Raw genomic sequence first — 57671 nt, 5'->3', positions numbered from 1 at the left:
TAATTTAAAATGATTAATAAATAAGATATCAGTCTGGGCGCTAGTGATAGCGATGATTTTTTGCTATAATATCGCCCTATTTGGTAGCGAATTTTTTAGCCTGCTATCAAGCATTTGATATACCAGTAAATATTGCTTCATTGCTACTGCATGACAGCTATACAGGTAACAACTATTATTGAGTAAGTATTATGACCGTCTCCGTATCTGATAACGATCTACTCAATAAAAATGATAGTGAAGAGCATTTAGCACGCTATCCGGTTATCTGTATCGATGGGCCTAGCGGAGCAGGTAAAGGTACGGTCACATGGCGTTTAGCTCAAGTATTGGGCTATCAGTTATTAGACTCTGGGGCGCTATATAGAATCGTAGGACTCAAAGCGTTCGAAGCTGGATTGATCACAGCAGATGCTAGCCAACCAATCGATGAGTCGGCAGTGTTAGCATTGACGAAAAGTTTGGAAATAGCCTTTGTACCAAATAATGACTCAGGGCGCGTAGACATCATCGTGAATGGACAAGCGGTAGGTGATCAAGTACGCAACGAGACAGTAGGCGGCTATGCTTCGCAAATCGCAGTATTTCCAAAAGTTCGTGAGGCTTTGCTTACGTTACAACAGGATATGGCGACACGTTCAGGACTCGTCGCTGATGGTCGCGATATGGGAACGGTTGTGTTTCCTGATGCGGATGTTAAAGTGTATTTGACCGCTAGTGCTGAAGCGCGTGCTGAGCGCCGCGTAACCCAGCTAGTTAACGCTGGGCAAACGGCGGATTTTGACGCGATTTTGGCGACGATTAAAGAACGTGATGATCGTGATGAGAACCGTAGCACCGCACCATCAAAACCTGCAGTAGATGCTTTGTTACTTGATAGCTCATCGCTCGATGCTGATGCGGTTTACGAACAAGTAAAAAGACATTGCCAAGATCAAGGGCTGTTTTTTAATAGTTAATAAAAACAACATATTAAGTACTAAAAAATTTCCTATAGTCCCTGTTTTTAATGTAGAATTATACAGTTGGAAGTTAGTGTTTTTTAACGATCAATTATTTATTACGCTCAGTTGATAAAATTTTGTTTTATAGAATAAAGTAAGACATTTGTTGTTAGTAAGTTTAAATATGCGCTTATTACCAACAAACGTTTTTATATATGATTGCATAAGATATAAAACCAGTATTCTCGTTTTATGCAATCATAAATTTGATCCGTACTGTGCTGGACAGGATACGGCTATACAAAGGTAGACATAATGGAATCATTTGCTGAACTATTTGAAGCGAGCATCGAAGAAACAGGCCTAGATATCGAGCGTGGCTCGGTTATCAACGGTACTGTTGTAGCCATCGATAGCGATTGGATCACAGTAGATACTGGTCTGAAATCTGAGGGTATCGTCGCTCGTGAAGAGTTTTTAAGCGAAGAAGGCGAACTTGAAGTTGAAGTTGGCGATAGTGTTGATGTCGTAGTTGAAGCGGTTGATAACGGCATGGGTCAAACCTTGCTGTCACGCGAAAAAGCTAAGCGTGTTGAAACTTGGAACTTCCTTGAGAAAATCGCTGACAATGATGAGATCGTAAAAGGTATCATTTCAAGCAAAGTTAAAGGCGGTTTCACTGTAGATATCGGTTCAGTACGCGCGTTCTTACCAGGTTCATTGGTAGATGTACGTCCTATCCGTGATACGACTCATCTTGAAGGCAAAGAGCTAGAATTCAAAGTCATCAAACTTGATCAAAAGCGTAATAACGTTGTTGTTAGCCGCCGTGCAGTTATGGAAGCTGAAAACTCAGCTGAGCGCGAAGAGCTATTAAACAAGCTTGAAGAAGGCATCGAGATCGAAGGTATCGTTAAGAACCTTACTGATTACGGCGCGTTCGTTGATCTAGGTGGTATCGATGGTCTATTGCACATCACTGACATGGCATGGCGCCGTATCAAGCATCCATCTGAAGTTGTTGAAGTTGGTCAAGACCTAAAAGTTAAAGTATTGAAGTTTGACCGTGAGCGCAATCGCGTAAGCCTAGGTCTAAAACAACTTGGTACTGATCCTTGGGACAACGTTGGCGGTACTTACCCAGTGGGTAGTGTTGTAAAAGCTCGCGTAACTAACTTGACTGATTATGGTTGTTTCGCTGAGATTTCTGAAGGTATCGAAGGTCTAGTACACGTATCAGAAATGGATCACACCAACAAAAACATCCACCCATCTAAAGTAGTTCAAGTGGGCGATGAAGTTGAAGTAATGATTCTTGATATCGACGAAGAACGTCGTCGTATCAGCCTAGGTATCAAACAAACTCTAGCTAACCCATGGGATGAGTTTGATAAGAAACATGAGCGCGGTGATAAAATCACTGGTACGATCAAATCAATCACTGACTTCGGTATCTTTATCGGTCTAGACGGTGGTATTGATGGTCTGGTTCATCTTTCTGATATCTCTTGGAACGAAACTGGCGAAGATGCTATCCGTAACTACAACAAAGGCGACACTGTAGAAGCTATGGTATTGTCTGTAGATGCAGAAGCTAACCGTATCAGCCTAGGCGTTAAGCAGTTGAGCTCTGATCCATTCAACGAATACCTAGTCGGTAACGACCGCGGTGCTATCGTTAATGGTAAAGTGAAAGAAGTAGACGCTAAAGGCGCTACTATTGAGCTTGCTGACGAAGTTGAAGCCTATCTACGCGCTTCTGAGATTCAACGTGACCGCGTTGAAGATGCAACTAAGCATCTATCTGTTGGTGATGACGTTGAAGCAAAAATCATCAGCGTTGATCGCAAAACACGCAACATCAACTTGTCTATCAAAGCGAAAGACGAAGCTGAAGAGCGTCAAGCGATCAAAGATCTTGGCAGCACGAACACAACTGCCGCTGCAGGTTCTGATGCACAGCCAAAAACGATCGGTGATTTGATCAAAGAGCAAATGCAGTAAGCTGCAAGTTATTGATATAAAAGTAATATAAAGAAAGCGACTTCGGTCGCTTTTTTTTATGATTAAGTTTTGATATTTGTATTAATGGGTAAGGTTTTTGGCTAAATAAGGAAACTCTTATTCCTATTTTCCTCAATATCCGCTATCATTTGCAACATTGAGTAACGAGATGTGAGCGACCGTGTATTTAGAGTTGCGATATAACTCTTGTAAATAGACTATTCTGATATGATCTATTATTTATTTAGCCTATTAGAGTTTCTATTTATAACACTGTTTTGACTTACTATCAGTTTATCCATCAATCAACAAGGCAAGCGTAATAATGCAGCAAGCGATTAACAAATCCGAATTTATCAGTAATTTGAGTGCGAATTGTGACAACATGGCAGATACCATCGTTGATGATGCCGTTCGTGAAATATTAAATTTGATGACCCATACTTTAGCCAATGATGGCCGAGTCGAGGTTCGTGGGTTTGGCAGTTTTTGTCTACATCATCGCCGCGCTCGTGTCGGACGTAATCCTAAAACAGGTGAGAGCGTACCAGTTCCTGCCAAAGCGATTCCACACTTTAAGCCAGGTAAAGCATTGCGTGAAGCAGTCAATGATAAAGTAGCACACAGCTAATACTCATTAATGATTGACTGACCAAAAACTATCATTCCAACCTGAGGTAACTGTCTCATGCGCTTTTTATTATTCGTATTGCTGTTTTTGAGCTTTGCTTACTCGCTTGGTCTGGTATTGGCAAATAATACCGAGGTCGGGGTCAATTTACTGTTTTCGCAAGCACCTACAATGAATTTGGGGCTACTGCTCATTCTATGTCTAATACTCGGCATCATTATTGGTATTCTATTGTCATTGCTTATATTCCGTGTACTACAGAATAAGTGGGAAATCTCACGTTTGCAAAAGGCAAATACCAATTTGCAAGAGCAGCTGACTCAAGCTAATGTTGTCATTGACCGTCAAGCAACCGCGCCGACGGTAGAAGAAGCCGTTTATGGTGCGACTGCTACTAATGTGCAAGACACCACAGAATCTCACTTAAGTAAAGGTGGTACGCTGTCTAAGCGTAAGCGAGATTAATCTGCTAGGCGATGGCTATTGGCTACATTGTCGACCTCAAAAATAATGCTCTGATAATTATGATAGATGGCAAAACCATGAATAATGTGATTAATTCTCCCGTCGTTGTTGCTTTAGACAACATGACTCTGCAAGCATCGTTGGCATTAGCTGATCAATTAGATCCGACGTCATGTCGACTAAAAGTAGGTAAAGAGCTGTTTACGCGCTGTGGCCCTGACATCGTTAAGGCGCTACATCAGCGTAACTTTGAAGTATTCTTAGACTTAAAGTTTCATGACATTCCTAACACTACCGCTCAAGCGGTAGTAGCTGCTGCCGAGCTTGGTGTATGGATGGTGAATGTTCATGCTAGTGCAGGTCTAGAGGCTATGTCTTTGGCAAAACAGCGTTTAATAGATAAAGACCTTAATACATTACTCATCGCGGTGACTGTATTGACCTCTATGGACAGTGACGCATTGATGCAAACGGGTATCACTGATAGTTTAGACGCACAGGTGAGCCGATTGGCGCAATTGACCAAGCAAGCTGGGCTAGATGGGGTAGTATGCTCTGCTCAAGAAGCGAAAACGCTTAAAGCGTTATGCGGTCAAGATTTTAAATTGGTCACGCCAGGCATTCGACTAGCAGAAGACAATGCTGATGATCAAAAGCGTATCTGTACGCCGAGTAAGGCATTGGCAGACGGTTCTGATTATTTGGTCATTGGACGCTCAATTACTCAGGCTACAGACCCTGCGGCTAAATTGCAGACAATACTGCAAAGTATTTAAGTTCTGATATCAATGAAGTAAAAAGACAGCCTAAATCGCTGTCTTTTTACTTTTTGCTGGTAAAGAAAAAGCTGATACACTACTTTAGCGCTTGCTGACGCTTACGGCTCAAATTATTGATAATGATACTACTGGATGATATTGGATAATATGAAATTACAAATATTAAGTGACTTACATATTGATAGTTATGCACGCCAGTCACACCCCATTGGGCATATTCCTAAAACTGATGCAGATATTGTGTTAGTAGCAGGAGATACCGCCAACAGTGATAGAGGGATGCCGTGGTTACAAGAGCAGGCAGCACGGTTACAAGTTCCTCTGATCACAATCTCAGGTAATCACGAATATTTTGACGAAGATGTGCTAAGTTTTGACCAAAAGTTAGCGACTTGGGACAATTATGATGCTGCCTCTAACAAAGGGGTTTGTGTCTTGCAGTGCCAGCATATTGATATTGGTGATACACGAATCCTAGGTTGCACACTGTGGACGGACTATCAGTATCATGCCAATGAAGATACTATGGCTGCTGCCAGGCATTTTATGCGTGATTATAAGCAGATATATGCAGGCAAGGAGATGTTCTCACCTGAAGTTTCTATGCAAATCCACTCAGAGCATCGTCAGTGGTTGCAGCAAGCACTAATCACTGCCAAAGCATTGGGCAAAAAAACGGTCGTCATGAGTCATCATAGTGTCAGTGCATTATCCGTGTCTGAAAAATATGCCAACCTACCAAGCAATGCTGCCTTTGTCAGTGACTTGTCTGGTTGGATGCATGAGGACTGGGCACCAACGCTATGGGTGCATGGACACACACATGAAGCATTCGATTACCGGATAGGCAATACGCGGGTAATCGTTAATCCAAGGGCTTACCCTAACGAGATTAGCAGTACTGCATTGGAGTTTGCGTGGGATAAAGTCGTTGATATTGGTTAGCCGAGATTTTGCGCATGTAAGTAACAGTGATGGCTATCTGTTACAGCTTACCATGCTCAAAAGTTAGACATCCCATTTCACATATAACAGGATATTTACAAGATATATTGCAACTGGATTTGTATGTTGTTCATTCCTGTCAAAAAATCTGCTACGCTTGCTACCATGAGTAAATATCTTAATAGCACCTTATCAAAAGTCTCTGCTGACAAGCTTGCCAGTCACACACCAAGTGCGCCTGCGCCTTCACATCTGCCAGATAGTATGATTTCTTCGGTCAGACTATTACCTGAGAATGAGCGGCTGATCTTATTTACCAGACATTCTTTGCGTGAGCGTTCTGACGGCAATGGTTTTGCCAGCTATCAGTTGCCGTTGACGCCTAAAGGCCGCGTATTAGCAAAGTCTTGGGGTCGTTGGTTAGCAGGTCATCTGCCATACTCACTCGATGTTGATAGCATCTCGAGCCCGATTAAACGCTGTATTGATACGGCTCAGCTCATGCAGGAAGGAGCAGGTCTCAAGCGTGATATTACGCATCAGTCACTACTGGTTGAGCCTGGTAGTCTCGTTACTGAACCTGAAATAGCCAACCCGATATTCAAAGAGATTGGTGTACTGAATTTTATCAATCGCTTTTTGCAAGGCAATCTTGAAGGCACCAAAAATGCTTATCAAGGTGGCCTTGATATTCTCTCGCTCTTTTATCAAAACCAACCGCAGCATGGACATCTAATGCTAGCTGTGAGTCATGATACACTACTGTCTGCATTCTTAGCCGTGATGTTCGATGTGGAAGAGATCGATTGGAATGATTGGCCAAAAATGATGGAAGGGGTGTTTTTGTGGTTTGATGATAAACCTTTTGATCAGGCAAATGCGCATTTTATCTGGCGTGGTCAAGTATATACACGTCCGATTAGTTCATTGTTGAATGGGTATCGTGCAGCAGGGTATCACCCAAGTAAACTGCTATTACCACCAGAGGTGCAATGGACGTAAGATTTCATCAAAAAACGGCAATGGCGATCCACTAGATATATATCGAGCAGGCATAAAAAAACCTTGCTCCAGTATAAGAACCAGTAGCAAGGTTTTAGTCATGACGCTATAGAAGCGTAATGCGGTCTAGACAATACAAATCTTAAGCTTGTAGGCCTTTGATTGTTTTGTTTAGGCGGCTCTTACGACGAGCAGCTTTATTCTTATGAATAATACCTTTGTCAGCCATACGATCAATAACTGGTACCGCTTTTTTGTAAGCTTCGGTAGCCGCGTCATAATCTTTAGCTTCGATAGCCGCATCAACACGTTTTAAGTAAGTACGAACCATAGAGCGTTGTGACGCAGAGTTCTGACGACGTTTGGTGTTTTGACGGGCGCGTTTACGAGCTTGTGCAGTATTAGCCACGCGTATCTCCTTGATAAAGACAGATAAAAATATGAATGTTGATTGCAATAATGGGTTTAACAATCATCGGTGACGAGCAGCCTCTCGCCAAACATGATGTCGATGTCTAATATTAAAGTATCTAATATGAATAGATCATCGCAAGCGCCAGAACTGTTTGGAATAATTAAACAGCGTTGACGTGTAAAGCCGGTTATCTTAGCAAATTATTGCGCTAAGGACAATATATTTGATGATTAATGCGCAAAGAAGTGCTGTAAACTCATGAATTTTGGCCTATTTAGGTATCTAAATCAATAGCAGACATCAATAGGCGCAACTGATTGATAAAATCTCTTACAATATATCCTACATAATAGCGTCAGTTATTCATGAATTTAGGTATGATATCCTAATGATAGACCTTGATATAGGTCACTTTTCATCAATATAGAACCTCTAACGTTATATAAGTGGATAGGGTATGCAGCGAAAAGCAATTGTGATTGGCGCAACAGGATTGGTAGGGCAGCATTTGGTAAAACAGCTGAGTGAGCTCTATGATACATTGATTGTGATCGCTCGGCGCCCGCCACGCTATATTAATGCCAGCATGCGTTTTTATCAGGTTAATGATTTTGATAATCTCTCAGAAGTGTTTGCGAGCGTTGGTGCGGATCGAACGACAGATGCCTTTAGTTGTCTTGGTACTACCAAAAAACAAGCTGGCAGTGATGAGGCTTTTCGAAAGATAGACCATGATTACAATTTTAACTTTGCTAAGCTATGCCGTGATAAAGGGGTAGAAAACTTTTTTCTACTTTCATCCATGAATGCCGATATTGACAGCCGCTTTTTGTACAATCGAGTCAAGGCAGAGACTGAGCAATCTATTACGGCACTAGGCTTTGGTCAACTGGTGATATTTCGACCGTCGTTATTACTAGGCAAGCATAAAGGGCGTCCGCTCGAGAGCATTGGTCAAAAAGCTTTTAAGCTTATCTCGCCTTTGGTCTCAGAGTCACTCTCATTACATCCTATCTCGGCTAAGCGCGTCGCTAGTGCAATGGCGATGAGTGCTCATGATATTTATCATCGTCGTAAATACCGTACGGAACCTCAGATTGAACATACAGAGATCATTGAAAATAAGAAGATGCTTGCGATGACTCGTGTGAAAAGATAAAGCATTATTTTTGAGTCAAGACTACAGCTAAGTATGAACAAGTATTACACGATCAAGCAGCTTAATCATTTATAATAAGGAGTAAAAACGATGGAGATGAATAAAGATAACTTTGTCACATGTGATTTGCTGGATGCCCATCCTGAGTCGCAAGTATGTCTACCAAATATTGAAGGTAAGTCATTTCGTCGTTTTGGTGCAAAAGGTAAATTCTGCGGTGAAATCGTGACGGTGAAGTGTTTTGAAGACAATAGCCGCGTCAAATCACTATTGAATAGTGATGGTAAAGACAAAGCCGGTAATGGTAAAGTGTTGGTCGTCGATGGCGGTGGCTCTATGCGCTGTGCATTGCTAGGCGATATGATTGCACAATCAGCTATCGATAATGGCTGGGCTGGGGTCATCGTATATGGCTGTGTACGCGATGTCGACGACATGGCAGCGATGGATATTGGTGTCATGGCACTTGGTTGTATTCCGCGCAAGTCTACTCGCCGCGATGAAGGTCAAACGGATATTGAAATCAGCTTTGGTGATTTAACGTTGAACTCGGGAATGTTTGTCTATGCTGACAACAATGGCATTATCGCTAGTGATAAGCCGTTAATTTAAACTTGGTTTAACCAGTGTGAATGAGGACCTCAGCTGATAAGTTGGGGTTTTTTTATGTAATGATAGTTAAAGCTTAATAATCGTTATCAATCCTCGATCATGAATGAGTAAACTTTTACGTGACAAACCGTTACGGCATAAGTTTTGGTAATTGCTCAAATATTCGTATAATAGCTTTCTGACTCCTTAACTTTGATCCTATTCTTTATGCCTATCACTGCTTTGACTGACGCGTTTGATCCCATTAACCAGCAGTTGTTCCCTATCCAAAATGCCGAGCGGCGTTGGCTAGCGCCTGTCCATGGTGCGGTCAGTAGCTTGTGGCTGGCAAGCTTGGTTCAAACGCCTATGTGGAATGTTGCCAAGCGCCTAAAGGTCGTGGTGGCACGTGACCAAAACCAACTCAATCAGATAGAGACCGAGCTGGCATTTTGCGGCGTCGATGCTTACGTATTCCCTGACTGGGAGACACTAACGTATGATGAGCTATCTCCGCACCAAGACATCGTTAGTGAACGTATCAATCTGCTGACAGATATGCCAAAAACGGGTGTGCTGCTCATCTCAGTACAGGCGCTGATGCACCGCGTTGCGCCGCCAAGTTGGCTGATTGGGCAGCATTTTGATCTAAGCGTCGGTGATCGTTTTGATATCAATACGCAACGTGGTCTACTGGCAAAGGCGGGTTATAGAGCGGTTGATAATGTCTTTGAGCCCGGTGAGTTCGCTGTACGTGGCAGCATCATTGATATCTTTGCTATGGGTCAGCCTTTTCCGCTGCGTTTAGATTTATTTGATGACGAAATTGAAACGATTCGTTTTTTTCATCCGCAAACCCAGCGCACATTGACCGCTGATGATCTCAAGGCGATGTTGACAGGCAAAGATACCAGTATGGGCAAAGAGTCACTGTCGCTGCTGCACAAATTGCCAGATATCTCTAAACCTATCGAGCAGTTCCAAATATTACCAGCAAAAGAGTTTCCGCTGGATGAAGGGCGAGAGACATTTCGCACGAATTTTGCGGCGATGTTCCCTAATGCCAGTAGCCGCAAGTCTGAGTTGCATAAAGATGTGATGGCAGGTATCGCGAGTAGTGGACTAGAGTATTATCAGCCGCTATTTTTCGACTTAAAAGATTGGCAAGAAGAAAGTACATTGTTTTCTTATTTGCCAAGCGATGCGTTGTTTATCACAGATGAGCTCATTAACGAAAAACAGGCGGACTATTGGTCGCAAATCCAGCGCCGCTATGAAGAACGTCGACATGATATTGACAAGCCTATCGTTGACCCTACGCTATTATATCTATTGTCTAATGCGCTTAATGAACAGCTAAATCACTATCCACGAGTGATATTAAGTGCACGTGATGAGCTGGCTACAATGAATGATGTAGCAGCGCCAGAAGGTAGCGATTCCTCTCAGCCGCAACTGTCACTAACGTCTACTAAGCAGCAAGGCTTGGTGACATTAAGCGCTCAAGAACCGCCACAACTGGCAGTAAACCATCAGAAATCTGAGCCATTAACTGAATTGCTCGACTTCTTGGATATGCAATCACAGACTTCAACACCCGTACTAATCGTCGCAGAAACCGCTGGCCGTCGTGAGATTCTCATCGAGCTGTTCAAGGGTAAGATTGATATCAAAGCATATGATAGCTTTGAAGCATTTTTAGCCGCAGACAAAACGAGCGCTATGAATAATGCTCGACTACCACATGTCGGTCTGACTGTGGCACCGATTGAGCGCGGTGTTTATGTGCCTGAGCGCTTAGTATTAATTAGTGAAACGCAGCTGTTTGGTCGTCAAGTCTTACAGACGCGTCGTCGTCGCCAAAGCGGTGTATCAGAAGAATTCTTGGTTAAAAGCGTCACTGAGATAACAGATGGTAGTCCAGTCGTTCATATCGAGCATGGTATCGGTCGTTATAATGGTCTGATTACTCTAGATGTGGGTGATGGTGAGCAAGAGTTTATTCATTTAAAGTATGACGATGATGCCAGTATCTATGTGCCAGTGGCTAATCTGCAAATGATTAGCCGTTATAGCGGCGGCGATCCAGCGCTGGCCCCGTTACACAAGATTGGTAGTGGCAAATGGGATAGGGCCAAGCAAAAGGCGTTAGAGCAGATTCATGACGTCGCTGCTGAATTGCTCAATATGCAGGCAAGACGTGAGGCGAAAGTTGGTATTCACTTTAAAATAGATCCGTCGCAATATGAGCTGTTTGCCAGTCAATTTGCGTTTGAAGAAACCGCTGACCAAGCCAATGCTATCCATGCGGTTATGGAAGATATGAGACAAAACCAACCGATGGATCGTCTCATTTGCGGCGATGTTGGCTTTGGTAAAACAGAAGTGGCGATGCGAGCCGCCTTTATTGCCGTTAGTGCTGGCTATCAAGTTGCTGTGTTGGTGCCTACCACACTTCTCGCAGGACAACACGAAGACAATTTCCGCGATCGTTTTGCCGATTGGCCAGTTCGTATCGAGAGCTTGTCGCGCTTTGGCGGCAAAAAACATCAAGAAATGGTCTTAGCTGACTTGGCTGACGGTAAAGTAGATATCGTGATTGGCACCCATAAACTGTTGCAGCCTGACGTGAAGTTTGCAAACCTTGGGCTAATGATTGTCGATGAGGAGCACCGCTTTGGTGTGCGTCATAAAGAGCGTATCAAGGCTATTCAGACGGATGTAGACAGTATGTCTATGACCGCGACGCCCATCCCTAGAACGCTTAATATGGCGCTCTCAGGCATGCGTGATATGTCTATTATCGCCACACCGCCTGCACGTCGTCTTGCCATCAAGACCTTTGTGATGCAAAAGACGGAAGCCTTGATGAAAGAGGCCATCTTGCGCGAGCTGTTGCGCGGCGGGCAAGTTTATCTCTTGCATAATGATGTCGCTAGTATTGAGCGTATGGCCGAGACTATTCGTGATCTTGTACCTGAGGCACGGGTAGGGGTCGCCCATGGACAAATGCAAGAGCGTCAGCTTGAGCAGATCATGCAGCAGTTTTATCATAAAAAATTTAACGTACTGGTTTGTTCTACCATTATCGAGACAGGGATCGATGTGCCGAATGCCAATACGATTATCATTGAGCGCGCTGATAAGTTTGGTTTGGCGCAACTGCACCAGCTACGGGGCCGCGTAGGACGTAGTCACCATCAGGCGTATTGCTATCTATTAGTACCTTCTATCAAAGGTCTCAAAGGCGATGCCAAGCGCCGCCTGCATGCCATTGAGCGCGCCAATACATTGGGCGCAGGCTTTATGCTGGCGAGTGAAGATTTAGAGATTCGCGGGGCAGGTGAGATACTGGGTAAGCAGCAAAGTGGTAATATGCAGGCAATTGGCTTTAGTTTATATATGGATATGCTTGAGCGTGCGACTAAGGCGATCAAGGCCGGCAAAGAGCCTGACTTGAACACGCCATTATCGCTAACCAGTGAGATTAACTTGCATAGCTCTGCCCTTATTCCAGAGGAATATCTACATGACGTACATCAGCGTTTGCTCTTTTATAAGCGCATTAGTAACACCGATGATAAAGAAGCGTTGACGGATATTCGCACCGAAATGATAGACCGTTTCGGTGCATTGCCAGACCAGACCAAGCAGCTATTTGCTATTCATGGACTGCGCTTGCAAGCAGAACCGCTGAAGATCAACAAAATCGATGCCAGTAGTAGTAGTATGACGCTGGAGTTTGCACCAGATACCCCTGTCGATGCCTTGGCGATTATTAAGCTGATTCAGTCAGATGGGCAGCATTATCGTATGAATGGGGCATCTGGTATTCGTTATCAACATAGCGAGAAGCTCGCAACGCCTCAACAGCGAGTCTCTGTTATCCAAGATCTTTTACGTTATTTTAGTGAGCATATGGTGACAGAAGCTGCCTAGATTCAATCGGTGAAAGCTATCATCGGGGTTTCTAAGACAATCAACACAAATGCAATAGTGTATGATGCTATTTTATCGCAGGGATAACTGATAAAATAACCGGATTGCTTTTTCTTCGATATTTTTCACGTACTTTTATTTGCATTAAACAACAAGAGAACCGTCATTATGTTCCAACTTCATCATAAACTTGCTGCTGATAGTTTCTTAGTGGGTGATTTTCCATTATCTACTTGTCGTTTGATCAATGACTGCCAGTTTCCATGGTTGATATTAGTGCCGCGCGTATCGGGTATCAAAGAGCTGTACGAGTTGTCTGAAGCGGACCAAACGCAGTTCTTGCGTGAGTCGAGCTGGTTATCAAGTCAACTCGCCAAAACTTTTCAAGCAGATAAAATGAACGTAGCCGCGCTTGGCAATCAAGTCCCGCAGCTTCATTTTCATCATATTGTTCGTTATCAAAACGATATGCAATGGCCAAATCCAGTATGGGGAGTTCCTGCAGTGCCTTATACCAAAGAAGTCTTGGCACAAATGCAGCAGACGTTAATGATGGCGCTACGTGGTCATCATCAAATGCCTTTTGATTGGCAGATGTAATACGTTTTTAACTTTGAATTGTTCTACCTCATCTATAAAGCATTATTTATGAAGCATCTCTCATAAACTATTGCGACACTAAAAAAGCCAGATACTCGTCATATCTGGCTTTTTCCTGTAATAATCAAACATTGTCAGTTATTTATCCAGAAAATTTGTTATCTAGATAAATGATAGATGGTGTTTTTTTAGCTACCACTGACCTAGGTTTCACCTAATTTAAAAAGTATAATATATTTTTGTAATAACTTATCATTCAGATAAATGATGTATGTATGATATTCTTATATATCTTTATCTCTCTGATAGCCTATCTTACTTAAGTGAAACCCAATATGCCTTTTACAGAGACATTAAAGCCAAAACTGTCGTCAAAAGGTAGTGGAATATGTCAATTCGACTATCCAGAAGTCTTTGTTTTAATACTCACTGTCATATTACTCGCCCTGCATTACAATTTTCGTCCTACTTCAATGGCATTATTGGTTGTCATTACCCTACCCAGTTTGATGATTCTGATTTATAACTACCGACGCGAAACCAGTCTTTGGACGTCTAATATAGTCGTTATTTTATTTGCGGTCGTCATTGGGTCAATACAGTTTTGTACGGTGATATCGCTCAGTCTGGTAGCCTTAATCGGCGTACGTATGATTGTCAGTGGGGTTGATAACGCTCTAAGATTATTTACTGTGGCATTGGTGACCTCTATTGTCTTTTATTATGTCAGTACAATACTAGACAACGAAGGGTTGAATTGTGATGAAGGCTGGGTACCGCCCACCGTATTGTTAGCAAGCATAATAGTTATTTTGTATCAGTTTCGCAGTACGTATCAAAAGTATATCGGTTATAAAGAAAGTGCCTCTAAAGCAGGAGGACGTTTGAGTACGATGGTGTCAATCATCAATAAGTTGACTCGCTTTGTACCACCGCAAATTTGGGAACCAGTTGTTAGATCTAATAGCCCTGTTAGTGTGTCGAATAAACGTGCCAAGCTAACCATTATGTTTTCAGATATTGTGGGCTTTACCGATCTGTCTGATAGCCTGAGCGCTGACAACTTGGCTGATATTTTGAACACTTATATGCATTGCATGACGTTAATTGCTGACAGACATGGTGCTGTACTTGATAAATTTATTGGTGATGGCATGGTGTGCTTTTTTGGTGAGCCCGCCAGTAATGGCCCACGTCAAGATGCTCTTGACTGTGTGGCAATGGCGATAGATATGCGCCGAGAGATGCGTACATTACGTCAAAAATGGCGACTGATGGGATTTGAGGGGTTGTATATACGTATTGGTATCACAACTGGTTATTGCCACGTGGGTAATTTTGGTAGCAACAATCGTCTTAGTTATACACTGATTGGTAAAGAGGCTAATCTGGCCTCAAGACTCGAATCGAATGCTGGCAAAGATGAGATATTGGTCAGTGAAAGCACATATGATTATGTTTGCCATAACTATGAGTGCCAACATGTTGGAGCGCTTCAGCTAAAAGGCTTTGATGACAAGGTAAATGCATGGCAAGTACTTGACCCTGACGCTAATAAAGGTCATTTGTCTAAATGGGTAGATCACACCTTGCCAGGGTTTAACTTGCATCTAAATTTTAAAGATATGAAAGACAATGACTATCAAGATATTAGGAGTCGGTTAAACTTTGCGCTTGAGCGTATCGAACAAGAAGAAGAAAAGTTGGCACAGAGCATCGCTGAAGAAAGCAAACGTCACAGTGCTAACAAAAAGTCATGATTTGGGAAGTCATATCGTGAAATATTGAGTATAAAAAAAGCCAGCTATTATATTTTAATAGCTGGCTTTTTTGTAACTTATAAGTAGTTTGTACTAATCATATTAATGATTTTCTTTTGCATGATTCAATGTGTATTTTGGAACTTCGATGGTTAGATCTTCATCATCGAGCATGACCTGACAAGACAGACGTGAGTCAGGCTCTAAACCCCAAGCACGATCAAGTAGATCGGCTTCTACATCATCCATCTCATCTAAACTATTGAACCCTTTGCGTACGACAACGTGACAAGTAGTACAAGCTTTTGACATCTCACAGGCATGCTCAATTTTGATGCCTTTTTCTAATAATGCTTTGCACAAATTCTGACCAGCTTGTAACTCAACTTCTGCGCCCTCTGGGCAGATTTCGTGATGGGGTAGTACGGTAACTTTTGGCATAAATTATTTGTCCAATGCTAATCAATCTAAAAAATAAGAGAAAGTAGCTTAGTATCATAACTAAGCTATCATTTTGAGTATGGATTTTACCAATCTTGTGCGCTGGTACCTGCCATGCTGGTTTTAACGCTTTGATTCATAATGCGAGCAGCAAAGGCATCACTATGCGGCTTAAGCTGTGCTTGCTGTGCTTCGATAAGTGCCAAGTCATTAGTGCTAAGAGCAGAACGCAGGGCTTGTATGTGCTCCGCTAAAGTGTGCTGCTCATCAGAAGAAAGCAGTGCTGCAAACTCATTGAGTGCAGATTCTAGAGCCAATACTTCACGCTCGGCTTCTACTTTTGTCTCGATTAAAGAGCGCGCGTTTTTATCTTCCTCTGCATGTTTAAATCCGGCAACAAGCAACTGCTCTTTTTGCTCATCAGATAAACCATAAGAAGGCACGATTTCAATTTTACTTTCTGTTTTGGTCGTGGTCTCTTGCGCACTGACAGTCAGCTGACCATTGGCATCAATGCTAAAGGTAACTTCGATACGAGCAAATCCAGCTTTCATGGGCGGAATACCGTACAGCTCAAAGCGGCCAAGCGAGCGACAGTTTTCTACTGTTTCGCGCTCACCTTGTACCACATGAATCACCATGCCTGTTTGACCATCTTGATAAGTGGTAAATACTTGGCGTTTTTTGACAGGGATAGGCGTATTGCGTGGAATCAGCACTTCGACCAAACCGCCCATGGTCTCAAGACCTAAAGATAATGGTGTCACGTCCAATAACAACAAATTGTTGTCACTATCACCATTCACCAGTTGGTGAGCAGTTTGAGCAGCGCCTAAGGCAACAACCTCATCTGGATTCAGACGGCAAAGTGGCTGCTTAGCAAAAAATTCAGTCACGACTTGTTGTATGGCAGGCATACGCGTTGAGCCGCCTACTAATATAACTTCGTCTAAATCTGTGGCAGTTAGCTTTGCATCGCGCAGTACTTGTTCACATACACTTAACGTGCGACGACTGACAGGCTCTACGATAGCGAGTATGTCTTCACGGCTTAACACGCCTTGGTATGACTGACCATTGATATTAACACTGATATCCACTTGCTCAGCATCAGTCAACGCTTGCTTGTAAGCTTTAGCTTCTTGTGCGAGTACTGATTTGTCATGCAGGCTTACGTCTTTTGGATCGATATTTAACTGTTTAATGATCCAGTTGGTAATCAGACGATCAATATCATCGCCGCCCAGTGCGCTATTACCGCCAGTTGCCAATACTTCAAAGACACCATCATTCAACTTTAAAATAGATACATCAAAAGTACCGCCACCCAAATCATAAATAAGATAGTAGCTTTCTTTATTGTTGTCTTCTGATGATTGGTCAAGACCGTATGCGACCGCAGCCGCGGTAGGCTCATTTAACAGACGTAGCACATTGATACCAGCCGCTTGCGCAGCATCTTTAGTGGCTTGGCGCTGTGCTTCATCAAAATAAGCTGGCACGGTAATCACGGCGCCCTCGATGCTGTCTGCAGGCAGTGCACTCGCTGCACGTTGCTCAAGCGCGGCTAATATACGCGCTGATACTTCGACAGGTGACACTTCACCTTGAGCCGTGACAAATGCTGGCATATCATCTGTACTACCAGACAGCTCATAAGGATGCGAGAATTTGATATCCGCTTGACTGCGACCCATAAAACGCTTAGCCGAGACGATCGTATTTTTTGGATCATCCGCTAAATGCGCTAAGGCGTCATAGCCGACCGATGGATTACCTGTCGCTGGATAATAAACCACAGAAGGCAACAATGTATCTGACGCTGCGCCTGCTTCTAAGACTTGCGCCTTGCCTGAACGTACTACAGCGACCAGTGAGCGTGTCGTACCAAGGTCAATACCTAGGCCAAAACGATGTTGATGAGGTTGAGCGCTTTGATTGGGTTCGGCAATTTGCATTAAAGACATAAGAATAACTCAGAGATAAAATGAATAAGTGTAATGAGGCAAATATGGCATGTTCAGTATGACTGCTTAACCGCTATCCCTTTATTCTAAACATAGAGGAATTTGGCAGTTAAGCATGCTCAAAGTCAGAGATTATACGGTATAGTTGATACTAATTTAACCAAATATTTAGAATATAGCTTTCAAATAAGATACATCATGCACAGCTCTCTAGACGTATAGGTCATCGTCATCTGAATGTGCAGCAGTGGCGACTTCATCAAGCCCCGTTGTAACATCAGCATTCAATTTGACCAAAAACTTCAATTTCTGTGTCGCATCAATCGCCGTTGCCCAATCTTGCTCTTGGTAAGCGGTTTCAAAGCGCTGAGACTGGTTTGCCAAGCGCTCTGTAATCTGAGGATGTAGCTGCTGCAAAGCTGAAAGGTCTTTGCCTGCAATAGCGTCATCTAAATCCATACGCATTTCCATCGCATCTTCTAAAAAATCCAAGTCTGCGATGGAGTGCTCTAGATTTTGTGCTTGATCGGCCATACCTAGTAGGTAACCAGCACGGCTATCAGGTGCACTCAATGTTTGGTAGGCTTGATTGATGATGGCAGAATACTGCTCTGATTGCTGCTTTGCTTGCTTGGTATCTGCTAAATTCTTTGCAACATTATCAGGATGATAGCGTTTTTGTAGCAGACGTAGATGATGATCGAGACTGTCTTGATTGACTTCAAATTGTACAGGTTGCTCAAATAGGGCAAAGAAGTTATCAAACTGTGCTTCTGGAATCGTATCTGTCATATCTTACGCCTTGCTTTTTTATTTGTTTTTAAAGTCTTAATCGGGTGCTTCCACTAAAGATATTAGTGCATTTATATCTTTTGTATTGATTCATCACAACGGGTGCATCAACCTAAAAAATCAGTTGATTGAACCATTAAACAGTAAAAGACTCACCGCAGCCACATTCACCTTTTTGGTTAGGGTTAGTAAACTTGAAGCCTTCGTTTAGACCTTCTTTTTCATAATCCATCAACAGGCCATCTAAATAGACCAAGCTTTTAGGGTCGATAAAAATGCTAACGCCGCGGCTTTCATAGCGCGTGTCATTTTCATCAGGTATATCTACAAACTCTAAAACATAAGCAAGGCCCGAGCAACCCGCTGTACGGATACCAACTCGAATACCTTCACCTTTGCCGCGATTGTCCAAAAAGTCTCGAACATGCTGAGCGGCGCGTTCTGTCATTTCAATCATGCCAACTCCCATTGACTATTAATCGTAAATATCAATAAATAAACTATGTAAACTGGCAAGCGAAATTACGAGTTTGCCAAGATAATATGCTAATAGTTTTCAGAAAATAAAAGGTGACAATTACATAAGTGTCATTGTCACCTTTTTAGCGTTAGTAGCCATTTGATGTATTACTACTTTAGCATTGCTAACAAAACACAGCGCAGACGCTAGTAGGTTTGGCTTAGATAGTGGCTTCTTCTGCCGCTGCTGCTACGCCATGCTTACCTTTATAGTCGCTAATAGCGGCTTTAATAGCATCTTCTGCAAGTACAGAGCAATGCACTTTTACTGGTGGTAACGCTAGTTCTTTAGCGATATCGTTGTTTTTGATTTCGCCAGCTTGATCCAAGCTTTTGCCTTTTAGCCACTCAGTAACGAGCGAGCTTGAAGCAATTGCTGAACCGCAGCCATAAGTTTTAAAGCGTGCATCTTCGATAATACCGTTATCATCGACTTGGATTTGTAGACGCATTACATCGCCACAGGCTGGGGCACCGACCATACCAGTACCAACGTTCTTGGCGTTTTTGTCAAGATTACCAACGTTGCGTGGGTTTTCGTAATGATCAATAACTTGGTCACTATAGGCCATGGGGTTTTCTCCTAGTTAGATGATGAGTAGTCGCGTATTAACTTTAAATATCTAACTACTCATCGATAATTGGGGTCAAACATTTAGTTAATAAAAACTGGATTTATAATTGTCTGATCAATCGTTTAATAAATATATTTGAAGCTGTATTACTGTCTGTGCTTGATTTTAGTGCTCAGCCCATTCGACTGAATTCAAATCAACACCTTCTTGGTACATATCCCAAAGTGGCGATAGGGCGCGTAGTTTATCAACAGCTTCATGCATTTGCTTGATAACAGTGTCGATGTCTTCTTCAGTTGTATAACGACCAAAGCTGAAGCGGATTGAGCTATGCGCTAATTCGTCTGGGCGACCGATAGCACGTAGTACATATGATGGCTCAAGCGTTGCTGATGTACAGGCAGAACCTGATGATACTGCTAAGTCTTTAAGTGACATCATCAATGACTCGCCTTCAACAAAGTTAAAGCTGATGTTTACAATGTTTGGTACGCTGTTCTCAAGATCGCCGTTTAGGTAGATCTCTTCGATATCTTGTAGACCATCCCACAATTTTTGACGCAGTTTTGCTGCATGTGCGTGATCTGCTTCAAAGCTTTCATTGGCTAAAGCAAACGCTGCACCAAGACCAACGATCTGATGCGTTGGCAATGTACCTGAACGCATACCGCGCTCATGACCACCGCCATGTTGCTCAGCTTTTAGACGAATACGTGGCTTGCGACGTACAAACAATGCGCCGATACCTTTAGGGCCGTATGCTTTATGACCTGAGAAGCTCATCAAATCGATCTTCATTTCTTCAAGATTGATTTTTACTTTACCAACAGACTGTGCGCCATCGACGTGGAATATGACACCAGCTTCACGAGTGATTTCACCAATCGCTGTAACATCAGTAATCGTACCAAGCTCATTGTTTACCATCATGAGAGATACCAAAATCGTATCATCACGTAGAGCTGCTTTTACTTGCTCTGGCAAGATAAGACCTGTGCTTGGTTGCGGCTCAAGATACGTAATCTCAAAACCTTCTTGCTCAAGTTCACGGCACGTATCTAGCACGGCTTTGTGTTCAATCTTACTAGTGATGATGTGCTTACCACGAGACTGATAAAAGTGAGCCGCACCTTTAATGGCTAAGTTATCAGATTCAGTTGCACCAGAAGTAAAGACGATTTCGCGTGGATCAGCGTTGATGACTTCAGCAACTTGTCCGCGAGCAGTTTCTACTGCTTCTTCTGCTTGCCAGCCGTAGCCGTGCGAGCGCGAGGCTGGGTTACCAAAGATGCCATCTACTGTCAGATATTCGCTCATCTTAGCAGCTACTGATTTGGCAACTGGTGTGGTGGCGGCATAATCTAAGTATATAAGGTTGTTATGTTGGCTCATGCTGGGTTTGCCTCGCTGTTCGATAGAGTAATGGTATTGATGTCTTTTATGGAAATATCTTTTGTAGAGTTGTGCTGACGTTCTGATACTGACTGCACGTTTTCCATATCTAATAATTGCGCTAATGTTATATTTTTCAAGTACTGCTCAATATGATTTGATAGTGCACACCATAGGTCATGGGTTAGGCACATTGTACCACCTTGGCAATCACCGCGTCCTTCACACTGCATCGCATTAACGGATTCATCGACAGCAGATATGATGCTCATCACATCTATCTCGTTCAATGGTTTGGCTAGGTGATAACCACCAGCTGCACCGCGAATACTGGTCACAAGGCCACGTTTGCGTAGCTTGGAGAATAACTGTTCGAGGTAGGAAATAGAAATTGACTGCCGTTTAGCGATATCAGATAGAGATACTGCGCTCTCTTGTTGACTGGTCTGTAATGCCAAGTCTAGTAAAGCGGTAACGGCATATCTGCCTCGAGTAGTTAAACGCATGTGTTATCTCCAAACTTTTATGTCATTTTTATTTAACAACGATCTTGGAAAGGGATAGGTACAGGCAATTATAGATCAATATAAAAACCGTCAATCATATCCGTTCAAGTTGTGTCTTATCGTTATTAAACAACAGATGGTTAACCCGATGTGTGCAACGATTAGGTTAATTATACTTAATCCTGAGTAATTTAGTCAAGATTAAAGTGTGGTTAAATGGTTAATCGAGCTTATCGCTATGATTGATAAAAACAATGGTGTTCGGGATGTATGTATGAGCGGGGAGAGAGATCTTATTTTTAACACTTCGATATTGGCTAATTTATGATTTGAATGTAAGTTGTAGTAATATCGAACAAGCCGGAATGGAACAATCTAGGGAAAAAATGAGGGTCCATTACCTGCAATAGGCACTAGACGCTCATTTATATCTGAAATTGTAGTTTGGTAAAAATCAATTAACAAAAACTAAGTTCAACTAACATCAGCTCATCAATAGTGCGATGACTGAGCCAATCATAACAACCAGCGCCACCACTGTGACAATCATAAAGGTCTTTTGCTTACTCTGTAGTTCTTTGACTGTGGTTTCAAGCTCGCGGTTCTTGATGGTTAATGTATTGATTTGGGTCTGTTGTTCTTTGATACGCTCTTTATAATGGTCTTTCTTTTCCGCCATTTCAGCATCGGTCGGTTTGGTTTTAGCTTTGCCACCTTTTATCTTTCTGATTAGACCTTGGATTAGGCTGCCGAGACCGAGCTGCATAATGAATTGTTTGACCAGCTGCACTTGAACGGATTCACCGCGCATCTGTAATTTTTCGGTCGTCTCTCTATCGTGAGTGGTGATGGCATTAATCACTTGAATGCTATAAGCATTGATAACGACATCAGGTTCGCTACGACCAACAGGCAACTGGGCATCCAAGAGTACGCCTTTGGTACTAAAGGTGGCAAAAACCTCAACATGAGGCAAATATAAGCGCAATGCTACGACCGTACCTTGTTTGGCAAGTGGATAAGCGGCTTTACGTAGTTCAGGATCCAAACGTAACAATAGTGTCAGCGCCGACTCGATGAACACCAGAATAATATTAAGAAGAGAGTGAGACAACGTAGAACGCTTCATGTAAATAATCCATTTTTTTTATTTAGCAAATCAAAGTTATTTAATAAACTTAAGTTTATTTTTACCTAAAACTTGCAGTGATATTTTGCTTATAGTAACGCCTTTATAATAAAAAGTAACGCTAGTTTCTGTCAGTGGTAAAATTATTACAGTACAATCTAGCAGTTGATAAAGACACCAAAATTTATGACTGGTAATGCACAGACACCAACTGACAACTGTTTTAAAGAATAAACAAATAAGTTGATTCATTGTTTGAATGAGGACAGTTTGCCTGTATAGAGGTTGCAGATGTTTTGCGTAACATTGGGTGTCAAATACGTAGTTGATGGCACAAAAAGATGTAAAATCGCTTGCACTCCTTATGCTGCCTTGATATAAAGACGATAACAAAGCGAAACCTGTTAATACGCCAGTCAGGTAGTTTTTATTGCGTAAGTACCACGAGAGCGTTACAATGCTTGGCGTGAGCGTTTATTACCCCCTTAAACTTGAAGGAAATTTTATGAATAAGTCAGAATTAATTGATAGCATCGCAGACAAAAGTGGTCTAAATAAGACTCAAGCTGGTGATGCCTTGAATGCTGTTATGGAAAGTGTTGGCGAAGCTTTAGAAGCTGGCGATAGCATCTCTCTAGTTGGTTTCGGTACTTTTAGCGTAAAAGACCGCAAAGCACGTACCGGCCGTAACCCTAAAACTGGTGAAGAGCTAAGTATTCCTGCAAGCAAAGTACCAAGCTTCAAAGCTGGTAAAAACCTAAAAGAGCGTTTGAACTAAGCCTCTCCATGGTAGATGGTCGCTTTGGCTGATGTCATAAGCTAAGCACCGAAAAAGCACCTAAATATTAGGTGCTTTTTTTGTCGCTATAGTTTATCTCATACAACGTGAATATTTTGAGTATATACGAAAAATCACGTATCATAGGGCGCGCGATAGATGCGTTGTTTAAATAAGGTATTGTCACTGAACCTTGTTTCCCCTAATAAAATGTACACGTTCTTCCTCTTACCATTGCCGGCTTAAATAGCATTGATATTAGCAGGTCGCACTTAACAGCTCCTAACAGTATTACAATGGTTTTTCATCAATATAGGTTAATAAAGCAGAGATAACTATGGATAAATTGCGCGATTTCTTAAAAAGCTGGCCAGGTCGCATTTTATTGATTTTATGCCTATCGCCACTGGCTCTATTGGGTGTCGAAAGCTATTTTGGCGGTGGGGTTGATCCCAACCAAATCGCTCAGGTGGGTGAGGCAAGCGTAGGGTTGTCCGAGTATCAGACTGCCGTCAATAACCGTCGCAGCGAAATACTAGAGCAAGTTGATGATGCCAGTTTATTGAATGAAGACGTACTGCACGAGCAGGTACTAAAAGGTCTGATTGATCGCACATTACTAGAGCAGCAAGCAGGTAAGCTTGGCATGACAGTCTCTGATGACACGATCAATCGTTTGCTGCGTGAAGAAGAAATATTCAAAGATGCTGATGGAAACTTTTCTAACGATCAGTTTGCAAACTTTTTGCGTCAGCGTGGCATGACTAAAAACCAGCTGTTTGCAGAGTTTCGTAATCAGTTAAGCTTGGATCAGTTGAATGCTAGTATCGTTGGTACAGCCGTCTATCCAATGCAGGCAGTTAGCCAATTGATCGACTTGCAACTGGAATCACGCAACGTCTGGGTACATCGTTTTGATTGGCAGGACTATGCTGATCAGGTCAAACTGAGCAAAAATGACATTCAAGCATATTATGATGCCAATAAAGACACCTTAAAAAGCGCGGCAATGGTTAACTTGGCTTATCTTCAGCTTAGCCCGCAGACCATCAAAGTCGATGATGTGACAACAGAAGAGTTGCAGCAGCAGTACGAAGCGTATAAGCAAGGTCTGGCTGCTGATGATGAGCGCAGAGTGAGTCAAATTCTGTTAACAGGTGATGATGCTAAGGTAAGAGCAGATAAAGTTAAAGCTCGCTTGGCTAAAGGCGAGTCTTTTGCTGCTGTGGCCAAAGCAGAATCGGATGATCCTTCAGGAGAAACAGGCGGTGACATTGGTCGCTTTAATCCGTCAGTATTTGGTGGTGACGCCGATGCTGTTGAAAAAGCACTAGAAGGCTTGAGCGTTGGAGATGTGACAGCCCCTATCAAGACCAGCTTTGGCTATCAGATATTCACAGTCACCGAAGATAATGGCAAAAAGATTCCAAGTCTCGATAGTATGCGTGCTGAGTTGACTGCTAAGGCAAAAGAGTACAAGCGTCAAGAAATCTACGCGGATAAAGTAACATCGATTAATGATTTGGCAGCAGATGGCTTTAGTATCGAAGATATTGCGCAGCAAGAGAATGTCACGCTAAAACGTATCAAAGATTATCGTAAAGAAAACAACAAATCAGTATTATCGCAACCAGCAGTGATCAAACAGGCCTTTGACGAATTTACGATTCAAGATCAGGCCGTGACGGCAGGTATAGAAGTTGGTAACGGTACGGTATGGGTACAACCAAGCAACTATCGCCCTACGACCACACTGAGCTTATCTAGTGCAACGCCAAGAATCACTCAGATATTGCGTCAGCAAAAAGCCACAGCCTTGGCGCTAAAAGAAGCGAAAGCTGTCGCTGCTGGTATCAAAACGCCAGCTGATATTGCTAAGCAATCGGTAAGCTTGCAATCTTTGGGTGAGATCAATCGTCAAACAACGTTGCTGACTGATAAAGAGCGTGGATTGGCCTTTAGCAAGCAAGCTGCCAATGATGGCGTAGTCGCGCTCGCTAGTGAAACTGAGGCAGGTGCAACGCTATTGGTTGGTGATCGCATCAAGACTGAGCAGCAGTCACCACTATCTGATATACAAAGAGCACAAACGGCCAGCATCATTCGTGACAATTTAGGTCAAGACCAGCTACAAGACTACTTAGATTATCTACGTATGGTCTATCAAGTTGAGATTAACGAAGCCAATATGGCAAATGCACAAGGGCGCTAAGCGTTTGCTGTGATAGTTACTCTTAATTGTTAAACGCAAAAAAGCCACTGTAGTGATACAGTGGCTTTTTTAACGGGTAATACTTTAACTGTAGTCACCATTAATATTATAAGAGACTAGAAATTAGTAGCAGTAACAAATACAAGTGCTGCGACTAATACCAGCTTTAAATTAATATGTGATTACTTAGTGGCGGAAATGACGCATGCCAGTGAATACCATCGCAATACCGTGCTCATTAGCAGCCGCAATAGTTTCATCATCACGCATAGAGCCACCTGGCTGAATGATAGCAGAGATACCCACTTCAGCAGCATTATCGATGCCATCACGGAACGGGAAGAAGGCATCTGAGGCCATAACGGCACCTTCAGTGGCCAGTCCAGCATGCTCTGCTTTGATAGCAGCGATACGTGCTGAGTTAACACGGCTCATTTGACCCGCGCCAACACCGATAGTACGTTGACCTTTCGCATAAACAATGGCATTCGATTTGACATATTTTGCCACATTCCAGCTGAACAATAGATCTGCTACTTGTGCTTCAGTTGGTTGTACGTCAGTGACGATTTTTAGATCATTTGCCGTAATCAAACCAAGGTCTTGCTCTTGTACGAGCAGGCCACCATTGACGCGTTTGTAGTCAAGCTGACTATCACGCTGATCTGGCGCTGGTAGCTCGCCACATACCAATACGCGCACGTTTTTCTTAGTAGCAGTCGCTTCAAGCACACCGTCTTCAATGCTAGGCGCAATGATGACTTCTACAAATTGATTATCGATAATGGCTTTTGCCGCAGCAAGCGTCAGTGGACGGTTGAATGCAATGATACCGCCAAAAGACGACTCAGGATCAGTGCTAAAAGCAGTGCGATAAGCAGCTACTTGGTTATTATCAACCGCGACACCGCAAGGATTGGCATGCTTAACGATAACGCAAGCTGGTGCACTAAAGGCTTTAACACACTCAAGGGCTGCGTCAGTATCAGCGATATTATTGTATGATAGCGCCTTACCTTGCAGTTGCTTAGCCGTTGCAATAGAAGCTTGCTGGCTTTTTAAAGGCTGGTTTTCAGTGTAGAAAGCGGCGTTTTGATGTGGGTTTTCGCCATAGCGAAGATCTTGCGCTTTTTCTAGCTGTACATTGAATGTACGTGGGAAGTTCTCTGGTTCCTGCGTCTCATTGACACGGCTGCCTAAGAAGTTGGCAATCATACCATCGTACTGCGCAGTATGCTCAAAGGCCTTCACTGCCAAATCGTAACGTAGAGCTGTTGTCAACTCAGTGCCACCATCTAAAGCAGCCAGTACACGGTCATAATCAGCTGGATCGGTTACGATGCCGACATGGGCGTGGTTCTTTGCGGCTGAGCGTACCATGGTAGGACCACCAATATCGATATTTTCGATAGCATCGTTCATCGTCACGTCAGCACGCGCAATCGTCTCAGCAAACGGATATAGGTTCACAACAACCAAATCAATGCGCTCGATTGCGTGATCATTCATGACAGCATCGTCTGTACCACGACGTCCCAAGATACCACCGTGAATTTTAGGGTGCAGGGTTTTAACACGGCCATCCATCATCTCAGGAAAGCCCGTATAGTCAGACACTTCCGTCACAGCGACATTATTTTCTGTAAGTAATCGATAAGTACCGCCAGTAGAGAGTAAGCCAAAACCTGCTTTGATAAGGCCTTGAGCAAACTCAACAATATTGGATTTATCAGAGACCGAGAGTAGGGCAAGTGGGGTTGTACTCATAAAAAATCTTCCATAAAAAAAGCCTGACGTAAACGTCTGGCAAGGTGATGATGGCAATAGCGGTAGACTATATCGCGATAGATAAAGCCATGCACATTCAATTGCCATGCATGATGATTATTAATAATGGGTGAGCTCATATAGCAGTGCTACATTAAGTCGTAAGTTTTGAGTTTTTTGCGTAAAGTGCCACGATTGAGGCCTAATATTTGTGCACACTTGGTCTGATTGCCTCGAGTTTTCTCTAGAACCACTGATAATAGAGGCTCTTCGACTTGCTTTAAGATAAGCTCGTACAAATCGGTAGGCATCTCATCACCTAGCATAGCAAAATACTGGCGAACGACACGCTCAACATGTACACGCAAAGGCTGCTGTGCGCTACTCGCAGCACACTCTAATGGGAACTCAACATCGTGAGCGACATGGCGATGATCTTCTTTATTATAGTCGGCAGGATGCTCAGAGCTCTTAGCAAAATGATGGGCATGATGCTGTGCATGAGGTGCCATAAGATAATATCCTTGAAATGAAAAAAGAGTCAAACCATAAGATGTCAGAATAATAGTATATCAAATTAATATCGTCTAGCGCTGACAGATTGACGGCTATCTTAAAGTCAGCGACATGTCAGGTTTATTCTATTGCTAAAAATAGTATTTAATAAAGTGGTGTCATCGTAACTTCGCGAATTTGTGCATTATCAACGGGTATGGTAAATAGTAGTTGTCGGTTATTACTAGCAGCTAGCTGGCTTGGCTTACCCAATAAATAGTCGTTAGGCGCTGCTATAAACTCTCCAATGAGGTTATCTGTCCCATAAACACTGACTTTTATATTTGGATAGAGCTGTGCTTTTGTGCTTTGATTGTTCAAGGTCGCACTGATATCGCTAAACGCACCTGTTGTTTTAATTTGACTTGATCGATGACTTGGATTGGCGATAGTCAAAGCTGTCAGATCAGCGCTTGGCAAGCTACACGCCGCAATAGAGCATACCGTTTGGAGGCGCTGCGCATTGGCAGGGTTTTTGACTAATGTCTCTAGGTTAAACATAACATACTGCGCAGCAAGTAATAGTGCTAATACTAAGCATCCCAATATCCAGAGAATAGATGCAATTGAATGTGTTGTGGATGTTGGCGCAAACTGTGCATGTGCCTTGTTTGCGCGTTCTGTAACAGAATTGTCTTCGTCCCTAAGAGGTACACCCATATCTATCAGTAGTTGTGATAAATCTGTACTATCTACTGATTTGGCTTCGCGTTTATTTTGTTCCTCAAGAAGTGCTTCTAGCCATGAGTTATCAGCTGTGTCGTTGATACTCGCATGAATATTATTGGCAGCAGTTGAGCTCAGTACTTCTTGCGTCATTGATGAGTGTTCTGTTGCAATACGATCGGTAGGGGGTGCTACAAATTGCTCTTGGCTTTTATTATTGGTTTTAGAAAATATGGTTGTCGAGTTGTCAGTTGTCGTGGCAGAATGGGTATCGCTCACTTGCGTCAGCCAAGCATCCATGCTGTCTAGTGAGTCGTATTCTACAATGTTGTCTTCTGGCTCATCGATATCCATATCATCATAGATCAAGTCGTCATGAATCAACATATCAGATGAACGTTTCTTATTGAGTGAGGGCTTCGCAGTATTTGATATATTAAGTGCTTGATTACGACTACTGGTAGAGCTCTCGGGTTGATTACTCAGCTTGGATTGAGCATTTTGATGTGTTGTAGCAGTATGTTGAGTGGAGGAGCTGTTGGAGGTGTCAGGGGTTACAATAAGGTGTTGATTGACCGAAAAACTTTTTTGGCACTGAGTACAGTTAATAGTAGCGTTGGCTTTATTTAGTTGATTCTGTTGCACTTTAAAGCAAGCTTGGCAATGAGGACATTGAGTTTTTATTGGGGTGGTCATAGGGTCGAATCCAAAAAAGTATGGTTATCTATACCGCTTAGCCACTCACCAACAGCTACCATGCTTTTTGAAATTCTACAAATCATGAGCAACGACAGAGTGGCGTCAAACATGTAACGTTTGACTGCCCTCTATCGTAACAGATGTAATTAAATGTTGCTAGCTAGTAAATGTACCAGACAAGCGCTGCCAATGCTGGTCTTCTTGTGCGGTAAAGGCATGCTTTGGATCGAGTGCAAAATAGGGTTGATAAGCTTCCATGACTTGTTCAGTCTGTGACTCGATTAAACCTGCCAATACGATGCGACCTTTTGATGCGATCAATGTCGAAAAGTAAGGTGCTAAGCCAATTAAGGGTTTGGCTAAAATATTGGCGACAATCACTTCTACAGGCAAAACATCGTTTTGTGAGCAGTAATCTGTGAACTCTTCGGGTAAGAATGCTTGCAGACGGTCACCGACATGATTGCGTACCGCATTTTGATTGGTTGCGAGTACAGCTTGTGGATCGATATCGACTGCATACACTTGGCGTGCACCTAATAATAGCGCGGCGATACCCAAAATACCTGAGCCGCAGCCATAGTCGATGACTACTTTATCTGTCAGGTCTTGCTCTGTTAACCAGTCGAGACAAAGACGAGTCGTGGCATGATAGCCAGTACCGAAAGCTAAGCCTGGATCCATAATGATATTAGTCGCCTCTGGATTGGGCGGCGTGAGCCAGTCTGGCACAATCCATAAGTCATTAGCGCATTCGATAGGATGGTAGTTACTCATCCATTCACGCTCCCAATCCTTGTCATCAACAGCCGTTAGCCAAATACGAGTAGCCTGTACTTGTGCGGCGATTTCATGACTGAGCTGCTCAACAGCCTGACGGCTACCATCATCAGTGGTGGCATCAAATAGCCCTGTCAGTATGACTTCATCCCATAGCGGTGACTCACCGGGAAGTGGTTCAAACAAAGGCTGATCACCTGCATCATCTAAGGCAATAGATAGTGCGCCAGCTTCTAATAAAAGCGCTTCAGCCAAATCGACGTTTGATTTTTCACATTGTAAATGCAGTTGTTGCCATGCCATAACGATAACCCTAAGCTAAAATAAAAATAAATGTATGTTTTGGATAAATGATAACTGTAGTGAGCGATTATTAGCGTAAAGCTCGTCTTGCTTCACTAACGACGCGTGAGTTACCTTGAGCTTGCCCTGATTGTAAAATGATTTGCCACAGCGCTCGTCTGCGACTGGCATCTTGAGAAACGCTAAGGCCACGGCGGGCCATTGCTTCTGCCTTACGAGGTTGGTGCTTTTTCAATGCCACTTGCGCCAGATAAAAATATACGGCTGACGATTTGGGTGCCAAGCGCTGTGCACGGGTAAAGCTGTTTTCAGCATTCGTTAATTGTCCTGATTTCAGTTGATTAACGCCCACCTGCATCAAGTTACGAAATGCAGGCAAGTTACTGTTATTGCTTGCTGATTGTTGAGAGCGTTGCTGCGAGTTTTTTCTTGCCTGTTCTAGTAGATCATTGTGTGACGGTACGGCCGGCTCAGAGATGATATAGTCATTGCGCGATGGTATGGCAATGCCCAGATCAGGCTCTGTCGCCACTGGAGTAGGTGGCTCAAATACAGGCGTTTCTTGTGTCAATGGGTTCGGCGACTCGAGCTGCTCAGGTGGAATATAAGGCTCAATTGGGTATTCGTTCTCATCATCTGCTTCAACGATGGGTGCCTGAGTGACAGTAGTGGTCGATGTCACTGGCGGCTGTGATGATGGGATTGTTTGAATAGGTGTTGTTTTCATTGCAGCTGAGCTATCTGGCGCAGTCTGGCATGCGCTGAGGCTTAGCATGCTGCAAACGATGCCGCCTACAACTAGAGTATTCGCTGACGCAAATTTTTTCTGCCACCAAGACAATGTTTGTGTCACAGAGGCAGATTGCTGTAGAAATGAGACCATGTTGAGACCTTTTTTAAATATCAGACGCTACATATTAAAAACAATGTTAAAACCATTCAATAGCACGGTCATACCACGTATCAGCGCGGTTTTGACTTTCATTATTTTGTCCATTACTGTCTTCTGAATCACCAGCATCAACCGCTTCACCATTTGGGATATCTAAACCTTCGCGACGACGTTGCTCATTGATTGCACTCTGCTGATTTTGGAATTGCGATTGCTCGCGAGCACGGTCTTGTTGATATAAGCTAAGCGCGCAGCTACTGGCTTCCTCTGGTAAATGTGCTGACATGACAGGTAAGTAGCGAGCATTGGCACAACGTTCATTAGACAGCTTGCCTGAGTTGTTCTCGAGCCACAACCATTCGATACCTTCTGGCTCTGGTAGCGCCACCGGAGTGAGTTTGAGGCGTTTCATATAATCGACCCAAACCGGTAGAGCACCAGTACCACCACTCAAGCCAATGGGCTTGTTGTCATCACGACCAACCCAAACAACACTAACATAGTTACCACTGTAGCCTGCAAACCAAGCATCACGGTAGTCGTTTGTCGTGCCCGTTTTACCGGCAAGATTTAGATTACTGCCAAGTGATTGAGCACGTCTAGCAGTACCGTTTGACACCACTTGTTGTAGCGCGTAGTTGGTCAAAAAGTTGGTCTCAGGTGGAATACTGCGCTGAGTATTGAGTCCGGTACGCTGCAAAATACGACCGCGATCATCAATAACCGTGCGAATACTATGAATAGGCGTGCGGAAACCGCCAGTCGCAAAGACCTGGTAAATACCTAACATGTCCATAGGGCTTAGATTGACAGACCCTAATAATGCCGATGGGTATGGCGGTATTTCTTCTTTAACGCCCATGCGTTTTAGTTGTTTAGCAAAAGTATCAACCCCAAATTCCATACCTAAGCGTACAGCCGCTTGGTTATAAGATTGCGACAGCCCTGTGGTCAATGGCACATAGCCATGATCACGGTTATCATAGTTTTTAGGACTCCAATCGGTACCATCATTCAGGTTGACTGTGATAGGTGAGTCATCCACTGAGCTTGCTAAGTTATAACGACCACTCTCAAGCGCGGTCATATAAATGATTGGCTTCAATAGAGAGCCAACTTGACGCTTGGCATCGACAGCGCGGTTAAAGCCCGTGAACTCACTACCGCTACCGACGACAGACACCAACTCGCCAGTTTCAGGGTTGGCACTGACGAGCGCGCCTTGTAAGTCTTTGGTTTTGCTACCGCTACGGCGTAGTTCGCCAAGTTTTCTATCAACCGCCTTATCTGCTGCCAACTGAGCAATAGGGTCTAGGGTACTAATGATGATTAGACCTTCATTTTTGAGATCATCAGAGTAATAGACATCATTGAGCTCGCGTTTGACGATGTCCAAAAAGTCAGGGAACTGGCTCTTGCCCTCAGCAGGCTTGTCCACGATACCAAGCGGCTGTTTTAGGGCTTTGTCATAGTCTTCTTGACTTAGCGTGCCCATTGCGAGCATGTTACCAAGCACTACGTCACGACGAGCTTTTGAATCATTTGGATTACGACGTGGGTTGTAAATGCTCGGACCTTTTGCCATACCAACTAGCATGGCTTGCTGATCTATACGCAGCTCGTTAAGTGGTTTATCAAAATAGAACTGTGAGGCCAAACCAAATCCATTGATAGAGCGATTGCCGTTTTGACCCAAATAAATTTCGTTCAAATAGGTCTGTAAAATTTCATCTTTACTATAATGCAGCTCAAGTAGTACCGCCATCAACGCCTCATTGGCTTTGCGTTTGAGGGTGCGATCAGAGTTGAGGTAAAAGTTTTTGATCAGCTGCTGGGTGATGGTCGAGCCACCTTGTCTAGCACCACCAGTAAAGTTATTGATTACGGCACGGGCGATACCACGTATCGAGACGCCTTTATGCTCATAAAACGCGCGATCCTCGGTGGCAATCAAGGCATCAATCAGTGGCTGAGGCACGTCATCTAAAGACACAACCATTCGATCTTCGTTACTGTCTGGATAGATACCACCGATACTCACTGGCTCTAGACGAATGATGCCGCTTTTGGCAGGTAAAGTGCTTTGAATAGAGTCAACTTTATTGCCAGCAATGGTCATTTTGATGACTTGCTCAGCATCTATATCGCTCGAGCTATAGGTAAAGCCGCGTGTATGGATAAAATAAGTATTACCCGATCTGTGATAAGTACCAGTACGATCATAAGACTTGTTGCTTTGATAATTAAGCAACTCCAGCCACGTTTTCATCGTATCTCTATCGATATTGGCACCTTGATATAGCTCAAGCGGCTGTGAGTATACTTTAGCTGGAATATCCCAGCGCTTGCCTTCGAACTTATGGGTAATGGTGCGATCAAGCTTGACCAGATACAGTGCAAATAGCACCATGCCAGCGATGATGATAATTAAGAGAAGACTACTAAATACCAAGCCGCGCTGCTGTGAAGGTAAGGCATTCATAGCAGGTTTAGATGATGGTGATAGCTTGGTACTTGGTAACTTAAAATTGGATTTTTGCACGGATGTCGCACCATTTTTGGATAAAAAACTGCCTCATAATGACGCAAATTGACAAATTTTTCAATCTATCATCGTTAACGAGGGCATTCATTGGTATTAGACCATAAGCAATGGTACTGCCTAGGGTGATTGCTTGTAGTATAATCTCTATTAAAATACTGATACTTATAATCAAGTATCAGCATCTTTCAATTGGGTTAATAAACGCCATATAAGATAACAATCTATGATAAGTACCATGATGTATTTTGTATGAATCCGCCGTTGCTGTTAACTATTTTGAAAGACCTTAAGTACAGTCAATGATAGAAACCTTGCTTAGAGTGAGTGCCCTTTAAACAAGCCTATCCAAAGGAAGTACGTCCGATTATGTCTAGTATTCCATCATCAGTATCATCTGCTACCAATCATTCTTATGAAGACAACTCCATCACTGATGGCTTGGTGCTACCCCTTGCTGATCACTGCTTCCATTGCGGCGATCCAGTGCCTCAGCCACCGTTTTATACTGAGATACTAGGCAAGTCACGTGAGATGTGTTGTATGGGCTGTCAGTTAGCAGCTCAGAGTATTGTAGAGGCTGGGCTTGAGCAGTATTATCTTGACCGTTCAGAGATTAATCGTACGGCAAGTTTACCAACTCAGCTGACACGCCTCGAAGCCTATGATCATGACGAGATAAAATCGCAATTCGTGTATGCGCAAGACGGTCTGTCAGTAGCAGAGCTGTCTGTTAATAACTTACGCTGTGCGGCCTGTACATGGTTGATTGAGTCGCGTCTTGATGAGCTAGAAGGCATTAATAAATGTCAGGTGAATTTGACCAACCAGCGTATGCGAGTGATTTGGAATGAAGATAAGTTACCGATTAGCCGGATTTTAGCAGTTATCAATGAGATCGGCTACGAGGCCAAGCCTTATCGGCAAGATACCCATGAAGCCATGCTGGCGCGTCATAATAACCAAATGCTATTGCGTCTTGGTATCGCTGCACTGGGTTCAATGCAAGCGATGATGTATGCCGTTGCGCTGTATTTTGGTGAATATAGCGATATGTTGATATTTCAGCGTGATTTTTTGCGTTGGGTCTCTTTGTTTGTGAGCACGCCTGTCTTCTTTTATGCCGGTATTCCTTTTTTCACATCCGCATGGTCAGCAATTCGTGCGCGCCAAGTCAATATGGATGTGCCTGTTAGTCTTGCCTTAATCATTACCTTCTTTGCCAGTTTATACGCCACTATCACTGGACAAGGGGAAACATACTATGACTCCGTCAGCATGTTTATTTTCTTTTTGCTGGCAGGACGCTATATCGAGCACAATGCCCGTCTAAAAGCCGCGACCATGGCCAATGATCTGGTCGTAGTAGAGCCAGTATTGGTACAAAAAGTGGCTGAAGACAAATCAGCAGCAGAGCGTATTTTGCAGCAGATCAGAGACAATGAGTCTCAACAAAGTGAAGCCATCGAAGATGAGGCGAAAAAGGTATCAGGTGCGACGGCAGAAATTATGCCTAAGTTTATGAAGGGTATTGATGCCAATATTTATCAGCTCACATCACGTATTGCTCAAGATTGGCAGCAGTCACGTAATCAACAGAATGCGTTATCACAGTTAGAGGAAGATATAGTATCAAAGCAGATGGTGACAGCTCATAGTTTGCAAGTGGGTGACATTATTTTGGTTGAAGCGGGTTCTGAGATTATCAGCGACGGTATCTTGTTAAGTTCAACCGCCACCGTGTCTCAAAGCCTACTGACGGGCGAAGGTGATTTGATTATCAAGTCCCAAGGCGATTATATTGTTGGCGGTGCGCAAAACGACAGCCAGCCGTTTGAGATGTTGGTGACAGCGCTACCAAAAGACAGTCAAATAGGTCTGATTGATAGACTGATGAACCGCGCCATGAGCGAGAAGCCCAAACTGGCGCAGCAAGCAGACAAGCTGGCACGTTGGTTTGTCGCTCGCATTTTGGTGCTGTCAGTTTTAGTATTTGTTGGCTGGTATATCGTTGACCCAAGCCAAGCAATTTGGGCAACAGTCGCTGTATTGGTTGCTACTTGTCCTTGCGCCTTGTCCTTGGCGACGCCAATTGCCTTGACCGTCTCGACCAATCGTTTAGCCAGCTATGGTTTTTTGACGACGCGCGGGCATACGCTGCAAACATTGGCTGAAATCACGCATGTCGCTTTTGATAAAACAGGTACGCTGACCTATGGTAAGCCAAATTTATTAAATATTGAGATAATCGAGCCAGTAAACCAGACTGATTCTGTTAACTCACCATCAACAGCACAAAAAGACACGCTATTGGCAATCGCGGCTGCCTTAGAAGTAGGGAGTCGCCATCCCATTGCGCACGCGCTGCTGACCGCTGCCTATCAGCTACATTTACCACCGACGAGGGCCATGCAGCATTATCCAGCAGGCGGGGTGGAAGCTATGATTGATGGCATGGTATATCGCATTGGTCATGTGAATTTCGCATTAGACAATGATGTAAATAGTATCGATAAAAACAATGATTTGACCATTGACTTAGTGGCTCAGCGTGCCAGCTCAGCGGTTGTCTTATCGAGCCAGAAACCTGATTCAAATGACTGGCAGGCGCTGGCGTGCTTTTATTTCAATGACAAGGTACGTGATAGTACCCAGTCGATGCTCGATACGCTCAAAGGGCTAGGTATAGAGTCTGTGATGTTGACGGGTGACCCAAGCCCGCAAGCGCTCGTGATGGCTGAGAATTTAGGGATACAGTCAGCTTATAATGGTCTATCACCGACTGATAAAGTCAATCATATCCAGCAGTTGCAATCTAAAGGCGCTGTCGTACTGATGGTGGGTGATGGCATCAATGATGCGCCAGTATTGGCGGCAGCAGATGTGTCTACCTCGATCGCCGGTGCCGCAGATTTGGCACAAGTATCTAGCGATAGTATTATTTTGAATGGACAGATCGAAGCCATTACGGCGGCTAAACGTATATCTGACAAAACAGAGCGTATTATCAAGCAAAACTTCCGCTGGGCTCTGGCTTATAATAGTATCGTGCTGATACCAGCGGCTTTAGGTTACGTGCCACCATGGCTTGCAGCGATTGGTATGTCATTTAGCTCATTGTTTGTCGTGTTAAATGCGCTACGCCTAAAACGCGCTTAGTTAAGAAAGACTGTAAAACCTGCCCATAAAAAAACCGCCTGCAACTATGAATAGCTAAGGCGGTTTTTTCTGTACAAAATTTCTATTAGACAGTTTGTTCAATTAGTCTTGTAGATAGCTCAATAGACGCATAAACTCAATATACATCCAGACTAGAGTGGCAAGAATACCAATGCTGAACAACCATTCGTAGTCTTCAGAAATACCCATCGCCACGCCGCGATCGATATTATCGAAATCCAACAACAGCGTGAAAGAAGCGATAACGATGACAAATAAGCTAAAGCCAATAGCGATAGCACCACCTTCAAACAAGAATGGTAAGGTTGAACCAAACGCTAGAGACAGTACCCACTGTGCTACATAAACAAGCATAATGGCAATCACGGCTGAGGTCACGATAGAGCGGAACTTTTCAGTGACCTTAACCAAACCTGAGCGATACAGCCCTAGCATGACCGCTGCTGTGACGAAGGTCGCACACATTGCAGTGACTGGTACGGTTGGATACATTCTCATAAAGAATAATGAGATACCGCCCAAAAAGATACCTTCTAGCAATGCGTAAGGCACAGCCAACGTCTTTGCTTTTTGCGGTTTGAAGGTAATAAAAAGGGCAAGAACAAACGCAGCAATCATGCTACCAAAGGCTGCCATGGTAATAAAACCTTGCGATAAACCTGCCATAAGCGCATAAAAGAAAAAGCCCACACCAGTAATAGCTGATAACCCAAGTAACAGGCTGGTCTTTTGAATAACGCCTTTGACCGTCATTGGATTACCGCCGATCGCAAGTTCTGCGCGACTGACAATAGGATTGGCCATACATAAGTCCTTAATAATAAAATATAAAAATAGAGATGCTGCTACTTTAGCAAAACCGCCGTTATTGTCAACTGTGTTTGCGTGACAGCTCAACCTAGTAGTCTCAAAACCTAAGCAGACAAGCAAGTATGAGCAAGGCATCTGATATATTTTATATGGGGCCAGTTACGACAGTTAACAACGATAATTCATAAACATGCTAGTCTAAGCGCGCATTTATCGCTATTATTGCCCTGTACTTCACCGTTATACCGAGTCGTTTTATGGAAAACTCAGCGCAGTCAGCAAGATTGCCACACTTACACGAGTCAGAGCTGTTCCACGCTATCAAAAATCCTGCTTTTAGGCGTATTGGCTTGATGGGCCGTGCTGGTAAACGCAGCGTCACGCAAAGTCTGGTACAGATTGCCCAAACCATCAACGACATGAATTTGACGTTGATCATGGATGTACAAACGGCCAACTTACCAACGCTTAACCTCACGGAAGTAGAAAGAGTCAAAATCGTTAAACGTGGCTTGATTGGTGAGATTTGCGATTTGGTCATCGTTGTTGGTGGTGATGGGTCGATATTGCATGCTGCTGAAGCATTGGCACGCTACCGTGTCCCAGTATTAGGGGTTAACCGTGGTCGTCTCGGGTTTTTGGCAGATGTCAAACCTGACGAAGCAGCATTTAAGCTACGCCAAGTATTGATGGGCGATTATCAGCTGGATCATCGGTTTTTATTGACGATGGAGATACGAGAAGGGCGCAAAATCATTCATGAAGACATGGCGCTAAACGACATCGTACTACACGCCGGTAAATCGGTACATATGATCGATTTTCAGATGAAGATTGACGGACATGATGTTTATAGGCAGCATAGTGATGGCTTGATAGCAGCGACACCGACTGGTTCAACTGCTTATGCCTTGTCCGGTGGTGGCCCCATTATTCATCCAAGTATGGATGCCATTTGTCTGGTGCCCATGCATCCGCATACATTGTCTAGTCGTCCGATTGTCGTCAGTGGTAATAGTGAGGTTTGTATTCGTATTCATGAAGACAATCGCACGCAGCCGATGGTCAGCGCAGATGGCAAACCAAGCGTACCGCTTGAGCAAGAACAGCGCCTATATATTCGTAAGCATCCCGATAAGCTCACTTTATTGCATCCGCCTGGGTTTGACTTTTATGAAGCCTGTCGTACCAAGCTGCACTGGAACGTACATGCCGAAGAATTCAGTCTGGATGTCGATGATGATATTATAGATGATGAATGAGCGTATCTATTAGGGCATGTTTTCAAATCGTCTAATAGCCATCAAAACATATGATGAAAAAATAGTAGTGGAGAGTAGGCAAGATGGATAAACAAACAATACTAGCCAGTCTAACACCGGAAGTGGTTGATAAATTCCGCATGGCAATTGAGCTAGGTAAGTGGCCTGATGGTCGTAAAATTACCGCTGAGCAGCGAGAAACCTGCATGCAAGCGGTGATGGTCTGGGAGCACGAGCACCTACCGCCTGCTGAGCGTACTGGCTACATTCATAAACCAGTGAAAGAGAATGGCGCTATCGTTGGCGATGAATGTGACGTCGAGCATGAGCATCATTATCCTAATATGCCGAACCCGAAAGGGGCGGTACAACCTGTGAAATTTCGTAATAAATAAATCTACAAACAGTCAATAAAAAAGCCACGCTCATTAGCGTGGCTTTTTTTACTTTATTAATCATTCAATCACTACACATATTTAAATTGCAGTCGTGTCGACACTAGGACGAACCGTTAGCGGATTTTTTTGCATCAAAAATCCTTTCCAGCCCCAATGCAAAAAGTTGCGAATATTAGCATGGTCAGTACCGTTAGGCGTTGCTTGAACTTTGGCATAATGTTCGCCGAATAGTTTTAGCGTATCTAATTGGTTTAGACCGTGATGCTTAGCAAATCCAAAAATCTTTGCACTGCCTTCGTTTTCGCCAGCTGCATTATGTACCATTCCATTCACAAATGGGGCAGGAGAATAGCGATAAAAATCATCGATAAAGCTGATGACATCATTGAATCCAATGGCTTTTTTATTCAAACCATTAAGTAATGCCGATACATCTGATTGGCGGATACTCATAAATAAATGACCTCAGAGCAGTTTAAAAAATAAAAAATATAATGCTTATGTATGCTCATTAGTCGTTGAGCATTAAGTATTATAGATTAGCGATTGAAGTAGTCTTCGTCATCGAACGAAGGCGAAAAGTTGCCTTGCTCAAGATGTTGCATTTGCGACTGTACAGAGCGCTCATGCTGAATACGTTGATAAATCTCTTCGCGGTGTACGGCAATATCTTTAGGTGCATTCACACCAATACGTACTTGATTGCCTTTGACGCCCAAAACCGTCACACTGACTTCATCGCCAATCATTAGCGTTTCGCCCACGCGGCGTGTCAAAATTAACATGCGTCACACTCCTTATGTCGCATCAACAAATTATTACTCATCAGATTACTTCTCAATTGCAGAACATCACCGCAGCACTAAACATGTCATGTATCAATTATTACGATGCTTGACGTTGTGCCAATAGCGGCAATGATAGGTAGATTCATTTAGCCCAAATGAAAGCCCCATTATAGGTGGCATAACAGATACTGTCACGGTTTTTTCACAAAACTATTAGGTAAATGCTCATTTCAACTATGCTAAAAAATAAAAATAGGACCTAAAAAGATCCTATTTTATTTAAGTACTGTTTTTATTTGGAGGCTATTTATTTAAACGCTATTTATTTACATACGATGTAGAGTCATTCATAGCGGTTAATAGATAACCATCAATGCTAAAGCTGTATTTTAACAGTTTTTTGGGCTTATAGCCCAGCGATTTTGCTCTCGCCGTCTTCACGGTCAAGACCAAAGGCAGTATGCAATGATTTGACGGCTTTTTCTAAGTGTTGATCCTGAATCAAAACAGACACTTTGATTTCGCTGGTCGATATCATTTGGATATTGATATTGTTTTCAGCCAGTGTTTGGAACATGAGGCTCGCAACCCCTGCATGTGAGCGCATACCAACACCAACTAGTGAGACTTTGACCACTTCGCTGTTGCCTGAAATCTCTTTGGCACCAATCTCGTCTTTGACTTCTTCATTAAGCACTTTTAGCGTCTTGTCCAAGTCAGTGCGATTGACGGTGAACGTAAAGTCAGTGGTACCATTGTCCGAGAGGTTTTGGACAATCATATCGATTTCGATATTGGCGCGGCCAATTGGGCTTAAGATAGCAGAGGCGATACCAGGATGGTCAGGTACACCGCGTACTAAGATTTTTGCTTCGTCTCGGTTGAATGCGATACCTGAGATGATTGCCTGTTCCATATTGTCTCCTTCGTCTATCGTAATTAGGGTGCCCACGTTGTTTTGAAACTCTTGGTCAAAGCTACCGTCAGTGTTTTCATCAAAGCTAGATAGAACGCGCAGTGGTACGCCGTATTTGCCAGCGAACTCTACTGAGCGAATCTGTAGGATTTTGGAACCAAGACTTGCCATCTCAAGCATTTCTTCAAAGGTAATTTTTTCAAGTTTTTTGGCTTTTGAGGTGACGCGAGGGTCAGTGGTATAAACGCCATCAACGTCAGTATAAATTTGACATTCATCAGCACCCAAAGCCGCCGCAATCGCAACGCCTGTCGTATCAGAGCCGCCGCGTCCCAATGTGGTTGCATTGCCTTCTTCATCAATACCCTGAAAGCCTGCCACAATGACGATATTGCCCGCATCTAGCTGCTCGCGTATGTTTTTATCATCGATGCTTTCGATACGGGCTTTATTATGGGCGTTGTCGGTTTTAATCGCGACTTGACGACCAGTCATTGAACGCGCACCAATACCAAGCTCTTTAATCGCCATCGCGAGTAGTGAGATAGAGACCTGCTCACCGGTTGAGACCATCTGGTCGTATTCACGTGGGTCAGGGTTGTTACTGATTTGGCGTGCTAGATCAATCAAACGGTTGGTTTCACCACTCATGGCTGAGACCACAACCACGACTTGATGACCATTATCATGCCAACGTTTGACTCGTTTGGCGACGTTTTTGATGCGGTCGATACTGCCCATCGAGGTGCCGCCGTATTTCTGTACTATTAACGCCATAAAAATCTACCTGTTATTCATTAATGACCTTTTATTATCACTGATAAGTGTCAATGTGATACTCGTCAATGCGTGTATAGATAAAGCCAGATTATAAGAGTTATGCACTATATGTGTCATTCGTTTAGTGGTACTGCATCAACGGTAATACATGAGCAATATTGTCAAACGTTGACCTTTATACCATATCTACCGCATAACTTTAAGTATCAGTACCGCTTAGATACATGGCGATTGGTTATAGTTGCTATAACCAATCGCGTATCCCATGCCCAGTAGACCAGAGTAAGGTTCTAAATTACTAGGCCTTTTATGATTAGCTAAGCTGGGTTTCAATCCAAGCAGGTAGGGCATTGATGACCGCAGGACTGTTGCCAGACTTTGGTGCGCCGCCCTGTGCGTAGTCAGGTTTACCGCCACCTTTGCCGCCAAGCTCACCTGCTAAATGACGAATGATATCACCCGCTTTGATTTTAGCAGTAACAGATTTTGCGACGCTCGCTGCGAGAGCTAATTGGTCATCTTTATCGCCAATGAGTACAATCACACTATCAGGCAGTTTTGATTTGATGTCATCCATTAACGTACGGATAGATTTACCATCGATACCGCTCAAGGTGCTGATAAGGACGGGAGTGCCCGCAATCGTTTGTACGTCATCAAGTAGGTTGGCAGCTTGGGCACTGGCGATTTTTTGCTCTAAGCGCTCAAGCTGTTTTTCAAGCTCGCGTTGCTTATCTGCCATTGTACGGACACGTTGGGCAACTTCAGGACGTTTGACCTTTAGCTGGCTTGCCAACTCACTCAGCTGTTGCTCGCTTTGCTGAATGTTTTTGACCGCGTTCATGCCAGTGACGGCTTCAACTCGGCGAATACCCGCAGCGATACCTGACTCGCTGGTAATTTTTAGCATACCGATATCACCAGTGCGCTCGACATGCAGGCCACCACATAGCTCGATAGAGAAAGGCTTACGCTGACCATCTACGATACTGTCTGTACCCATGGTGAGTACACGAACATCACTGCCGTACTTTTCACCAAACAGTGCCATCGCGCCTTGATTCATAGCCTCATCAATCGACATGTGCTCGATTCGAGCAGGGGTATTGGCTTGGATTTGCTCATTGACGAGGCGTTCGACACGCGTGATTTCGGCAGCACTGACAGGCTTGTCATAAGCAAAGTCAAAACGTAAGACTTCGCTTGAGACCAATGAGCCTTTCTGTGTGACGGCGTCACCCAATACTTCTCTTAGCGCCGCATGCAATAGGTGAGTGGCTGAGTGGTTTTTGGCACTGGCTGCACGGATGCTTGAGAGTACGTGGGCATCCGCCGTTTGCTTGGGTTTGATATCACCCATGGTCACCACACCATAATGAATGATGGCTTGACCAGATTTTTTGGTATCTTGTACTTCAAAGACACCTGATTCGGTGCGGATCTCACCAAGCTCACCCACTTGACCACCACCTTCGGCATAAAACGGGGTGCGATCAAGTACCACAACGCCTTCCATACCTTCCGTTAAGCTATCTGCTGGATTGCCGTCTTGATAAAGGGCATCAATCGTCACGCCGTTTTCTTCGAGCTGCTCATAACCGATAAAGGTCGTTGGTGTCTCTACTTGGATGACGCTGCTGTAATCGACATCGAACTTGCCAGCATCACGGGCACGTTCGCGTTGTGCTTGCATGTGCTCATCAAATTCTGCTTCATCAATGGCAATGCCGCGCTCACGCGTAATATCCGCCGTCAAATCGATCGGGAAGCCATAGGTATCGTAAAGTTTAAATGCCGCTTCGCCAGATAGCGTATCGCCATCTTTTAGACCTTCAAGCTCGCTGGCAAGCAAACGCAGACCTTGTGCCAATGTTTTGGCAAACTGCGCTTCTTCTTTTTGAATCGCGTTTTCGATGACGCTTTGTTTTTCTACTAGCTCTGGATAAGCACTGCCCATTTCAGCCACAAGCGGGGCAACCATTTTGTAGAAAAACTCACTATCTGCGCCAAGCTTGTTGCCATGGCGTACGGCACGGCGAATAACACGGCGTAGGACATAACCACGACCTTCATTACTTGGCGTCACGCCATCAGCAATCAAAAACGACACAGCACGGATATGATCGGCGATGACTTTTAGTGATGACTGTTGCTCATTATCAATTTCTAAAATCTCAGCGGCTGCATCCATCAAATGGACAAATAAATCAATCTCATAGTTGCCATGGACGCCCTGCATGATGGCACTAATACGCTCAAGTCCCATGCCGGTATCAACACTTGGCGCAGGTAGTGGCAATAGCGTGCCGTCTTTTTGACGATTGAACTGCATAAATACGCAGTTCCAAATCTCAATATAGCGATCGCCGTCTTCTTCAGGCGTACCTGGCAAGCCACCTTCGATCTCAGCACCATGATCATAAAAGACTTCGGTACAAGGACCGCAAGGACCCGTGTCACCCATCGTCCAAAAGTTATCAGACGCGTAAGGAGCACCTTTGTTATCACCAATACGAATAATGCGTTCACTTGGAATACCGATGGTCTTGTTCCAAATATCAAACGCTTCATCATCGGTTTCATAAATGGTGACGTACAGACGATCTTTATCAATCGCGAGCCACTCTTCTGAGGTCAAAAACTCCCAAATATACTCGATGCCCGCTTGCTTGAAGTAATCACCAAATGAAAAATTACCCAGCATTTCAAAGAACGTATGATGACGAGCGGTATAACCAACATTGTCCAAATCATTGTGCTTACCACCAGCACGGACACACTTCTGCGAGGTCACAGCACGTGTGTAGTCACGTGGCTCCATGCCCAAAAAGGTCTCTTTAAACTGATTCATACCGGCATTGGTAAATAACAATGTCGGATCATTATGTGGAATCAAGCTAGACGATGAAACTTGGGTGTGCTGCTTGCTTATGAAAAAATCGATAAAGGCTTGGCGAATATCGGCTGAGCGAAATGGCTGGCTCACAGCGGCTCCTTACTGACGGATAGAATTAAGTAAATGACATAAAATAATTTTGCAAGCGATTTTAGCACAAACGCCCAAGCTCTTGATACAAGAGTTATAACTGCTAGGTGATTGTGCCTCCGTAGTTTGCAGATTCATATAGGAAAACTAAGGCGAGTTAGTCAAAATCGCCGCATCGGTCTCATCAAGTTTGTCTTTTATCAATGGATCGGACTCAATGACCTGCACTGGCAAGTAGCGCAATTGCAATTTGATAGGCAAGTATTTTGGGAAATTTTCTGCCATATCTTTAGTAATCACATCCTCTATCTGCTGCACATCTTCTGAATTTGGACTGGTCTCACCGCGTACCACGGCACGAATGATCTGGAACCCATTATTCTTGTCAAACTGAGTGTTGGTCAGTACGTTTCCTTGATCAATAAAATGATTATTGATGGCTTCTTTGACATTATTTTCGAATGTTTGCTGCTTGGCATTGCTATTGAGGTTTAGGGTAAGGTAAATACCTAAGCCGACCAGTAACAGTAGCGTAACCGCATTTCGGCGGAAAAATATCAAATAGGTGCCCGATTTATAATCATCATCGACCAAACGTCTGAACCCTAAAAACCACAGTACCATGGCATTGGTAAACTGAATGGCAATGATGTTGGTCAGTGCCAATAAGGCAGCACCAAGCCCCATCTGTATTTCACCATTGGCAAATAAAATGCCACTAGCCGCGAGCGGTGGCACTAAGGCGGTAGCTACCGCGACTCCAACAACGGCGACGGACAGGTGCGGAGACACCATCGCATACGCACCAGCCGTACCGCCAGCCAGTGCAATCATCAAATCCATAGACGTGGGCTGGGTGCGAGACAAAATCTCATTGGTCAGCGGCTGTCCTTGATGCAGTAGACCCACCACAAATCCGACCAAAATAACCAAAGACACGCCTGCTAACACGGTGAGCAAAGACTTACGCAACAGCGGCATACGGTAGTCAATGATAGCAAGCGCGACACCCGTAATCGGACCGAGCATCATAGCGACCAACATCGCGCCGATAACCACGGCAGCTGAATTGGTGACCAAGCCATAACTGGCAATGATGGCTGAGAGGATGTTCATCACAAAATACATTTTGCTAGGTAAGGCGTTGGCCTCAATGGTCACACGGACTTCGGGATAATCTATCTTTTGATCACTAAACTGCTCAGCCACAAACTGTTTATAAGATTCCAGTTTGGCTTCTTTTTCATCTTTGATCTTTTCTTCTTCTGACTGTTGCTCGTCGTCATCACTCTCCACATCCTCCCCACTGTGGTTTGTCGTTGTAGACTCTGCGGTTAGATGATTATCGACGTCAGCAATGGCAGGGTCGTTTTCATGGATACTATGATCGATCGAAATGGGTTCGACAGGTTGGCTAACATGACTGTTGGGCGCTTCGGAAGTGTCTGGATCTTCTTGTGCTTCATGAAAAGTCTCAGGCGCTGTCTCTGATGCGCTGGAGGCTGTGTCTGCATCTGGGCTGGATGATTCAGATTGATCTGAGTCATCACCAGGCGCGTCTAGCGTGGCAATGACGACATCAGGCTCTGGTGAGGTCATGACGATCTTTGGTTCAGAGAGCGGCTCCTCTTCACTGTTCTCGGTTGCATACTCCTGCTCAGTGGTCTGTTCTGGTTTATGAGCATCATCGATCAATCTCTCGGATGTTTCTTTTGTCATATCAGATGAACTCGGAGAAGCGGCGTCTGGTTTTTTTTGTTGTGACGTATTATCAGAAGCGGTCATAGCGATTGGGCTTTATTAGTCAGATGAAATAAAACTATTATTGTAATGAAAAATCAGCGACAAGCTGTCTTTTTTTTGTGCAAAAGCAATGATCTAGGTATTAGATGAAGAAAAAATAGAGAAATGCGTAGCAGAAGGTGCGGAATTTAGAGCAAAGGTAGGAGCGTATGATAAAAAAAGGTTGTATGTCTGGAGAGCATGATTATTAATGGGAATATTAAAATGACATTAAATACCCTTATGTTAACATGGGTTTTTCTGAAAGTCAGTTAATATGTATGCATCCGGCGTCTATATTAAATACTTACTTTTAGTAGGGATATAACGTATAAAGTAGTTATACCCACAAGATAAGTAAGGATTAAATCATGAACTGGCCATTATTTGCTGTCATTTACATCATAGCGGGAACCGTCACTACAGGGATGGTCATCATTGGTACGCTCATTATGGGTTTTGATGAGATCGCTCATATGCAAGTAGCGGTCGCAGTAGGTGCCCTCGCGTCTATACCTATAACGATGTACTTCGCCAAAAAAGTTGGCAGTATCACGGGTAATGAAGAAGGGTATGAGGCGTAGTTTAATATAAAGGTTATGATTTGCGGTCAGGTGACTGTCGGCCTATAAGTAAAAAACGACTAGATATAAAAAAGACCTCAATATTGAGGTCTTTTTTGATAAATAATTAACTATGACAAATAACTACTTGAGTTCAACCGTTGCGCCATTTTCGATATTGGCATAAACCTCAAGCACATCCCAGTTGGTCAGACGGATACAACCGTGTGACGCTTGGCGACTGATGCCTTCAGGTTTTGGTGAGCCGTGTAGACCATACGAAGGCTTAGATAAGCCCATCCATACCACGCCGACTGGATTGTTTGGCCCCGGTGGTAACATATGCACTTTTTTCTGAGCGCCTTCACCGACTGTTGCTTTATACCAAGGCATTTTTACTTTATTGATAATTTTAAAAGTACCGTGCGGTGAAGGTGTGTCATCACTACCAATAGTTGTTGGATAGGTAGCAACTAGCTTATCACCGTTATAGGCATAAAGCGTTTTGTCTGCTTTATTGGCAACCACGCGGTTGATACGTTGATTGAGCGCTCCACGGGTATTGAGCACTGTAATGGTTTCACCCGCTTTGTACTCTTTGTTCTTATTTAATTTATCTAAATAGCGTACGTCCATATGAAAGCGTTCACCAAGCATCTCTTTGATGTCTTGATAATACAGTCCTTTCATTTTTGATTTGGCTTCTGCACCAGCAGGCGTAGTGGCAAAGTTAGTATTGATATCATCATCAGTCAGTGTATAAGTGACAAGTACAGGTTTGGTTGCAGGAATGTTCTTAACCAAGGCATCCCATGTTTTTTGATCCATCTTACCTGTGGTTGGCAAGCCTTTCATCGCTTGGAAATTAATGAGGGCTTTTTTGCTGTTCATACCCCAGCCACCGTCGATAGGACCAGGAGAGGCATGGTTCCAATCGAGCAACGCTTGCATTTTGATCGTCATTGCTGAGTTGACTTTCATATTAGGCGACCAGACAGCGTTATTCACTTGTTGCGCGTAATTTGACAAGTTTAATGTGGTATATCTCTTACCATCTTTATCTTCGATATTTTTGATGGTCGGATCATCACTGAAGTCTTGACGCTTTTCACTCTCCGGTAGCTCAAAGGCGAGCGGATCAGATGAGTCAATAGATGAGACATCGCTAGGCGCGGCAACGGCTTGACCTTCGCTAATATCATCAGTGCTATCTGACTGCTCATCTTTACGCGTCAGTTCTGCTGCGCTCATATTGTCAGCAGCTGGCGCTGGCGTGTTTTGCCTAGCTTCTTGTTTGGTGTTGATCAACTGGTTCATGCTATCAACGGGTTTTGCGTTTTCTGTATTTAACTGCACAGTAGCAGCACCATCTGAGCGACTACGGTTTTCTTGCACATTGAGGCTAACCTTTTGGGCAAGGCCTGGCATAGCGTTCGATGTGCGCACTGGCAATGTGCGAGCATTATCAGCAGTGGCGGCAAGTGCGCCAACGCTGGCACTCATGGCAGCGATAGATATAGCAGTAATAATAGGCTTTATTTTCATCATATTGAATCACTTGTGGTTGCTACTAATGCGGCTATTATGCGCATAATTCGGTTGCTTCGCAAACTTTTGGTATATCTTTTTGCATTTAGAGCTGACTAAACGTCAACTGCTGACGTATTCGCTACAGTTGGGTAATAATTTAGCTAAGGTGTGTATGGCGCCATGCTAGATTCTTACGCAAACTCCTCATTATTTTCACTATTTTTTGTTTCAGTAAAAACGACAGTGATTGGCGCTATTTGGTGTTTACGTCTATAATGTATGATTAATTTTTTCATTAATAGATCGATTTTTAGCAAAAAGCCATTTAACCCGCTAATAGTTAATCCATAAGGTGCGATATGTCAGAAGACCAAACAATGAGTGCAGAAGAGTTTCAAAACCAATACTTCAACGATGATGAGTCTAAGGGCTTAGAAGGTGAGATGGAGTATGATTTAGAGACTGGACTTCTTGGTGAGCACGATGAATTTGCTAACCTGCAAGCAGAGCTTAATGAAGCACGCGAGCAGCTGGTGAGTATTCGCGACTTTATTCGTTTTTCCGTCACACAATTGCGTAACTATGATGTGGTTGTCGCGCAAGGCACGACCGATGAGTTTGCAGAAGCATCAGCCATCGTATTGCATTCGTTATCTTTAGATTGGTCAGCCAATGAGCAGATTTTAGACTGCCGTTTGACCACGTCAGAGAAGCAGGCAGTACTCGGATTATTAGAAGAGCGTATTGCTGAACGTAAGCCGCTGAGTTACCTGATTAACTTATCATATTTCTGCGATCTGCCTTTTTATGTGGATGAGCGCGTGCTTATCCCGCGCTCGCCAATCGCAGAGTTAATTCGTCAGCAGTTCCATCCGTATTTTGATGTGACTGAGCTCGCCAAACCACTGGGTGTCAGCCCGAATGAAAAGTCAGCGGTATTTTATGATCATGGTTTAGATGTGAAGCAATTGTCGCAGCCTGAGCGTATCTTAGACTTGTGTACTGGCTCTGGTTGTATCGCAATCGCGCTTGCTACCCGTTTCGTTGATGCATTGGTCGATGCTGTCGATATCGATAAAGGCGCGCTGGACGTGGCAATGGTCAATGTCGATCATCATGATCTTGGCCATCAAGTAAATGTAATTGAGTCTGATTTGTTTGCCAAGATACCTGCTGAGAACCAGTATGAGCTTATCGTCACCAATCCGCCGTATGTCGATGCGGCTATCATGGCAGATTTGCCGCCTGAGTTTTTATATGAGCCTGAGCATGCACTAGCCGCGGGTCAAGACGGCTTGGATTTGGTACATCGTATCTTATTTGAAGCGCCAGATTACCTGAGCCCAGATGGCTTGCTGGTCTGTGAAGTGGGTGACAGCGAATGGGCATTAAAACAAGCCTATCCTGAAATCCAGTTTGATTGGTTGAAGTTTGCACATGGCGGGCATGGTGTCTTTGCGATTACTTATGATGAGCTAGTCTCAAATCGTCAATTGTTTGCCTCTTATGTTCAGCTATTAGATAGCCTTAAATAGATAAATATTAGCTTGAATGGGCGTTGGCTACACTAGCCGAAACTATAAGCAACAATACAATCACTCATGACAAGCAATACAAACAATAATTATGAGTGATTGGTCAAATAGTCATCAGTAGCGTTTACTTGTTTAAGGACAGTTATGGCAGGCAATAGTATTGGGCAGGTTTTTACGGTCACCACTTGCGGTGAGTCACATGGCGCAGGTCTTATGGCCATCGTTGATGGCGTACCACCAGGTTTAGAATTATCGGCAGACGACCTACAAGTAGATTTGGATCGTCGCAAACCAGGAACGTCTAAGTATTCAACCCAGCGCCGTGAGTCTGATGAAGTTGAGATTATCTCTGGCGTATTTGAAGGCAAAACCACGGGCACATCTATTGGTCTATTGATTCGCAATACCAATCAAAAATCAAAAGACTATAGCGATATCAAAGATACCTTCCGTCCTGGACATGCCGATTATACTTATAGTATGAAATACGGCTTCCGTGATTATCGCGGTGGTGGTCGCTCGTCAGCGCGCGAGACGGCTATGCGAGTGGCAGCTGGTGCTATCGCCAAGAAATACTTGCAAGAACGGCTGGGCGTACAAATTCGTGGTCATGTGACTCAGATTGGCAATGAGCATAGTAACGTTCTAGATCCGAGTCAAATTGACTGGGAGTTTGTAAATAGTAATCCGTTCTTTTGTGCCGACAAAGAAGCGATCGGTCGTTTTGAGACGTTGATTGATAACTTGCGCCGCGAAGGCACTAGCTGTGGCGCGCGCCTTGATATTATTGCGAGCGGTGTACCTGTAGGTCTTGGTGAGCCAGTATTTGATCGTTTAGATGCCGATATCGCTCATGCAATGATGAGTATCAATGCGGTCAAAGGGGTTGAGATTGGCGATGGGATGGCGGTAGCAGGTCAATTCGGGCATAGCGCTCGTGATGAGCTGATGCCAGATGGATTTGCAGCCAACCATGCGGGCGGTGTCTTGGGCGGTATCTCATCAGGGCAAGATATCCGTGTGAGTATTGCGCTAAAACCAACGTCTAGTATCACGACTGCAGGCAAGAGCATTAATACCCAAGGTGAAGCAGTCGATATGCTGACTAAAGGCCGTCATGATCCTTGCGTGGGTGTGCGTGCTACGCCTATTGCCGAAGCGATGCTAGCGATTGTAGTGCTCGATCACTATCTACGTCACCGTGGTCAAAACGCAGATGTGAAGCCGCCAGTACAATCGATTACTTAGTATATTTTATAAAGTAATCAGCCCTTTTTTGTTTCCAGTGATTTAATACTAGAAATGATAAAGGGCTTTTTTATGTTTAAATAAAATACAGGTATTACCTAAAAACAATCAACACCTAAAAACAATCAACGCGTTGAGCGAGCAAGATATTAGACTGCCAGTCGATATTCATCGATAGCCACACATTGCTGATGCCGAAACACCAACAATAACCGCTGACTAGGAATCGCTAGCCAATGTCCAAACTCAATACTATCGACGCCTTGGCTCAATAAAGTTTGTGCGCAGTGATGACGGCTGAGACCGATTAGATTCTTGATGATAGGGTTATTAGTTAATTGATGTGACATAGATTTTCTACTCCTAATTTGTTTTACGAATTTGACGGTTTAATAGATCCTAGTGCTATCGTAAAATAAAGAAGTAGAAATCCTATGCAGTCATGATGGAAAATTGATGAACTGTTATAAATGCTTCTTTTTAAGCTAATGGCAGGATAATACTAACCATCACACCAGAACGCTGATTTTTACCAGTATCAGTGTTATCAGGTGTAGCTTTATCAGCGCCAATTTTATTATCATTAGCATGGACATTATCAATAGTTACCTGACCGCCATGGTGCTCAATGACTTGCTTCACTAAAGTGAGTCCAAGACCAGTACCTTTTTTGAGAATACTATCGGACTGTTTTGAGTCAGCTTTGTGATGTGCTGAACCTGCATCTAGCGCATAGGTTGTACTCTGATTTTTCACTTGGTGAACAGACTGACTTTGATGAGATAGGCTAAAATAACGTTCGAAAGCTTTTTCAATAGCATAATCAGGCAATAGCTTTCCATCATTAAATATATCGATGATTACCGTTCGCGCTGTGCTATGCAAGGAGATGTTAACAGTGCTATCAGAAAAATGAATGGCATTATCCAGCACATTTTGTAGGACTTGTATCAGCCAAAATTGGTCAGCAAACACACTGGTAGAGGCCAACAACTCTGCTGGCAAGCTTGTAGTGTTTGTCATGTGCTGATCATCGATGTATATATCGATAGGCTGTAGATTCTGCTGTTGCTGCTTGGCAGTATTGTCTTTTATTAGACTCTGTAATAATGGCAGTAGCGGCGTTAGCTGACGATTGAGCTTAAAAGTAGGCTGTTCAACTTTCGCAAGTAACAGTAGTCGGTCGATGAGCTGCTGCATTTTTACGCTTTGCTCACCAACCGTCTCAATGAGCATCTGCCGGTCATCTTGATCAAGCATATGACCATCTAATCCATCATCTTCTAACAGCTCACTACTGGCGCGAATGGCGGTTAAAGGACTTTTTAACTCGTGAGTGAGCGTATGAACATAATCAGTGACATAAGCACGATTCTCTAGTCGATGCTTCATAGTCTCGATGGTATCGGTCAGACTGTTTAGCTCATGACCCAGATAAAAATAGGGTTTTTTGGTGTCTTCTGCCAGCGAACTGGTATATTGAGTCACCAAGGTAATACTTTGCTTGAGCCACCATGCGATGAGACCCGCTAAAATGAGGGCAGCAATGCTGATGAATAGCACTGTGATCAGCATGCGGTTACGTGTATCGTCCAAATAAGGTAGCACGCTGGCGACAGGTTTGCCGACGCTGACCACGCCGATAATATCGCCAGACATATTCTTTATTGGCTGTGCGACATACATGACCGAGCCATCACGCTGCTGGCCATCCCGCAGTGTACTTCTTGCACCGTATTGACCTCTTAATGTGAGATAGACATCATTCCAGCGCCCATAATTTTGCCCTTCATTATTGTCAGGTTTGGGTAGCGAGTCATAAATGACCCTGCCGCTGCTGTCTGTTACATATACCCGAAAGCTACTATAGCTTTTGGTTTGATAGACGGGGCCTAAATTATCGTTAATCGCTGGTATGCCCACGAAGGCCGCATCAAGTTGCGCTTGATAAGCCTCATCGTATAGTTGTCCTGTAGATAATGGTATCTGGAGACTGGCCGCAAGTAATTTACTGGTGTCTAGGAGCGTGTCTTCGATGACTTGCTGCGCGGTTGGCTTGACGTAGCCAAATAACTGAGTAAACACGACCACGCCGCATATGATGAGTACCAAAGCGACTGCAAGCCAAATCCTAAAAAATATACTTAAATTGAGCAGTCGTTTGCGTTTAGGGGCTTGCTGCACAGTGCCAATGGGGTGCAATTTGGCATACCAATTGCTTTGGTTGTTATGAATAGCGCCCTCAGCATTATTGGCATTATGATTCATAAGTTAGCAGCCACTATTAAGCTGGACATAGTGCGTAACCCAGTCCACGATGCGTATGAATGACTTCAATACTCGTATCAACGGTCGCAAGTTGCTTACGAATTGACTTGATATGGCTGTCTATCGTGCGTGCTAGGCGATGATCAGGATAATCACTAACTGCGTTAAGCAGCTGCTCACGGCTAAAGACTTGATTCGGTGCTTGTAATAATGTGAGCAAAATTTTGCGCTCAGTATTACTAAGCTCAAGCTTTTGATCTTGCCACATTAATGAATAGTTGAGCGGTTGATAATGCCAAACGCCGGATTGGTTCTCAAACGTCAATGCTTGTCCCGATAGATTACTCGAGGAGGCAATATCAGTACTATCATTCGAGTTTGTAGTATGAGATCCTGACTGTTGAATCAGCTGTTCACGTCGCCAAATGGCTTTTAAGCGCGCGACCAATTCACGTGGACTAAAGGGTTTGGCGCAATAATCGTCACCACCCATCTCCAACCCCAAAATACGATCGACCTCATCGCTACGTGCGGTCAAAAATACAATGGGCAAATCTTTTAAGGCGTCGATATCAGAGGTATGACGTATTTGTTGACATAGGCTCAAGCCATCACCGTCTGGCAGACCGACATCCATAATAATCGCTGATAGATCTTGAGCTTCATAACTATGTAGCATCGGCAGCACGCTACTGGCGTTATCCAACCAAGTCATCTGCCAGCCTTCACGTTTGCAAGTCACTTTGAGTGACATGGCAATCGCAGGATCATCTTCTACCAGTAAAATATGAGTCATAGTCTTTATATCATCTTATAATCTTAGTAAATTATCGTAGCACAAAACAGCAGACTGCTCTTGCTGCTACGAGTCAAATGGTGTGAAAATTTAATGGAAAAGCAGGGCGATAAATAGGTGGTTTGCGGTGTAATCATTTCAATACATTCAATAAAAAGGCCAGCTCAATGGATAAGCTGGCCTTGGTAATAAAAACTAAGCATGATTGTTTATTAATCAACTAAGCGAAAACCTATTTAAGACCCTTACAGTTGGCATAGTAGCTCACCGTAGCGGGCCAATCTGAAAAAATGCCTTGGACACCGACGTCCTGCGCTAGTACGTCAATATAATTCATCATATCACCATCATTGTTGATAGCGTCACCAAGACCGCTATAGTACCAATCGCCACCATTGGTTAATGGCCCGGAACGCTCTATCGACCACGTAATAATTTTTAGACCATTGGCTTTGGCTTGTTTTGCGTATTCTGATGGTTGCATATTTCCCTTACCATCAGTAGTGACTAATAACCAAAGTGCTGGAGCAATGGTGTTGATACCGCGTGCTTTGATATCAGCCAATGAGTGCTTCCATGTGCTTGCGTCATTTTTATCAAATGTTTTATTCTTAGCGGTCTCATTACTGTCATCAATCAGATAAACGGCATTAGCCCCATAAGCTGGCTCGTTTTTGATCCAGTAATCCAGATCTTCTATATTAAATGATTGAGCAAACACATCGCTTGCAGGCACGTCCGCTGCCTTATAAGTATCTATCAGCTGTTGGCGGTAATCGTCTAAACGATAGCCATTAAATGGCATGATCACTGCAGGCGCTTTTAGCTCAGGTGTGTGCTTCATGCCTAGCTGCCGTGCTAACGCGATATGCTCTTTTAATGTCATTACCTGACCATTTTGTGAATACAAATCCGTTCGCCAAGGCGCGGTTGCATTCATATATTCGCTAATACTGGTTGCTTTTTTATTGGCAGCATCCATTTTACCCGTCAAGGTTTTAAACTGAGCGGCACTGATATCTGAGGTGCGGCATTCGATATTATCGGCATTGGTAAGTTTGCCTTTAGCATCCAATATGGGCGGTACAGTGCATTGCTTGGCCAGCGGCGTGGTCAAAATATTAGTAGTGGTGTGCAAATCGTTTTGGGCATGACGACAGACAAGCTCACCATCATTGGTAAAAGCGACATCACATTCTAAGATGCCAGCACCCATTTGCGCTGACGCTACGTAGCTGTCGTAGGTATGTTCAGGTAGCTGTAATGGCGCACCTCGATGCGCAATAGAGAAGTCTGTCTTACTTGGCAGTTGCCCTCTGCATGCCTGTAGCTCTTCTTTTAGTGGTCCCTCATCCATATCATTTATCAGATAAAATGGACGCACTCCATAAGTATGTGCGACAGGTGAGGGCGATTGTGGCTGTGATTGCGGTTGCGCTGTTGATGAAGAGGCTTTTGATGTGAGCGTTGAGCGGCTATCAGTAGTGCAGCCTACTATCAATAATGAGCTGATAAGCGTTAAAGGTAAGGCGAGATTCATCTTATTAACTTTAGCCAGCGTGTGCTTACTCAGCTCAAGCACTGATTTATTAGAAATTGTCATGTAAAATGTTCCTGCAAAATTATAAAAAATCCCATCGGACGTAGGGATAGGAATTAAAAGATTAACGTTTGACTATTGGTTGTTGTTTGCTAAAAGTAGCTAGAGGTCATGACATGCTTGATTGTTCTCATTTTTGCTATTGTCCGTTTAGTACCTCACTATTGACCATACTCTCAAACTAACAGATGATATTGACCATATAATGACACATACATTATTTTGGCAAAAAATATAGAAATGCTTAGGGCATATCTCACTACATTATTAAGGATAACTATGAGTAATTATTTAGACGCCGTCGTCGTTGAGCACAACCCCTCTCAAAAAAATATAGACCGCGCGGTGATTTGGCTGCACGGCTTAGGTGCTAGCGGTCATGATTTTGAGCCAGTAGTACCGCAGCTTGGACTGGCTGATGATATGGCAGTACGTTTTATTTTTCCACATGCCCCCAAACGCCCAGTCACGGTAAATGGTGGTATGGTAATGCCAGCCTGGTACGACATCATAGAGATGAGTCTAGAGCGAAAAGTGGATGTGGCTCAGATTGAAGAGTCTGCTCAGCAGATACAAGATTTGATTAGCCGTGAGATTGAGCGCGGCGTATCACCAGAGCATATCGTCATCGCAGGGTTTTCGCAGGGCGGGGCAGTGGCATATCACGTGGCACTTGGCTACCCAGAGCGCTTAGCTGGCTTGATGACGCTCTCTACCTACTTAGCGACCAATGACAATATTGAGTATAGTGCTGCCAACAAAGACATGCCGATTCTGATTGAGCATGGTACGCATGATCCAGTCGTGCCTGTCATCCTAGGTGAGCAAGCACATCAGCTATTATCAGCAAAAGACTACAATGTGTCTTACAATACTTATCCAATGGCGCATCAGGTTTGTATGCCGCAGATTCAAAATATTGGCAAATGGTTAAATACCGTTTTGGCGTAAATTATTAAGCTGTAACGTAATGTAATGCAGGTGTCTTATAGGTTGAAACCTAACCGATATCTCCTATATAATAAGCGACCTTATTGGGGATGTTCTGGCTTCGACGCTGGTGATGAAACTCAATGATGCATGTCGAGAGTGTATGTCCTCTCGTTAATCAAACATATATTGTTATAGTCGCAAACGACGAAACTTACGCTCTAGCAGCTTAAACCCTGCTTACTTAGTTGCTGATCACCTACAGTTGGTTAACTAAGTTGAAGCGTCCGCATGTAGGCTCGCCACAAGGGATTGTCTCAATCGCTTGGGTTCAAAAGTAGAGAATCGTCCAATCCATCCTGACTGTCGGATCGGTGCGGATTAAATTTAAAGACAGAAACTAAACATGTAGATTCATGAGCGTAATGCTGGCGGACGCGGGTTCAACTCCCGCCATCTCCACCAAATATTGATAAAGGGCTGACAGTCATAGATTGTCAGCCCTTTATTTTGCGTGTTTTTTGACTTTTTCTTATCTTATAAAGGGATG

Annotated in this window: 47 protein-coding genes, 1 other RNA gene and 2 pseudogenes (1 of these 50 only partly in view); 23 read left to right on the top strand and 27 right to left on the bottom strand. The window is 43.6% G+C overall.

What is annotated here, in order from left to right; all coding sequences use genetic code 11:
* From tadA to ACTXGK_RS25405, 8 genes are all read left to right on the top strand, one after another.
* Positions 1–3 carry the final stretch of a tRNA adenosine(34) deaminase TadA gene (gene tadA, locus ACTXGK_RS25440; protein ID WP_443514949.1) on the top strand. The gene continues 489 nt to the left of window position 1, outside the view, so only the last 3 of its 492 coding nucleotides appear in the window; its start codon lies beyond the left edge, outside the window; it ends in the stop codon at positions 1–3.
* A 188-nt stretch (positions 4–191) separates the two neighbouring features.
* On the top strand, positions 192–959 hold the full coding sequence (cmk, locus tag ACTXGK_RS25435; protein ID WP_443514951.1) for a (d)CMP kinase: 768 nt from the start codon (positions 192–194) through the stop codon (positions 957–959).
* A gap of 300 nt (positions 960–1259) precedes the next feature.
* A complete protein-coding gene (rpsA, locus tag ACTXGK_RS25430) occupies positions 1260–2948 on the top strand; it encodes a 30S ribosomal protein S1 (protein ID WP_201599784.1) in 1689 nt (562 codons plus the stop codon).
* 325 nt (positions 2949–3273) lie between these two features.
* The gene (locus tag ACTXGK_RS25425) at positions 3274–3579 is read left to right on the top strand and encodes an integration host factor subunit beta (RefSeq protein WP_058024195.1); all 306 of its coding nucleotides are present in this window, start codon (positions 3274–3276) and stop codon (positions 3577–3579) included.
* A gap of 57 nt (positions 3580–3636) precedes the next feature.
* The gene (locus ACTXGK_RS25420; protein ID WP_201599785.1) at positions 3637–4044 is read left to right on the top strand and encodes a lipopolysaccharide assembly protein LapA domain-containing protein; all 408 of its coding nucleotides are present in this window, start codon (positions 3637–3639) and stop codon (positions 4042–4044) included.
* Positions 4045–4121: 77 nt separating this feature from the next.
* On the top strand, positions 4122–4820 hold the full coding sequence (gene pyrF, locus ACTXGK_RS25415) for an orotidine-5'-phosphate decarboxylase (RefSeq protein ID WP_443514954.1): 699 nt from the start codon (positions 4122–4124) through the stop codon (positions 4818–4820).
* Between the two features lie 150 nt (positions 4821–4970).
* Positions 4971–5768, top strand: a complete 798-nt coding sequence (locus tag ACTXGK_RS25410) for a metallophosphoesterase (RefSeq protein WP_443514956.1) — start codon at positions 4971–4973, stop codon at positions 5766–5768.
* A 165-nt stretch (positions 5769–5933) separates the two neighbouring features.
* The gene (locus ACTXGK_RS25405; protein WP_443515423.1) at positions 5934–6770 is read left to right on the top strand and encodes a histidine phosphatase family protein; all 837 of its coding nucleotides are present in this window, start codon (positions 5934–5936) and stop codon (positions 6768–6770) included.
* Positions 6771–6912: 142 nt separating this feature from the next.
* Here the strand turns inward: ACTXGK_RS25405 and rpsT are convergent, their stop codons facing one another.
* Complete coding sequence (gene rpsT / locus ACTXGK_RS25400) at positions 6913–7179, bottom strand: 30S ribosomal protein S20 (RefSeq protein ID WP_058024191.1); 267 nt, start codon at positions 7177–7179, stop codon at positions 6913–6915.
* 463 nt (positions 7180–7642) lie between these two features.
* Here rpsT and ACTXGK_RS25395 point away from each other — a divergent pair, with 463 nt between their 5' ends.
* From ACTXGK_RS25395 to ACTXGK_RS25375, 5 genes are all read left to right on the top strand, one after another.
* Positions 7643–8344 carry an NAD-dependent epimerase/dehydratase family protein gene (locus ACTXGK_RS25395; RefSeq protein WP_443514958.1) on the top strand — a complete coding sequence of 234 codons (702 nt, stop codon included), beginning with the start codon at positions 7643–7645 and terminating at the stop codon, positions 8342–8344.
* Between the two features lie 90 nt (positions 8345–8434).
* Positions 8435–8956: a ribonuclease E activity regulator RraA gene (gene rraA, locus ACTXGK_RS25390; protein ID WP_443514960.1), complete on the top strand. Its 522-nt coding sequence runs from the start codon at positions 8435–8437 to the stop codon at positions 8954–8956.
* 207 nt (positions 8957–9163) lie between these two features.
* The gene (gene mfd / locus ACTXGK_RS25385) at positions 9164–12874 is read left to right on the top strand and encodes a transcription-repair coupling factor (protein WP_443514962.1); all 3711 of its coding nucleotides are present in this window, start codon (positions 9164–9166) and stop codon (positions 12872–12874) included.
* Between the two features lie 168 nt (positions 12875–13042).
* Positions 13043–13474, top strand: coding sequence for an HIT domain-containing protein (locus ACTXGK_RS25380; protein ID WP_057759208.1), 432 nt, complete (start codon positions 13043–13045; stop codon positions 13472–13474).
* Positions 13475–13809: 335 nt separating this feature from the next.
* A complete protein-coding gene (locus ACTXGK_RS25375) occupies positions 13810–15234 on the top strand; it encodes an adenylate/guanylate cyclase domain-containing protein (protein ID WP_443514964.1) in 1425 nt (474 codons plus the stop codon).
* A gap of 102 nt (positions 15235–15336) precedes the next feature.
* Here ACTXGK_RS25375 and fdx read toward each other — a convergent pair whose 3' ends face one another.
* The 8 genes from fdx to ACTXGK_RS25335 all read right to left on the bottom strand — a co-directional run bounded on the left by fdx (position 15337) and on the right by ACTXGK_RS25335 (position 22555).
* Positions 15337–15675 (bottom strand): ISC system 2Fe-2S type ferredoxin, encoded by a 339-nt coding sequence (fdx, locus tag ACTXGK_RS25370; RefSeq protein ID WP_058024187.1) that lies wholly within the window; start codon positions 15673–15675, stop codon positions 15337–15339.
* Between the two features lie 86 nt (positions 15676–15761).
* Positions 15762–17642: a Fe-S protein assembly chaperone HscA gene (hscA, locus tag ACTXGK_RS25365; RefSeq protein WP_443514966.1), complete on the bottom strand. Its 1881-nt coding sequence runs from the start codon at positions 17640–17642 to the stop codon at positions 15762–15764.
* A gap of 210 nt (positions 17643–17852) precedes the next feature.
* Positions 17853–18434 (bottom strand): Fe-S protein assembly co-chaperone HscB, encoded by a 582-nt coding sequence (gene hscB / locus ACTXGK_RS25360; protein ID WP_443514968.1) that lies wholly within the window; start codon positions 18432–18434, stop codon positions 17853–17855.
* 136 nt (positions 18435–18570) lie between these two features.
* Entirely contained in the window at positions 18571–18891 is a 321-nt protein-coding gene (gene iscA / locus ACTXGK_RS25355) for an iron-sulfur cluster assembly protein IscA (RefSeq protein WP_058024184.1), read from the bottom strand.
* Between the two features lie 223 nt (positions 18892–19114).
* Positions 19115–19525: a Fe-S cluster assembly scaffold IscU gene (gene iscU, locus ACTXGK_RS25350; protein WP_058024183.1), complete on the bottom strand. Its 411-nt coding sequence runs from the start codon at positions 19523–19525 to the stop codon at positions 19115–19117.
* A gap of 168 nt (positions 19526–19693) precedes the next feature.
* On the bottom strand, positions 19694–20920 hold the full coding sequence (locus ACTXGK_RS25345; protein ID WP_443514971.1) for an IscS subfamily cysteine desulfurase: 1227 nt from the start codon (positions 20918–20920) through the stop codon (positions 19694–19696).
* Positions 20917–21426 carry an Rrf2 family transcriptional regulator gene (locus ACTXGK_RS25340; RefSeq protein ID WP_238037312.1) on the bottom strand — a complete coding sequence of 170 codons (510 nt, stop codon included), beginning with the start codon at positions 21424–21426 and terminating at the stop codon, positions 20917–20919. The genes ACTXGK_RS25345 and ACTXGK_RS25340 overlap by 4 nt, the downstream gene beginning before the upstream one ends.
* Positions 21427–21910: 484 nt before the next feature.
* Complete coding sequence (locus ACTXGK_RS25335) at positions 21911–22555, bottom strand: hypothetical protein (protein ID WP_238037313.1); 645 nt, start codon at positions 22553–22555, stop codon at positions 21911–21913.
* Between the two features lie 457 nt (positions 22556–23012).
* On the opposite strand from ACTXGK_RS25335, the gene ACTXGK_RS25330 reads away from it, so the two are divergent.
* Together ACTXGK_RS25330 and ACTXGK_RS25325 are read left to right on the top strand one after the other, a co-directional pair.
* Positions 23013–23333, top strand: a complete 321-nt coding sequence (locus ACTXGK_RS25330) for an HU family DNA-binding protein (RefSeq protein ID WP_161808411.1) — start codon at positions 23013–23015, stop codon at positions 23331–23333.
* Between the two features lie 337 nt (positions 23334–23670).
* Positions 23671–25545 carry a SurA N-terminal domain-containing protein gene (locus ACTXGK_RS25325; protein WP_443514973.1) on the top strand — a complete coding sequence of 625 codons (1875 nt, stop codon included), beginning with the start codon at positions 23671–23673 and terminating at the stop codon, positions 25543–25545.
* Positions 25546–25731: 186 nt separating this feature from the next.
* On the opposite strand, the gene purH is transcribed toward ACTXGK_RS25325, so the two are convergent.
* From purH to mrcB, 7 genes and pseudogenes are all read right to left on the bottom strand, one after another.
* Entirely contained in the window at positions 25732–27312 is a 1581-nt protein-coding gene (gene purH, locus ACTXGK_RS25320) for a bifunctional phosphoribosylaminoimidazolecarboxamide formyltransferase/IMP cyclohydrolase (protein ID WP_443514975.1), read from the bottom strand.
* A gap of 149 nt (positions 27313–27461) precedes the next feature.
* Positions 27462–27824, bottom strand: a complete 363-nt coding sequence (gene fis / locus ACTXGK_RS25315) for a DNA-binding transcriptional regulator Fis (protein ID WP_443514977.1) — start codon at positions 27822–27824, stop codon at positions 27462–27464.
* Positions 27825–27972: 148 nt separating this feature from the next.
* Positions 27973–28920, bottom strand: a complete 948-nt coding sequence (locus tag ACTXGK_RS25310) for a DUF3426 domain-containing protein (RefSeq protein WP_522910250.1) — start codon at positions 28918–28920, stop codon at positions 27973–27975.
* A gap of 201 nt (positions 28921–29121) precedes the next feature.
* Positions 29122–29229: pseudogene (locus tag ACTXGK_RS25305) on the bottom strand (MJ0042-type zinc finger domain-containing protein); the annotation flags it as partial.
* A 159-nt stretch (positions 29230–29388) separates the two neighbouring features.
* On the bottom strand, positions 29389–30315 hold the full coding sequence (gene prmA, locus ACTXGK_RS25300) for a 50S ribosomal protein L11 methyltransferase (RefSeq protein WP_443514981.1): 927 nt from the start codon (positions 30313–30315) through the stop codon (positions 29389–29391).
* 70 nt (positions 30316–30385) lie between these two features.
* Positions 30386–31198: a tetratricopeptide repeat protein gene (locus tag ACTXGK_RS25295; protein ID WP_443514983.1), complete on the bottom strand. Its 813-nt coding sequence runs from the start codon at positions 31196–31198 to the stop codon at positions 30386–30388.
* A 46-nt stretch (positions 31199–31244) separates the two neighbouring features.
* Positions 31245–33749, bottom strand: coding sequence for a penicillin-binding protein 1B (gene mrcB, locus ACTXGK_RS25290; protein ID WP_443514985.1), 2505 nt, complete (start codon positions 33747–33749; stop codon positions 31245–31247).
* A gap of 369 nt (positions 33750–34118) precedes the next feature.
* On the opposite strand from mrcB, the gene ACTXGK_RS25285 reads away from it, so the two are divergent.
* Positions 34119–36908, top strand: coding sequence for a heavy metal translocating P-type ATPase (locus tag ACTXGK_RS25285; RefSeq protein WP_443514987.1), 2790 nt, complete (start codon positions 34119–34121; stop codon positions 36906–36908).
* 102 nt (positions 36909–37010) lie between these two features.
* Here the strand turns inward: ACTXGK_RS25285 and ACTXGK_RS25280 are convergent, their stop codons facing one another.
* Positions 37011–37733 (bottom strand): Bax inhibitor-1/YccA family protein, encoded by a 723-nt coding sequence (locus ACTXGK_RS25280; RefSeq protein WP_058024171.1) that lies wholly within the window; start codon positions 37731–37733, stop codon positions 37011–37013.
* Positions 37734–37996: 263 nt separating this feature from the next.
* Between ACTXGK_RS25280 and ACTXGK_RS25275 the strand changes: the two genes are divergently transcribed.
* Both ACTXGK_RS25275 and ACTXGK_RS25270 read left to right on the top strand, forming a co-directional pair.
* On the top strand, positions 37997–39001 hold the full coding sequence (locus ACTXGK_RS25275) for an NAD(+) kinase (RefSeq protein ID WP_238037334.1): 1005 nt from the start codon (positions 37997–37999) through the stop codon (positions 38999–39001).
* A gap of 83 nt (positions 39002–39084) precedes the next feature.
* A complete protein-coding gene (locus ACTXGK_RS25270; protein WP_423725548.1) occupies positions 39085–39396 on the top strand; it encodes a YeaC family protein in 312 nt (103 codons plus the stop codon).
* Positions 39397–39477: 81 nt separating this feature from the next.
* Here ACTXGK_RS25270 and ACTXGK_RS25265 read toward each other — a convergent pair whose 3' ends face one another.
* From ACTXGK_RS25265 to ACTXGK_RS25245, 5 genes and pseudogenes are all read right to left on the bottom strand, one after another.
* Entirely contained in the window at positions 39478–39852 is a 375-nt protein-coding gene (locus ACTXGK_RS25265; RefSeq protein WP_201599830.1) for a HopJ type III effector protein, read from the bottom strand.
* Positions 39853–40016: 164 nt separating this feature from the next.
* Positions 40017–40184 (bottom strand): annotated as a pseudogene (gene csrA, locus ACTXGK_RS25260) (carbon storage regulator CsrA); the annotation flags it as partial.
* A gap of 409 nt (positions 40185–40593) precedes the next feature.
* A complete protein-coding gene (locus ACTXGK_RS25255) occupies positions 40594–41880 on the bottom strand; it encodes an aspartate kinase (RefSeq protein WP_058024167.1) in 1287 nt (428 codons plus the stop codon).
* 316 nt (positions 41881–42196) lie between these two features.
* Positions 42197–44869, bottom strand: a complete 2673-nt coding sequence (alaS, locus tag ACTXGK_RS25250; RefSeq protein WP_443514991.1) for an alanine--tRNA ligase — start codon at positions 44867–44869, stop codon at positions 42197–42199.
* A 147-nt stretch (positions 44870–45016) separates the two neighbouring features.
* On the bottom strand, positions 45017–46654 hold the full coding sequence (locus ACTXGK_RS25245; protein WP_443514993.1) for a DUF389 domain-containing protein: 1638 nt from the start codon (positions 46652–46654) through the stop codon (positions 45017–45019).
* Positions 46655–47022: 368 nt separating this feature from the next.
* Here ACTXGK_RS25245 and ACTXGK_RS25240 point away from each other — a divergent pair, with 368 nt between their 5' ends.
* Positions 47023–47235 carry a hypothetical protein gene (locus ACTXGK_RS25240; protein ID WP_371531205.1) on the top strand — a complete coding sequence of 71 codons (213 nt, stop codon included), beginning with the start codon at positions 47023–47025 and terminating at the stop codon, positions 47233–47235.
* Between the two features lie 123 nt (positions 47236–47358).
* Here the strand turns inward: ACTXGK_RS25240 and ACTXGK_RS25235 are convergent, their stop codons facing one another.
* Positions 47359–48762 (bottom strand): L,D-transpeptidase family protein, encoded by a 1404-nt coding sequence (locus tag ACTXGK_RS25235; protein ID WP_443514995.1) that lies wholly within the window; start codon positions 48760–48762, stop codon positions 47359–47361.
* A 341-nt stretch (positions 48763–49103) separates the two neighbouring features.
* Here ACTXGK_RS25235 and prmB point away from each other — a divergent pair, with 341 nt between their 5' ends.
* A complete protein-coding gene (gene prmB / locus ACTXGK_RS25230; protein WP_443514997.1) occupies positions 49104–50279 on the top strand; it encodes a 50S ribosomal protein L3 N(5)-glutamine methyltransferase in 1176 nt (391 codons plus the stop codon).
* A 144-nt stretch (positions 50280–50423) separates the two neighbouring features.
* Positions 50424–51527: a chorismate synthase gene (aroC, locus tag ACTXGK_RS25225; protein ID WP_443514999.1), complete on the top strand. Its 1104-nt coding sequence runs from the start codon at positions 50424–50426 to the stop codon at positions 51525–51527.
* A gap of 149 nt (positions 51528–51676) precedes the next feature.
* Here the strand turns inward: aroC and ACTXGK_RS25220 are convergent, their stop codons facing one another.
* The 4 genes from ACTXGK_RS25220 to ACTXGK_RS25205 all read right to left on the bottom strand — a co-directional run bounded on the left by ACTXGK_RS25220 (position 51677) and on the right by ACTXGK_RS25205 (position 56194).
* Complete coding sequence (locus ACTXGK_RS25220; RefSeq protein ID WP_443515000.1) at positions 51677–51877, bottom strand: hypothetical protein; 201 nt, start codon at positions 51875–51877, stop codon at positions 51677–51679.
* 130 nt (positions 51878–52007) lie between these two features.
* On the bottom strand, positions 52008–53795 hold the full coding sequence (gene creC / locus ACTXGK_RS25215) for a two-component system sensor histidine kinase CreC (protein WP_443515002.1): 1788 nt from the start codon (positions 53793–53795) through the stop codon (positions 52008–52010).
* 16 nt (positions 53796–53811) lie between these two features.
* Positions 53812–54591 (bottom strand): response regulator, encoded by a 780-nt coding sequence (locus ACTXGK_RS25210; protein WP_443515003.1) that lies wholly within the window; start codon positions 54589–54591, stop codon positions 53812–53814.
* A 232-nt stretch (positions 54592–54823) separates the two neighbouring features.
* Positions 54824–56194: a glycerophosphodiester phosphodiesterase family protein gene (locus tag ACTXGK_RS25205; RefSeq protein WP_443515005.1), complete on the bottom strand. Its 1371-nt coding sequence runs from the start codon at positions 56192–56194 to the stop codon at positions 54824–54826.
* A 276-nt stretch (positions 56195–56470) separates the two neighbouring features.
* Here ACTXGK_RS25205 and ACTXGK_RS25200 point away from each other — a divergent pair, with 276 nt between their 5' ends.
* Complete coding sequence (locus ACTXGK_RS25200) at positions 56471–57142, top strand: alpha/beta hydrolase (protein ID WP_443515007.1); 672 nt, start codon at positions 56471–56473, stop codon at positions 57140–57142.
* Positions 57143–57227: 85 nt separating this feature from the next.
* Positions 57228–57586, top strand: a transfer-messenger RNA (tmRNA) gene (ssrA, locus tag ACTXGK_RS25195).
* Positions 57587–57671 lie beyond the last annotated feature (85 nt).

This window comes from Psychrobacter sp. T6-5 (genome assembly GCF_052258485.2).
GTDB lineage: Bacteria > Pseudomonadota > Gammaproteobacteria > Pseudomonadales > Moraxellaceae > Psychrobacter.
Note: the sequence above shows the minus strand (reverse complement) of the source record. Positions and strands in the feature narration are given on the sequence as shown.

Bases quoted from the DNA above. Each gene is read 5' to 3' on its own strand.
- fdx (WP_058024187.1), bottom strand. From the start codon at position 15,675: ATGCCAAAAGTTACCGTACTACCCCATCACGAAATCTGCCCAGAGGGC.
- ACTXGK_RS25245 (WP_443514993.1), bottom strand. From the start codon at position 46,654: ATGACCGCTTCTGATAATACGTCACAACAAAAAAAACCAGACGCCGCT.
- purH (WP_443514975.1), bottom strand. From the start codon at position 27,312: ATGAGTACAACCCCACTTGCCCTACTCTCGGTCTCTGATAAATCCAAT.
- ACTXGK_RS25335 (WP_238037313.1), bottom strand. From the start codon at position 22,555: ATGAAGCGTTCTACGTTGTCTCACTCTCTTCTTAATATTATTCTGGTG.
- ACTXGK_RS25410 (WP_443514956.1), top strand. From the start codon at position 4,971: ATGAAATTACAAATATTAAGTGACTTACATATTGATAGTTATGCACGC.
- pyrF (WP_443514954.1), top strand. From the start codon at position 4,122: ATGAATAATGTGATTAATTCTCCCGTCGTTGTTGCTTTAGACAACATG.
- ACTXGK_RS25295 (WP_443514983.1), bottom strand. From the start codon at position 31,198: ATGGTCTCATTTCTACAGCAATCTGCCTCTGTGACACAAACATTGTCT.
- ACTXGK_RS25270 (WP_423725548.1), top strand. From the start codon at position 39,085: ATGGATAAACAAACAATACTAGCCAGTCTAACACCGGAAGTGGTTGAT.
- ACTXGK_RS25420 (WP_201599785.1), top strand. From the start codon at position 3,637: ATGCGCTTTTTATTATTCGTATTGCTGTTTTTGAGCTTTGCTTACTCG.
- ACTXGK_RS25205 (WP_443515005.1), bottom strand. From the start codon at position 56,194: ATGACAATTTCTAATAAATCAGTGCTTGAGCTGAGTAAGCACACGCTG.
- ACTXGK_RS25375 (WP_443514964.1), top strand. From the start codon at position 13,810: ATGCCTTTTACAGAGACATTAAAGCCAAAACTGTCGTCAAAAGGTAGT.
- hscB (WP_443514968.1), bottom strand. From the start codon at position 18,434: ATGACAGATACGATTCCAGAAGCACAGTTTGATAACTTCTTTGCCCTA.
- ACTXGK_RS25345 (WP_443514971.1), bottom strand. From the start codon at position 20,920: ATGAGCCAACATAACAACCTTATATACTTAGATTATGCCGCCACCACA.
- ACTXGK_RS25330 (WP_161808411.1), top strand. From the start codon at position 23,013: ATGCTTGGCGTGAGCGTTTATTACCCCCTTAAACTTGAAGGAAATTTT.
- ACTXGK_RS25395 (WP_443514958.1), top strand. From the start codon at position 7,643: ATGCAGCGAAAAGCAATTGTGATTGGCGCAACAGGATTGGTAGGGCAG.
- ACTXGK_RS25200 (WP_443515007.1), top strand. From the start codon at position 56,471: ATGAGTAATTATTTAGACGCCGTCGTCGTTGAGCACAACCCCTCTCAA.
- ACTXGK_RS25325 (WP_443514973.1), top strand. From the start codon at position 23,671: ATGGATAAATTGCGCGATTTCTTAAAAAGCTGGCCAGGTCGCATTTTA.
- prmB (WP_443514997.1), top strand. From the start codon at position 49,104: ATGTCAGAAGACCAAACAATGAGTGCAGAAGAGTTTCAAAACCAATAC.
- ACTXGK_RS25310 (WP_522910250.1), bottom strand. From the start codon at position 28,920: ATGTTGATTCATGACGACTTGATCTATGATGATATGGATATCGATGAG.
- ACTXGK_RS25275 (WP_238037334.1), top strand. From the start codon at position 37,997: ATGGAAAACTCAGCGCAGTCAGCAAGATTGCCACACTTACACGAGTCA.
- fis (WP_443514977.1), bottom strand. From the start codon at position 27,824: ATGGCACCTCATGCACAGCATCATGCCCATCATTTTGCTAAGAGCTCT.
- rraA (WP_443514960.1), top strand. From the start codon at position 8,435: ATGGAGATGAATAAAGATAACTTTGTCACATGTGATTTGCTGGATGCC.
- ACTXGK_RS25255 (WP_058024167.1), bottom strand. From the start codon at position 41,880: ATGGCGTTAATAGTACAGAAATACGGCGGCACCTCGATGGGCAGTATC.
- iscA (WP_058024184.1), bottom strand. From the start codon at position 18,891: ATGATTGAAATGACAGAACGCGCCGCTCAGCATGTTCGAGACTTTTTG.
- aroC (WP_443514999.1), top strand. From the start codon at position 50,424: ATGGCAGGCAATAGTATTGGGCAGGTTTTTACGGTCACCACTTGCGGT.
- creC (WP_443515002.1), bottom strand. From the start codon at position 53,795: ATGAATCATAATGCCAATAATGCTGAGGGCGCTATTCATAACAACCAA.
- ACTXGK_RS25425 (WP_058024195.1), top strand. From the start codon at position 3,274: ATGCAGCAAGCGATTAACAAATCCGAATTTATCAGTAATTTGAGTGCG.
- hscA (WP_443514966.1), bottom strand. From the start codon at position 17,642: ATGTCTTTAATGCAAATTGCCGAACCCAATCAAAGCGCTCAACCTCAT.
- ACTXGK_RS25235 (WP_443514995.1), bottom strand. From the start codon at position 48,762: ATGATGAAAATAAAGCCTATTATTACTGCTATATCTATCGCTGCCATG.
- ACTXGK_RS25340 (WP_238037312.1), bottom strand. From the start codon at position 21,426: ATGCGTTTAACTACTCGAGGCAGATATGCCGTTACCGCTTTACTAGAC.
- iscU (WP_058024183.1), bottom strand. From the start codon at position 19,525: ATGGCCTATAGTGACCAAGTTATTGATCATTACGAAAACCCACGCAAC.
- ACTXGK_RS25405 (WP_443515423.1), top strand. From the start codon at position 5,934: ATGAGTAAATATCTTAATAGCACCTTATCAAAAGTCTCTGCTGACAAG.
- ACTXGK_RS25265 (WP_201599830.1), bottom strand. From the start codon at position 39,852: ATGAGTATCCGCCAATCAGATGTATCGGCATTACTTAATGGTTTGAAT.
- ACTXGK_RS25285 (WP_443514987.1), top strand. From the start codon at position 34,119: ATGTCTAGTATTCCATCATCAGTATCATCTGCTACCAATCATTCTTAT.
- prmA (WP_443514981.1), bottom strand. From the start codon at position 30,315: ATGGCATGGCAACAACTGCATTTACAATGTGAAAAATCAAACGTCGAT.
- ACTXGK_RS25240 (WP_371531205.1), top strand. From the start codon at position 47,023: ATGAACTGGCCATTATTTGCTGTCATTTACATCATAGCGGGAACCGTC.
- rpsA (WP_201599784.1), top strand. From the start codon at position 1,260: ATGGAATCATTTGCTGAACTATTTGAAGCGAGCATCGAAGAAACAGGC.
- cmk (WP_443514951.1), top strand. From the start codon at position 192: ATGACCGTCTCCGTATCTGATAACGATCTACTCAATAAAAATGATAGT.
- ACTXGK_RS25220 (WP_443515000.1), bottom strand. From the start codon at position 51,877: ATGTCACATCAATTAACTAATAACCCTATCATCAAGAATCTAATCGGT.
- ACTXGK_RS25380 (WP_057759208.1), top strand. From the start codon at position 13,043: ATGTTCCAACTTCATCATAAACTTGCTGCTGATAGTTTCTTAGTGGGT.
- ACTXGK_RS25280 (WP_058024171.1), bottom strand. From the start codon at position 37,733: ATGGCCAATCCTATTGTCAGTCGCGCAGAACTTGCGATCGGCGGTAAT.
- mfd (WP_443514962.1), top strand. From the start codon at position 9,164: ATGCCTATCACTGCTTTGACTGACGCGTTTGATCCCATTAACCAGCAG.
- ACTXGK_RS25210 (WP_443515003.1), bottom strand. From the start codon at position 54,591: ATGACTCATATTTTACTGGTAGAAGATGATCCTGCGATTGCCATGTCA.